Here is a 57,671-nt window from a genome sequence, read left to right as displayed (position 1 = left end):
GTTTTCTTGCGGTTCGTGATGTCGGAAATGAGAACCACGAGACCATCGACCTGGCCTGAACCGTTCAGCCTGGGATTGCAGTCCATCTGGCATTCGCGAAAAACGCCATCGGGGAAAAGCATTCCAAGTTCCAATGAGCATTTTCGGCCACTCAGCCCTTCCTTGAACAAGCCGCTGACAGCGTCTCTCTGCTTGCAAGCGAGTTTTTCACGCAGTCTTGTCCCAAGAAGTTCCTCACTCGTGCCATTGAACCATTTACATCCGGTTTTGTTGAGAAAGAGACACTTGCCCTCCAGGTCAACTTCCCCGACACATGCGGAAATGCTGTCCGCCATGAGATACAGGTTCTGATAGGCTTTTTCAGCGAGCGCCTTGGCTTCCTTGAGTTCCGTGATGTCGGCCCGAATGCCGGCAATTCCACCCGCGCGGGTCCGGGTCTCGGAAATGCGAAGCCAGCGACCGTCGTCCAGTTGCTGCTCGACGACGGACCCGTCGGCCTTCTGATGGCGTTGAAGCCGCTCTGCCAACCATATCTCTTCATCCTGTCCACCGGTGTCATACTGACCATTGCTCAGGCCGTAGCGCAAAATGTCCTGAAAACTGTTTCCGGGGAACATGGCGGGTGCCGAGGTGGCATAAATCTCGCGGTAGTTTTCATTGCAGATGACCAACCGGTCGTCCTGATCGTAGATCGCAAAGCCCTCGAGGATGGCGTCCAGCGCGTCTTCGAGGGTCATTGCGACGTCGCTCAGCCTGGACTCCATTTTCTTGCGTTCGCTGACATCGTGCGCAATGAAGAGAAGCCCGGACAATTGCCCGGTCGTATCGAACAATGGAGCGCTGACGACTTCCAGCTCCGTTCTGCTTCCATCGCCGAACACGGCTTCAATCAGACACTGTTTTCGATGACTCTCGTCGGACGGTCGTTGATAGAGTTCGGCCATGCGCTCGAATTGTGCGCTGTCGGCGAAAAAGCGCCTTGTCGTGCTGCCTACAATCTTTGATGCCTCGACGCGCAACAGACTTGCCATTGCCCTGTTTGCGAAGACGATGGTCCTTTCGGTGTTGGTGACCAGTACGCTTTGCTTCAGATCACCAAATGATCTTTCCAAATCGAGGCAAATACTCTCCACGAAATGTCTCCCTGCCAGCTCGCCGCCCGACCCAACCGCATAGTTAATGAAGACATGGAATGATTAAAAAACGGTCACGCAGGGTAAGATTGACAATGCGATAACAACGGAGAGCATTCTGGCTCACAGTTTCGAGTCAGGAGTTTCAGTATTTCCGGGCACAACTCCTAATTCATCAGGAAACTGTTTATCCGCTCAAGTGCCTTTTTGATGTTTTTTGTGGAATTCGCGTAAGAAAGGCGGATGTATCCTTCGCCCAGTATTCCGAAGTCGGGGCCGCCAATCGTTGCGACACCTGTTTCTTCCAGCAATGCCGAGGCAAGAGCCTTCGCCTGCCAGCCGGTGTCCTTGATATTGGGAAAGGCGTAAAAAGCACCCAGAGGCGTTCTGCAGCTAATTCCCGGGAGCGCATTCAGGCCCTCGACGATCGTTTTTCGGCGAGAATCGAATTCGCTTACCATATGCCCGACTTCCGTCTGAGGGCCGGTGAGCGCGGCCAGGCCCGCAAACTGCGCCGGGGCATTGACGCAGGACCATGCATTGACGGCAAGTTTTCGCGCCTTGTCGATCAGGCATTCGGGCCATAATGCGAACCCCATGCGCCAACCCGTCATCGCGTAGGTCTTCGACCACCCGTCAAGCAGGATCAATCGGTCCCTGAGTGATTCAAACTGCAGCAGCGAAACATGTTCCATGCCGTCATAGGTCATCTGGGAGTAGATCTCGTCGGACATGACAGCAACATCAGGATGGCTATCGAGGCCATGAACTAGCGCCTCTATCTCTGAACGCGGCGTGACGCCACCGGTGGGGTTCGCAGGAGAGTTCAGAATTAGAAGTCTGGTCTTGTCGTTGATAAGCGACAGAGTTTCTGAGGCCGAAAACGCGAAATCGTTTTCCTCCCGGATCGGAACGGGGACAGGCCTGGCGCCCGTGAATTCGATCATCGACCGGTAGATCGGGAAACCCGGATCCGGATACAGGATTTCAGTACCAGGCTCACCGAACATCAGGATTGCCATGAACATGGTAACCTTGCCGCCAGGCACGATCAGGACATTTCCGGGATCGGTCTCGACATCATGGCGTTTCAAAAGGTCGGCGGAAACGGCTTCCCGCAGTGGGGCTATGCCCGTCGCGGGGGTGTAGCCATGATGTCCGTCCCTGAGTGCCTTGACCGCGGCTTCGACAATATGATCCGGTGTCCTGAAGTCCGGCTGGCCAATGCCGAGATTGATGATGTCCCGTCCCTGTCCTGCAAGTTCGGTGGCACGAGCCAGCACGGCGAAGGCGTTTTCTTCACCGATCCGGTCGAATCCGCTGATCGTTTTCAACATCGGCTTTTCTCTCTTACTGAGTGATGAATTCGTTGCATCGTAGCGCCCGGATTCGTGAACTGGAAAGTCCGGTTGTCATTGCAGCGGTTCGCCGGTGTTCAAATTATTGAGCCTGTCGGCACAGGAAAATTTGCCGCCTCTCTCCCAAACGGTCGATGTTGTGCTTATATTCGCGGCCAAGCGGCCTGCTATCCGGCAGGCGATCAACCTATCAGCAAAGCCAGAAAGTTTCGCAATGTCTGCGACCCAAGACGCCCAGGCACAGATTCCAGTCACGGTCCTGACCGGATATCTCGGCGCGGGAAAAACCACGTTGCTCAACCGGATTCTTACCGAGAACCACGGGCAACGATATGCCGTTATCGTCAATGAATTCGGCGAAGTCGGTATCGACAACGACCTGCTCGTTGAATCCGATGAAGAAATCTTCGAGATGAACAACGGCTGCATCTGCTGCACGGTTCGTGGCGATCTTATCCGCACCGTGCAGAACCTGATGAAGCGGAAGAATGCCTTTGACGCCATCATTGTGGAAACGACCGGGGTTGCAGATCCGGCTCCGGTCGCCCAGACGTTCTTCATGGATGACGATGTACGCGCATCTGCGAGGCTCGATGCGGTGGTCGCAGTTGTCGATTCGCGGCACGTTCTTCAAAGGCTGGAAGACACGGAAGAAGCTGAAGACCAGGTGGCTTTTGCCGACGTGATCCTGATCAACAAGACCGATCTCGTCTCGCCGGAAGAGTTGTCCGAGGTAGAGGCGCGCATCCGGTCGATCAATCCCTATGCCGTCCTGCACCACAGCGAACGCTGCGGGATCGAGATTGCAAAGGTTCTCGATCGTGGAGCTTTCGACCTCGACCGGATCCTGTCGCTTGATCCGCACTTTCTGGAACACGGGCATCATGCGCATGAGTGCGCCCCGGACTGCGATCACGATCATGACCAGGATCATCATCATGATCACGGTCATCATCACCACGAGGAAAACCCGCATTCGGTCAAGAGCATTTCCCTGACTGCGGGCGATCTGAATCCCGAAATGTTCTTCCAGTGGATCAACCAGGTAACGCAGGTTCAAGGCCCCAATATCTTGCGCCTGAAGGGAATTCTCGCCTTCAAGGATGACCCGCAGCGCTACGTCATTCAGGGTGTTCACATGATCGTCGAGGGAGACCACCAGCGCGACTGGAAGGCCGAGGAGCCGAGACAGAGCCGCCTGGTGTTCATCGGCAGAGACTTGAACTGGGATGTTCTCAAGCAGAGCTTCCAGGCCTGCGCAGCGTAACAAGGACGATAGAGTGCCGACAGTTGCTCCCCTGGATGTAGACGGATTCGTCGTCCGTGCCGGATTTTTGAAGAGTAGCGCCTACTTTGCTTCCGGGGAGGGAGACATTCTGCTCTCGGGCAATGGCGAAACGAGGATAAGGGTGCACAAGTTGGGCCTCCTGGCTGCCGAACCGCTCGTGGACGGGTCCGGCCTGATCACGTCCGGTGACGACGGCTGTATTTACCGCTGCGCGGACGACGGTTCCAGTGAACTGGTGGCAGAACGCCCGCGCAAATGGATCGACCTGATTGCGGCCGGCCCTTCCGGAGCCGTTGCCTTTGCAAGTGGCCGGGTCGCGTGGGTGCACCTTGAAGATGGGCGTGAAAAGGAATTTCAGCACGATCGCGCTGTTGGAGGACTTGCTTTCGCGCCGAAAGGGACACGCCTTGCTGTCTCCCGCTACGACGGAGCATCGCTCTGGTGGGCCGGTACGGACGGGGCGCCTGTCGAGTTCACCTGGAAAGGTGCCCATCTCGGGATCAGTTTTTCGCCGGACGGCAAGTACCTCGTCACTGCCATGCAGGAAAACGCGCTCCATGGCTGGAGGCTTGCGGACCGGCAGGACATGCGCATGTCCGGATATCCTGCCAAGGTGAAGTCATTCAGCTGGTCCTTCAAAGGCCGCTATCTGGCGACATCAGGCGCGAACGCTGCGATTCTGTGGCCTTATCACGGGAAAACGGGTCCGATGGGCCAATCTCCGCTGCAACTCGGCACGCGCTCGGATGTGCTGGTTTCCTCCGTTGCGTGTCATCCGAAGGAAGATGTTGTTGCAGTCGGTTATCAGGACGGCACCATCTTGATGTGCCGTTTCGAGGACAACGCGGAAGTGCTGCTTCGCCGCCCCGGCAAAGGGCCTGTCTCGACCATGGATTGGGACAGGGAAGGTGTCAGGCTTGCCTTCGGAACCGAGGCCGGAGAAGCGGGTATCGTCAGTTTGCAGGACTGACGACAGGCGGGCAGGATCGGCTTGGAGGTGTCCATGGTCAGGATCATAGTGATGGTCTTCATGCTGGTGGGGGGAACGGCAACGTCTCAATTGCCGGAATTTTCCCAGCAGTACCGTCAGCGGCTTGGCGGTACGATCGACGCGCTTGAACAAATTCTTGCCGATTTCAGGCGTGATGCGGCGGCGTACGGCTTGTCCGTTCCCGAGGCAATAGCGCGGCAGAAAGCCTCCGACGACCCGTTCATCAGAGCCCGCGGTGACAGCATGCAAACCGCCGACGTGCGCCTTTCGCGTCTGAGGCAACAGCAGGAACGGCTGGAAACAGCGGGGCCGTTCGAGCGGCTTGTCGTTTTTGCGCAAGGCTTTGACCGCCAGCTTGCGCAAGCGACGGCAGAGGACTACGAACCCGCGGTTCCAGTCACTTTTGCGGGCCTTTTCAGTGCCGGTATCGGCGCCCTGGCCGGTTACCTAGTCGTGAGCTTTTTCATCGGGTTGATACGTCTCGGCCGACGCCGAAAACCGGCGCGCGGCTGAGTTTGTCAACCGCAGTGCTGTCGACGTTTTTCGAGCTCTTTGACCTATGGACTCCAAATCAGGTAATGAGGCCGTAGCCAGGGCCGGAGCGGGAAGGAAACCGGATGGACGCTATCACGCGAATGCGCTGTTTCATTCAGGTCGTCGATTCCAGCGGATTTTCCGCTGCGGCGCGTGAAATGGGCCGTTCGAAGGCGCTGGTTTCAAAATATGTCGGCGAGCTTGAGGACGAGCTCGGTGTGCGTTTGTTGAACCGTACCACCCGACAGGTCTCGCTGACGGAGGTTGGCGAGGCCTATTACAAGGAAGCAGCCGAGATCCTTCAGAGGATAGACGATCTGCAGGCTTCCGTTCAATCGTCTCACCAGGAAGTCCGGGGCCGTCTGCGGGTGTCGGCGCCGCGATCCATGGAGATGCTGGACCGGGCCATGATGGAATTCGTTGTCCGTTACCCCGAAATCTATCTCGATCTCAGGCTGGAAGACCGTTTTGTTGACCTGGTCGAAGAGGGTTTCGACATAGCAGTGCGTGTTACGCAGCTGGAAGATTCCAGCCTGATCGCGCGCAAGGTCGCTCCCATTCGCACCGTGGTTTGCGCAAGTCCCCAGGCGATCGAGAAGTACGGCACTCCGAATGTTCCGTCCGATCTGGCATCTCGTCCCTGCATTATCGACACCAACTACCGCTTCAAGCAGAATTGGGCTTTCGAGGTCGATGGGGAACGGCAATCGGTTGCGGTCAAGGGTCCCGTGGAAGTAAACAGCGGGTCAGCGGCGCGTGAAGCAGCTCTCTGTCACCTGGGCTTCCTGCGAGCACCGCTGTTTTTTATCTACGAAGACATCGAAAAAGGTGATCTGAAGATAATCCTTGAGTCCTACGAAGAACCTACGCCGGGCATCTATGCGGTTTATCCGCACCGTCGGCACCTGAGCGCAAAGGTTCGCGCATTCGTGGATTTCCTTGTCGAGTGGTCTTCCAAAAATCCCGGATGCTAGAATCCATCATTGAGGAGGGCGTTTGAGCGACCCAACTCAGCGACGTATTCTGCAAGTGAGTTCAAGGATTTGACTCGTGTTGCATACGACAGCACAATTCCTGTCTATTGCCAACGTGCTACTGTTCACATTGCTAGCCTTTGCCGCTTCGGGAAATGCTATCAAGTGTTCATGATAGTTTGTTTTTAAAATATAATGTATACGTGCAAGTGTGTGATGATGAACGACGCTCAAAAACAAATAGCTGCAGGATTGGAGCAGGTTTTCTGGAGCCGGGGTTTCGCTGATCCCAGCGTCCCGGATCTGCGCGCCGGCGTGGGCGTGAGCATGCGGACACTCTACCGCCACTTTCCCTCCCGTGAAGCCATGATCCTCGGTGCGCTCGAATACAGGCACCAGAGATACCTTAAATATGTTCGGGAAGGGGTGTCGGAGCCGGGACTTGAAGCCGCGGTACAATTGTTTGACAAGCTGGGTGGCTGGATGCGTGTGACCCAGGGAAAAGAATGCTTCTTCCGGCAGGCTCTAGCGGCGAACCCCGACAGTACCGACATAAAGGACACGGTCAACCGTCACAAAGGCGAGCTTCTGGAATTCATGGGCATCCTGAGTGGCCATGACCAATTTGCGTCAACTCTTTACCTGCTCCATGAAGGGGTCACGGCCTGTTACGCGGAGATGGGTGAAAAAGCGGTTGAAGACGCCAAGCGGCAAGCGCGCCTGATGTTCAGGGAAGCGTCCGAAAAGCAGTTTTCCTGAAGTATCATGGCGTCCAGTCCGATCCACCGACCTGAACGGTGTGTGGTGACGGTTGCAATCCGTGGTGCCGGCGAATACCTGACCTGTTTCTCGTTGTTGACACTGCGGATTTGACACTGCGGTGTTGTCGGCCTTTTGGCCTTCAGGCTCGGTGAACGACTGAAACGGACCCTGATCCGCGGACAGGCATCAGGTAACTTCATCAAGGCCGTGCCTTGAACACCGTCAATATGTGCCGATCCGCCAACTGCAAAAATTTCGGTTGAAGTTTGCAAGATGGATGTTCGACCGATGTGCCAGCCTTTTTTGATGACCGAAGCCTCTTGCAAGGCTGTGTCGTGGGTTTCTGCTATTCGGCCCATCCCCGCGCCCTTTCAAGATCGCAAAGAGCCTCGGCCCTTGAAATTTGAAGCGTCACGTGACACATTTAAGGCGACATGTGACGAAAGGACTGCTTTCATGACGGCGATAACCGAGACACTGGAGCCGTTCGTCCTTGCCGGTACAGCCGCGCAGGAGAACGAAGCCATCCGGGCATACCGTTTGTTGGGTGGCCGCAAAATCATGAAGCGGACCGTCCGCGATTCTCTTGATGCCCATGATGTGATCGTCAAGGGCATACCTGCGAAATCTCTGCTCTACCTCGTGGAGGGCGTTCGTGTGCTGTCGACAGGTGACGTGCTCAACAAGGCAATCGGCATCAGTATCCGAACGCTGCAGCGCCGGAAGACCGATGCGCGGCAGAAGGTTTTGTCGACCGAGCAGAGCAGCCGGGCCTGGCGTTTTGCCGAGATCATCGGTCAGGCGACTGACATCATGGGAAGCCAGGAGGCGGCCGAAGCCTGGATCCTGGAGCCCGCAATCGGGCTCAACAACAGAAAACCGATTGATCTTCTTGCGTCGGCCGCAGGCGCCGAGGCTGTCGAAAACTACCTGACGCGCCTGGAGTTCGGGGTTTATACGTGACGCCACTTCCTGCGCCTCTGGAATCGGGGGAACTTCGATTCTGGAGGCTCGATCAACAACGGCATTCGGGAAACTGGAATACCGGTGAGGGCTCCTATCGTGTTGGTGGCCGCTGGAACTCCAGGGGAATCCGGGCGGTCTACACCTCGGTGGATCCTTCGACCGCGATCATGGAGGTTGCGGTCCACAAGGGGTTCAAGGCACTTGATACTGCGCCTCATGTTCTGACGTCGGGGCGCGTGCCCGACCTGACCACCGTGCATGTGGTTTATCCGGAAGATGTTCCCAATCCCAATTGGCTGGTACCGGGAAACCATGGTCCGGGCCAGAAAGCCTATGGTGACCAGCTCTTGAGGGATCATTTGTTTTCGCTGGTTCCTTCAACGGTTTCACGGCACAGCTGGAACCTGATTTTCGACGCGGATCGTGTCGATGGCCACTACGATGATGTGCAACAGGAACGTTTCGCACTCGACCCGCGACTGCATTCATGAACGTGCGGTCGACGGCACGAAAGCGCCACCCCGTTCTCTGCCGTTCGCTGCATGATCTATTGCCGTCAAGAATGAACTTGCCGACAGTTCGAATGGTCCCCGGCCAGCCAATGAAGGCTTCAAACGCCTGTTGAGGCCAGGTTTCCCACAATGGTCGAAGATGGCGGGAAACACCGTCTGATACCAAATTCAATTTGCGAGCCAGGCCCAGGCCAGCGCTGCCTTGTCAATTCCGACGCGGGTTCGCGCTTGCCAGTTTCTCTTCGGCTATCTTGTCGGCTATCTTTTCAGGGGTTGTCTCTTCCCTTTTGGCGCGCTCGAATATGAGGGCCAGTGTTTCGCCAATAGCCCGGGTCTTTTCGCGAACGTGTTCATCGTTTCCGCCGGGTTCGGCCAGCGCGATCGATATGACGCCACCGGCATTGATCGCATAGTCCGGGGCATAGAGAATACCGCGTTCTTTCAAGGCGTTGCCGTCTGCCGGCGTCTGCAGCTGGTTGTTGGCGGCTCCTGCGACGATCCGTGCCTGGATCTGCGGGATCGTGCGAGCATTCAGTCCCGCGCCCAGGGCGCATGGAACAAAAATATCTGCAGCTGCCCGATGAGCTTCGGACGGATCCACCGCGTTTGCGCCGAATTCTTCGACTGCCCTGGCAACGGCTGGTGCATGAATGTCCGACACAATCAGTTTGGCGCCGGCTGCGTGCAGCTGGCGTGCGACATCATAACCGACATGGCCCAGACCCTGAACGGAAACCGTTTTGCCGTCGAGATCCCTGTTGCCGAAAACATGATGCGCCGAGGCCTTGATCCCTTCGAAAACGCCCAGTGCCGTGTAAGGCGACGGGTCGCCGAGGCCGGTAGCGCTGGTTCCGCGTACGTGGTCGGTATGCAGCGCGACTGCTTCCATGTCTTCCGGTGAAACGCCGACATCTTCAGCGGTGATATAGGTGCCGGAAAGGCGCTCGACGTGGCGGCCGAAGGCTTCCATCATTTCAGCCGACTTTTCCTTGCGCGGGCACGCCATGATGACAGCCTTGCCGCCGCCGAGGTCGAGCCCGGCCAATGCATTCTTGTAGGTCATGCCGCGGGACAGACGCAGTGCGTCGGTGAGGGCATCGGCCGGATTTTCATAAGGCCAGACCCGGCACCCGCCAAGCGCGGGTCCCAATGTCGTGTCATGAACGGCGATTATCGCGCTCAGCCCGCTGTCCTTGTCCTTCGCAAATACAATGTTCTCGTGGTCACCCATCTCCGGGTGGTCGAAAACGGCGCTGTGGTGAACAGAAGTGTGCAAGGCGTTCATATCTGGCTCTGTCAGGTTATGGTTGTTATAAATAATTTAGTTGCTATTGGAGGAATAATGTCTCTTTTCTCCCTCAATTTGCTGTCAAATGAGAATGTATGTTCCAAGATGTCGAGCATTCTGTTTAAAACATCCCGATGCTGTTTTGCGTCGCGATACAACATCCAGCCATCATGCTGCCGTCTTCTCTGGTCAGAGAAGGCGCACCGTGCCATGTAAATTTATTACATCCGTTGAAGCAGGTGATTCCGGTGCATAGTTATCCCACCTCCATGCAAGAGGCTGTTTTTCCGGTTTTTAGCCGTCTCGTGGCCGCACTGGTGATGTTGTTGCTGGCCGTCGGTTCTGTGCTGGCGCATCCGCATGTCTTTGTTGAAGCGCGGTCAAAGCTGATGTTCGATGATCAGGGGCAGGCCGTCGCAATAAAGCATGTCTTCCGCTTTGACGATGCCTTCACTGCTTTTGCGATCCAGGGATTCGATACAAATCAGGATGGCGTCTACTCGCGGGAAGAACTTGCCGAGCTTGCCAAGGTCAATATCGAGAGCATGGCCGATTTCGGTTTTTTCACCTTTGGTGACAACACGCGCGTAGAGCTCGATTTCTCCGAACCCAACGACTACTGGCTTGAAGTGGCAAGGATCCCGATCGAAGACTATTGGGTGATGAAGCCCGAGGATTTCAAGGCAATCCAGGAAGACGTCGATCAGAATGGCGGGACTGCGCTTGAAGAGGTCGATCTGCTGGAACTGCACTTCGTATTGCCGCTCAAGGAAGCCACCGACGCTGCGGCTCCCATCACGATCGATGTTTATGATCCCACCTATTACGTCGACTTCAGATTTGGCCAGGAAGCCGACGCGGTCGGCACGATCAATGCCCCGGGCACCTGTCAGGTCACACGCAAGGAACCTCCACCGCTCGACGATGCGACGGCATATGCCCTTTCACAAATCGGAGCGGATCAAAGGGACCTGCCGCCCGAGTTACAGTCTGCCGCGGCATCACAGGTCAACCAGATGATCATCAACTGCGCGAATGCAGGCGCCGTTCCTGTCGTATCCGGAAACTCCGGGATCTCCGAGGGAACGAACGAAGCCGCCGGTGCGGTGGCAACTGCGGAACAAGGTTCAACTTCAGGATCCGAACTCTCCACTCCGAATGCGACCCGCGCGGCGGATGTTGTGAGTTCGACGCAGGTTGCCGTCATAGACGGCACGGAAACTCCGGCAATAGAGACCGGAATACTCGACCAGGTGTTCGGCACGATCGCGGTCAAGCAGAAAGAATTCTACCAGAAGCTGGTGGCCAGCTTGAGGGCCTTTCGCAGCAACCCCAATGCCGGTTGGCTGTTGATCGGGCTGTCGTTTGCCTATGGCGTATTCCATGCCGCGGGGCCCGGGCACGGGAAGGCGATCATCACGTCTTATGTCGTTGCCAACAACGAGACCCTGAAAAAGGGAATAATATTGTCCTTTGCGTCAGCTTTCGCACAAGCTGTCACGGCGATTGTTCTGGTTGGCGGGTTGGCCGTCGTCTTCAATCTCACCAGCATCGCGATCCAGGATACGGCTCGGTGGTTCGAAATCGGATCCTACGTGCTGATCTCAGCGCTGGGGGGCTGGTTGCTCTGGCAAAAGGCCGTCCGGCCGTTGCTCGTGGGTGCCGCGGACCGACTTGCCGGTAATCGCCTGGCGTTGGCCGGGGCAGAGGCACAAGGCCATTCGCACGATCATGACCACCATCACCACGGCCATCACCATCATGATCATCATCATGAATTCGGCGCGGATGGTGTTTGCTCGACATGCGGTCACGCACATGCGCCGACACCGGACATGATCCAGGGTGACATCACGCTGGCCCGCGCAGCATCGATCATTCTCGCGGTGGGATTGCGACCGTGCACGGGCGCGCTGGTGGTTCTCGTTTTCGCACTGTCTCAGGGCATGATTGCGGCAGGGATTGCTTCCACGCTGGCAATGGCCGTCGGAACCGGGATTACCGTTTCGCTGCTTGCCGGACTGGCCGTTGGTGCGAAAGACCTGGCGGTCAGGCTGTTCGGCGAAGGCAGTCCGATGTCGATCCGGATCCACCGGACGATCGAAATCCTGGGTGCAGCCATCGTCTTTCTGCTTGGTATTACCCTTTTGATCGCGACGCTGGGCTGGGGCTAGGACCAAACAGAAACTGCGAGCTGTCCCGGACTTGCTCCGGGACCCGCCAGTTGTTGACCTGAGGTCCCGGCCGAGGGCCGGGGCGTCCAAACAAACAGATTAATGACCGAGGCGCTTTTGCCGGTAGGCACGCACCGCGTTGCCGAAAGCTGCGAAAAGTTTTTTCGATGGGCCATCGGTCATGACCCAGTATTCGGGATGCCACTGGGTCGCCAGCACGTAGCCCGGGCTGTCCTGAACCGACATTGCCTCGACGGTGCCGTCTGCCGCCTGGGCTTCGATGATCAAACCGTTGCCGAGGTCTCCGACAGCCTGGCGGTGCAGGGAATTGACTTCAAAGGGTTCCGCACCGATGACCGCTTCCAGGCATCCGCCGGAGGCGACTTCCACCGGGTGTGCGATGCGGAACCGCTCGTCCTGCCTTTCTGAGGCCGGTGCCCGGTGATCCTTGCGTCCGCTCAGGGTCTGGATCTCGGTCAGGAGGGTGCCGCCAAGCGCCACATTGAGTTCCTGCATTCCGCGGCAAATGGCAAAGACGGGAACGCCGCGCTCGATCGCGCGTTTCAGAAGAGGCAAGGTCGTTGCGTCACGGTCTGGGTCGTAGGGCCCGTTTTCTTCGGTCGGCGCCTGGCCGTAGAGCTGGGGGTTCACATTCGACCGCGAACCGGTGGCCACCACACCGTCGACCTGATCGAGTGCCGCGTCGAGATCGAGTTCAGCCCCAAGAGCGGGCAGGATCATAGGTATGGCGTCCGAGCCTTTCAAAATGGCCTGCAGATAGGTGGAATTCACGGCGTGCCAGTTGAACCCGTCTATGGATTTTACGTCGGCAGTCACCAGCACGAGCGGCTTTGTCATTGTCGGTCCTGTTATCAGGGTGATGTTGTGATGCAGATGTAGCGGAAATCTGTCTAGTCCAGCAATCCCAGTTCCTGTGCAACCCTGTAGAGCTGTGCGGCATTCCTGCTGCCGACTTTTTCCCTCAGGTTGAGGCGATGGGATTCGACCGTTCGCACACTGATGCCGAGTGCCGCTGCAACTTCCTTGTTCGGCTGGCCCTTCGCGATGGCGGTCAGGACCTGGCGCTCCCGCTCGGTCAAGCCGTACGGGTCCTCGACCGGCGCAGATGCGCTTGCGCCGACCAGGGTTGGCCCGATGGCAGATGAGAAAAAATAACCGCCTGACGCAACACTGGTAATTGCGGTAATCATCTCCTGCGCCGAAATGTCCTTGAGGATGTAACCGCGGGCTCCGGCCTGGACGACGCCGCGGACATATTCCGGGTTGTCGTAGACCGACAGGATGAGCACGGCAACGTCGGGCTGGGTCTTGCGAATTTCCATGGCGGCTTCCAGACCATTCATGATGGGCATGGAAACGTCCATCAGAAGCACGTCCGGCTTGAGGTTGCGCGTCATCCGAACCGCCTCGCGCCCGTTGGTCGCCTCGCCGACCACCTCAAGTTCCGAAACTTTTTGCAGACGTGCCCTTATGCCGTCACGGACCAGTTCGTGGTCGTCCGCAAGCAGGACCCGGATGGGTCCTCGGGAGGTTTCAGAGTGTGGAGAAGTCATGGTCATACCGCTACGCCGCCTCCGCTGCTGCGTTGTCGAGCGGCATCTGGACCTTGATCCTTGTGCCGCCGGAAGACCGCCGGCTGAGGATAAGCTTGCCGCCGTAAGTCTCGATCCGCTCGCGCATGTTCCGGAAACCCAGTCCTCCTGCCTTGGGCAAGGGACGGGGCAGGCCAACGCCATTGTCCTCCACGCTCAGCGTGAGGCTCTGCATGCCGACTTTCAGATTGATATTGACCTTGTTTGCCTGGGAATGCCGGGCGACATTGGTCATGCATTCCTGCACCACCCGGTAAAGCGCCGTCTTGGCACCGTCGGACAGCCGGCTGTGACACTGCTCCGCATCCACATTCACCGTTATGCCGGACTGGCTCTGAATCTCCTTGCCCAGGCTGCCGAGCGCCGCGGCAAGCCCCATGTCATCCAGCACGCTGGGTCTCAGGTCCCTGGAGATCCTGCGCACTTCGGCAATGGTACCGTCCAGCGTCTTCAGGCATTTTGCAGCCTGGACCTGAAGATCGGGATCGCGTGTCGCCTCGCTGTGGATCATCTCGACACCGTAGCGAACAGAGACCAGAAGCTGCGAAATACTGTCGTGAAGCTCGGTGGAAACCCGTTTGCGCTCCTGTTCCTGGACCTGGAAAATCCGGTTGGTAAGTTCCTTCAGCTTGCTGTCGGCGAAGCGTTGTTCGGAAAAGCGCACACCGGCAATCAGGCCACCGGCAATAATGATGCCGACAAGCGTGATCAGGAAGGTCACGAGCAGGGTCTGCCGGATGCTGTGCGCAAAATCCGACCGGATCGCGGCAACCTCTCGCGCAATGTCGTCCGTGTAAAGCCCGGTGCCGAGCATCCAGTCCCACTTGTTCAACAGGATGGCGTAGCCCAGTTTTTCCTCAATGGATCCTGTCGAGGGTTTGTGCCAGACGTATTGATGAAAGCCACCGCCGGATTTCGCCGCGGCAATCAGGTTCCGGATCACGTAATCGCCGTTGTCGTCCTGAAGGTCCCACCAGTTGCCGCCGACCAGGTGAGGGAGCTTGGGATGCACGACGTTGGTGCCGTCGAGCGTATAGACGAAGAAATAGCCGTCATAGTCGAATGTCAGGTTCTCAAGTATTTCCCTGACTTCTTCCTGTGCCGCTTCGCGTCCACCGGGCTCTTCCGCGTAGATCTGCTCAATAGAAGTCAGTGCCAGACTGACATAGTTTCTGATTTCCTGCCGCTTGGCTGCAAGGATACGCTGCTCCACTGACTGTGTTTCGGCATTGATGAGCTTGCGGGACTGGTAATAGGTCGCCCCGCCTATCAGGAAGGACACAGCGACCAGAGGCAGGATGGTGATGAATAGCAATTTGGTTTTAAAGGTCACGAAAATTGCCCTCTTGACGTGCATGTGTCCGGAAGCCGACGAACTATTGCGGAAATCTCGGTAGTACTACTGAGAATATGCGCAGAACCACGAATAGCATTCCCGCCTTTCCGTCAACTAGACATACGGCGAGATCGGTGCAAGTGTGTATTCCGGTCCGATTATTGGTCCGATTGGGAGGAAACTAATGGATCGTCGTTCGTTTATCAAAAAGGCTGGTCTTGGTGCCGGCGGGATTGCAGCTGGCTCCGCACTTGCTGCACCGGCAATCGCACAGGGCACCAAGGACATGGTCATCGTGTCCACATGGCCGCGTGACTTCCCGGGTCTGGGTATTCCTGCACAGCGCCTTGCAGCCCGTATTGCCGAGCTGACAGAAGGCCGCATCAACGTTCAGTATTTTGCAGCCGGCGAGCGCGTTGGCGCATTCGACTCCTTCGACGAAGTCGCTTCCGGCAACGCACAGGCATACATTGCAGCCGACTACTACTGGAAAGGCAAGCACCCGGGTTGGGCCGCCTTTACCGCTGTTCCGTTCGGTCTGACCGTTACCGAAATGGACGCCTGGATCAAGTATGGCGGCGGCCAGGAACTCTGGGACGAGCTGGCAGGTGAATTCGGCCTGAAGAACATGGCCATGGGTAACACCGGCGTTCAGATGGGCGGCTGGTTCAACAAGGAAATCGAAACTGCCGACGACCTCAAGGGTCTGAAGATGCGTATTCCGGGTCAGGGCGGTGACGTCATGGCGAAACTCGGTGCGTCTCCGGTATCCCTGCCGGGCGGCCAGATCTATGAGAACCTTGTCTCCGGCGCTATCGACGCGACCGAGTGGGTCGGACCGTTCAACGACTACTTCATGAAGTTCTATGAAGCAGCCAAGTACTACTACTTCCCGGGTATGCATGAGCCGGGCGCAATGCTCGCGCTTGGCACCAACAAGACCTGGTGGGACAGCCTCGACAAGGTCGATCAGGCGATCATCACTGCGGCTTGTGCGGAAGAAAACGCCAACACAATGGCGGAAACAAACGCCAATAACGGTGTCTATCTCAACCGTCTGATCAACGAGCATGGTGTTGAGCTTCGTGAGTTCAACGACGAGATCTACGACGCCTTTGGTGAAGCGGCTGCAGAAGTTCTGGAAGAAGCGATGGATCATTCCCCGCTTGCCAAGAAGATCTTCGAAAGCTTCGTCAATGCTCGCCAGGAGATCGGCAGCTGGATGGCGATATCGGATGTCGCATATTCCAACAAGCGTAACCGCGTTCTGGGAATTCCTTCCTAAGCGGAGCTTGGTGACAAAGGGACGGGAGCAATCCTGTCCCTCTTTCATTTACAAGACTAAAAAGGCATAGCCACGATGACGGCCTTGGACACGGTTCAAGACGGCTCGCCTGCCATGAAACCCGGTGATACGATCAATCCCGACGGTGCCCGCATCTTCCGCCTCTTTGGCTGGATCATTCTGGCGGTCATGGCAGCGTTTCTGCTTAACAACTACCTGACATATTGGCAGAACCTGCCAGGTATCAATCCGATTTTCGGTGGGCCGGCAAACGGATCCCTTCCGATACTCTGGTCCTGGCTCCAGCTGGCGATTTACGCCGCTTTCGTGTTGTGGGCGATTGCCTATGTGATGCGAAATCAAAACACGCTGCGCCAAGACAGCGAGCGCATCAACAATCTGAATACCTTTCTCATTCGGGCAGCCTTCTTTTCGGTCCTGATCGTCGGCCTTGTGGACAGTGCAATCTCCTTCATGCGTATTGAGGAATTGCTGCCCAGCCTTGTCGGTCAGGAACTCGCAGACGATCTCGGCAGGTCCAGGTTCCGCGGCGCCTACGTGCACATGCCGCTGATCGGTCTTTCGGTGGTCCTTGCAGCAGTCACCCGGGGTGTGTTGGGCTTTCCATGGCTGGCCCTTCTTGTTGTCGTTGCCGAACTGCTGATTGTGATCGGGCGCTTCGTCTTTTCCTACGAACAGGCGTTCCTGGCCGACCTCGTGCGCTTCTGGTACGCGGCGCTGTTCCTGTTCGCCAGTGCCTACACGTTGCGCGAAGAAGGGCACGTGCGTGTCGATGTCTTCTACGCAGGCATGGCCACCAAAACGAAGGGTTACGTGAACGCGGTCGGTTCCGTGATCCTCGGCATGAGCCTTTGTGCCGTTATTCTGATTATCGGCATGGGGGGCAAGCAGAACATCATCAACAGCCCGATCCTGTCGTATGAAGTGACGCAGGCCGGTTTCGGCCTATACGTGAAATACCTCATGGCCGGTTTCCTGGGTGTGTTCGCGGTTACCATGATGATCCAGTTCGTGGCCTATTTCCTGGACGCGATTGCAGATATTCGCGGTGAACCCGGCGGCCGGGACCACGAAAACCATCCAGTCAATTAACGCCCGGCGAGATCTTCTGAAATGGAACTCTTTTTCCTTCTTCTACTTGTTCTCCTGATGGCGTTCGCGCTCGGGTCAGGATTTCCGGTCGCCTTTGCGCTGCCGGGGTCAGCTATCCTGACCATCGGCATCGCGGCCGGTTCAGGATATCTATTTTCCGGAGACATGGACGCTTTCTTTGCCCACGGTGGGCCGGGGCAATGGCTCAGCGCAGGCGTCACCAATTTCCGGGGAATTTACTGGGAGGCCGAACGCGACACGCTGATTGCCATTCCGCTGTTCGTCTTCATGGGGATCATGTTGCAGCGTTCCAAGATCGCTGAGGATCTCCTGGTCACGATGGCCAGACTGTTCGGTCCGGTACCAGGCGGTCTCGGCATTTCCGTGGTGTTCGTCGGAGCGCTGCTCGCCGCAACGACCGGTATTGTTGGCGCCACCGTCGTGGCGATGGGGCTCATCTCCCTGCCGGCCATGTTGCGCAACAATTATTCCGTTCCCCTGGCAACCGGAACCATCGCGGCATCGGGAACGCTGGGACAGATCATTCCGCCTTCCATCGTCCTCATCATTCTCGCCGACCAGCTGGCCAGTGCAGTTGATCAGGCTGGCTCACTTCGGACGACGCTCTACAAGGCCAGCACCGGCGAACTTTCCATGCCGTCGGACTTTTCCGTCGTGTCGACAAGTGCCGGCGAAATGTTTCTCGGTGCATTCCTTCCGGGTCTTGTCCTGGTCGGCCTCTACATGCTGTTCATTCTCGGCTTTGCGCTGATGAACCCGAAAGCCGCCCCAGCGGTGCATCAAGAGGGTACCTTTACCCGCAAGTTCGCGGTCAAGGTGGTCATCACCCTCGTCCCGCCGCTGGCGCTGATCTTCCTCGTCCTGGGGTCGATCATTGCCGGTATCGCGACGGTCAACCAGGCCGGTGCGATCGGGGCAGTTGGTGCCATGATCATGGCCGGTTACCGTCTGCGCGAAGGAGAACGCGGCGCCTATTCACCCGCGATCCTGTCGATCGTTGCTCTGCTCGGCCTCGCCATGGTCATCAGTTTCATCGGCGCGGTGAATATCAAGCTGATCGAAACAAGCCAGGATGTTCTGGGTCTTGTTCTTGCACTCATTGCGGTTTCTCTGCTTCTCATCGCGATTTTCTGGTCCGGCTGGCGGACGTTGAAGCTGGAAGACACCCTGCGTGGGGTGATGATCGAGACAGCCAAGACGACGTCGCTTGTTTTCATCATTCTTCTCGGCGCAGCAATGCTGACATCCGCGTTCCGCGCCTTCGGTGGCGAGGAATTGGTCAAGGACTTCCTGCAAGGTTTGCCGGGTGGCTTCTGGGCGCAGTTCCTGATCGTCATGCTGGTGATCTTCATCCTCGGCTTCTTTCTCGACTTCATCGAGATTGCCGTGGTCGTGGTACCGATCGTGGCGCCGATCCTGCTGTCCGACCCGTCCGCAAACGTGACTGCCGTCTGGCTCGGCGTAATGATCGGCCTCAACATACAGACGTCATTCCTGACGCCTCCATTCGGCTTTGCGTTGTTTTATCTTCGCGGTGTTGCGCCGGCGGTGGTCAAAACCATTGACATGTACAAGGGGGTTATTGCCTTCATCGCCCTGCAGTTGGTGGCGCTCGGCATCGTCGGTTTCTATCCGCAGCTGGTGAACTATCTGCCAAACCGGTCGACGCTTCTGTCCGAAACCGCGCCGCCACCGAAGAACCCGCGACTGCAATATTGCATGGAAACGCTCGTCTACGAAGACTTCCAGCAAAACGGCAGCAGCATTCTGGCAGCTATCGACAAGGCCGCAGGCATCGATATCAGCTATCTTCCCGAGGACCTGCAGGATGATCTTGCCGAAGGATTTGAAAAGGCACGCGAAGCGCTTCCGATGATGCAAGCGATCCGCGAGGCTGAAAATCAGGTCGCGGCAGCTGCAGGGGACTTCAAGCCGGTTCACGTGGACGTGCGTGCACTGGAACGGGATGCCCGCCGGATCGATCAGCGGATCGAGGAACTTCAGGTGATCGTGGACCGCTCCGGCGAGGGGGCCGTCTATACTGCGGAACAAGGCGCACGTGCGCAGGCCCGTATCGAAGGTCTGAAAGTGGAACACGATGCGATCCTGGCCAACATTCCCGAAAACTGGGATGAGGTCTACGGCACGTTCGCAAAGATACAGAAGACGGAAACCACTGCGCGCCAGACCTACCGAAGGACTACGGACCAGGCCTATGAACCGGTTCTAGAACTGAAGGCAATCCTGACTGATGCCCCGAAGGTTGCAGAATTCGGACCTCAACTTGAAGCGCTGAAAGAACAGGTTGCACAGCTCGAACCGGAAGCAGCCGTCGAGGCAATTGCCGCAATGCGGTCAACGGTCGGCGAAGCTGAAGGGACGAGCGATATCCGCAAGGGCCTGACGGAGGCACGGAAGATCATGCGCAGCCGTCAACCGAATGCGGAAGAAGCGATTGTCGAAATCGACAATTCGATCGCAGCGCTGCAGACCGATCTCGCCTGGCGCCAGAAGGCTGCGGATCAACTGCTGCCGGTTCTTGAAGAGTATGACGCTGCGATCGTCAACAATGTCGGTCTCCGTCAGCAAAGCAGGCTGCCGAACGACATGGCGCTCGACGTTGCTGCGTGCCTGTCCGATCACAGGGATATTTCGCTGAGCTTCTAAAGCGGAACAGATTGCCTAGACTGAAGGCGGGAGGAGTGATCCTCCCGCCTTTTTTGATTCCGGCATCCACTCGCAATACGCTGATCACTTGTGACTCATTCGACAAGCGGGTGAACTGACAGGGGGATGAAGATGAACCGGACCGGAAACTGTCTGTGCGGACAGGTAACGTTCACCGCCGAAGCATTGCCGCGCCTGCAGGCCTGCCATTGCTCGATGTGCCGGAAGTGGGTAGGCGGACCGTTCATGGCCGTGCCATGCACGAACGCCAAATTCGAGGGGCCGGTTCAGCGTTATGCATCATCGGAGGGATTTGAACGCGGGTTTTGCTCGGTCTGTGGCTCAAGTATCTTCTTTCACCCGATCGACAGCGACCTTCACGGCATTCCGATCGGTCTGTTTGACGACCCGTCGGGGTTGCCGTTCAAGGCCGAATTCTTCATCGACCAAAAACCCGATTGCTACGCGTTTGCAGATGAGACGAGGAAGATGACCGGTGAAGAGTTCGACAAGAAGTTCCGAAACGGTTGACTGGACCAACCGTTGAACAAGATCGGATGTGCGATCGTGCCAGCCTGTTCGGGTCCCAAGATCTGACGTTGTTCCGGATGATCAAGTCCGGGGCAAGTTCAGAAACTGGAAAGCGTACCGGGTCGAAGTCTCAACTCCATTTCACGTCGCAGGTCAGCATATAGCCTGACCCGTAGATCGTGCGGATATGGGCGGGCCCGTCCTTGCGGTTGAGCTTCTTGCGGATGCGCGAAATCCGGACGTCAATTGAGCGGTCCAGGCTTTCGTCGCGGCCACCGTGTTCCAGTAGATAATCCCGCGTCAGCACCCGCTTCGGAGCTCTGAGGAGTGCTTCAAGCAACGTCGCTTCACCCGTGGACAGAAAGGTCTCCTCCCCTTCTGGGGAGGCAAGACTGTGGGATGCAGGCCGGTAGATCCAACCTTCGAACCGGGCTGTTTCGATCATGTTCTGCGAGGGAACCTGATCTAGCGAACGGCGCAGGATCGAGCGTATCCGGGCAACAACTTCACGCGGATCGAAAGGTTTGACCACATAGTCATCCGCACCCAGCTCAAGCCCCATGACCCGGTCCGTTGAATGACCGCGTGCCGACAAAACGATGATCGGAACGGAGGACTTCCTGCGGATTTCATTGATCAGGGCCATGCCCTCCATGTCCGGAAGGCCGAGGTCGACGATGCATGCGTCGGGTGTTCGACTTCCAAGCGCGGCCAGCATGGAAGCCGCAGTCGAAAATACTTCGCCGGTCATGTCGAACTGCGACATGGCATCCTGCAACAACTGACCGATTTCAGGCTCGTCATCAACGATAAAGACGGTCAGTTTCGCTGGCTGTGCGGGGCGTGTCTGCAAGGCAATCCTCACGTGTCGTTCAAATGGCGCGGGAGAGAATTTTCTGGAGCGTGTCGGCCAGTTGATCATCTGCAAAGGGTTTCGCCAAGACCGGAAATTCACATTCCCGGTCCTGACCGGAGAGACCGGACCAGTCGGCATAGCCGGACATGAGTGCAATGCCGAGATCCTGCCGCTCCCGGCGGATTTCCCGTGCCAGGGCCAGTCCGTTTGTCTGGCCCGGCATGATGATGTCGCTGAGAACGCCCTTGAGCTCCGGCAATTCGAGCGCGAGACTTCTGGCGTCTTCTGCACTTTCGGCCCTCAGCACGGCATAACCAAGATTTTGCAGTTGGTCGGTCACGGCGTTGGCCACATCGGGATCGTCCTCGACAAGCAGCAAGAGTTCACCCTTGCCACGTTGCAGGTCGTTTTCGCCGGCTGTTACCGCTTCACGCGTCCGGGCCAGTGCGATCCGGTGGTATGGGAGGTAGAGCGTAAGGCAGGTTCCTATGCCCAACTTGCTGTCGACCGTAATGGCTCCTCCGGACTGATGAATGAATCCGTAGACCATGGACAGCCCGAGGCCGCTACCGGTGCCAAAGGTTTTTGTCGTGAAAAATGGTTCGAAGATCTTGAGCCGGGTTTCCTCATCCATGCCGGCACCGGTATCGGCAACGGTGATCTGTGCATACCGGCCAACAGGAACACCAAGGTCATCCGCTGTCCTTTTTTCCAGATTGATTTCGCTTAGGACAAATTTCAAGATCCCGCCCTCCGGCATGGCATCGCGCGCGTTGAAGGCGAGATTGATCAGGGCGGTTTCCATTTGTGTCGGGTCGATCCGCGCGCCGATGCTGCGGTCCGGCATCTCGGCCTCCAGAACAATGGCCGACGGCAGAGACCCTTCCAGGAGGCTGTGGGCATTGGATACAAGTTGCGCAAGCGGCACCGTTTGCGGGTCGATCGCCTTGCCGCGGCTGAAGGCCAGAAGACGCTGGATCAGGTCTGATCCGCGTTTTGTCGCCTCCAGCATCGGCGTCAGCTTTTTGTCCAGCTCCGCCTTGTCGAGCGGGGGTTCGAGCCGGCTGACACTCAGGAGATTACCCATCAGGATCGCCAGCAGATTGTTGAAATCGTGGGCAAGGCCGCCGGTCAGTTTGCCGACGGCGTCCATCCGTTGGGACTGTACCAGGGTCGCTTCGGCCTGCTTCTGGTCCGTTGCGTCCAGCGACAGAACAAATATGCCGAGCGTGCGGCCGTCGGCCGTCATGTCAGGGATCAGCGTGGAGCGCATGTAGGCTTTCGTTCCATCGGGTCGTTTGCGCTCGTATTCATAGCTGACAGCATTGCCCTTGAAGGCATGGTCGATATGCGGCTCCAGTTCGGCAAAGAGATCGGCGCCGACCACATCTGCTGCCGCCCGTCCGGCAATGGAGGCAACCGACTGACCGAACCAGTCGGCATAGCGCCTGTTGGCAAAGCGGAAAATCGGGCCGGGTGACACATAGGCAATCAGCGCTGGAATATTGTCGGTGACCAGGCGCAGCCAGTCTTCGGATTGCTGCAGGGCACGGGTACGTTCTTCCACCGTGCGCTCCAGCTTTTCCTGGCGGCGGCGCTCCTCGGTGACGTCGGAATAGATGGTGACAAATCCGCCTTGCGGAAGCGGTGTGCCTGACACGGCGATAATCTGGCCGTTGGGCCGGACCCGCTCGAAATAATGTGGTTCGAACAGTTTGGCGCGCTCGATCCGCCGGCCAATCTTGCCTTCAATGTCGCCGGGGCCGTATTCGCCACGTTCGGCGTTCACCCGTATGAAGGCTTCCAGATGGGAGCCGCGCCGGATGATTTCCGGCGGCATGTCGAGCATGTCCGACAGGCCCCGGTTCCACGCGACCAGCCTGAGGTCGCTGTCGAACACGGTAAAACCCTGATTGATATGGTCCAGCGCTGCCTGCATCAGATCAAGCTGCGCCTTCAATTGCCGTGACTCCTCCATGACCGCGAGATTAGATCAAAATGCGGGCAGACTGAACCGGTGATGCATAGTCCGAAGGGAGAAGGGGCATTGAACTCTGCAAAGGGGACCTACTGAGCCTGAAGCGGCTTTGCGCACTTAAGTCCGTCAAATTGCCGATGCGTCGCCAGATTTCAAAACCGGGTCGTTGTCGCAAGGCTTGCGAGCGACCCAGGTGCGGTTGGAAACGTTGGTCACACCAAATACCGTGTGCAACCGCAATGGAGACAGACCATTTTTCTGATCCTTGCTCCCGTGCCTTTGGTTTCCATCACGTCACGGTGGTTGTCTCTGATACTGGTTCACACGGCCAAACCGCATCAACCATTTTCGTCAAATGGACTGTTTGTCGTCCAGTTGAACGTACCGTCGTCCCGTTCCTTTACCGCCTGTTTCCAGCCAACTTCTTCAACTCGGGCCTTGAAGTTCAGACCTTCCGGCGAATGACGTGTGATGCCGTCGAAGACGGTCGCGAGGCGTTGTGTCTGGTTGATTTTCTCTTCCACGGCTGAATTTATCACCATCTTCTGCATGGCCAATTGATTGATCGGCACCGTTGCGACGCGTGCGGCCAACGCCTCGACCTGGTCGTCCAGTTGATCGTCGGGCACCGATTTCAGCACCAGTCCCATCTCCGCAGCCTCGACGCCTGTGATCCTGTCTCCGGTAAACATCATCCGCTTGGCCTTTTCCGGTCCCAGACGATGCACCCACATGGCGGTCGTGGGGCACCCCCAGACACGGGTCGGCATATAGCCGATCAGCGCGGTGTCTCCCATGATGGTGAGGTCCGCACAAAGCGCAATATCCGAGCCGCCCGCCACGGCAAAGCCATGCACTTTGCAGATTACGGGTTTCATCGCCCGGAAGAGCGACATGAAGCTTTGCGTGTTGGACCACATGAACTGGAAATCCTGCATCGGGTCCCAGGGCATGTTCTGCACCGCTTTGTTGGGGCCGTTGCCTTCTGCATAATGTGCCAGATCGTAGCCTGAGCAAAACGCCTTGCCCGCACCAGACAGAACCATCACGTGCACGCTCGGGTCTGAATCGGCCCGCGCCACTGCAGCGGCCAACTCGCGTGGCAAGTCGTCGTCGATGGCATTCATGACCTCTGGCCGGTTCAGCGTGATCCGCCCGATGCGACCGTCTTTTTCGAATAGAACTTTGGCCAATTTCACCCCCAATCTCTTACGGCTTTCACCTCCAGGTATTCTTCCAACTCCGAGATGCCACCGTCGCAGCCATTGCCGGATTGTTTCAAGCCGCCGAAGAGTGATCCAGCTCCGCCGAACTTACCGTTCATTTCGGCCATTCCTTGACCAAAGTGCCGGGCAACCCTGCAAACGCGAGGCTTGTCGCTGATCTGAATGTAGTTTGCACGCTTAAATCCGGCCGCCCGCCTGATCCACCAGCAACAGGCGTCGTCTGTTTATGTGTTCCGCTCTTGACCGGTTTCTTGATCTGTTGCCTGAGAGCATAGCGTGACCAGCCACGGTTGCCGGGGCCTCATTCAATTTGAGGGCTTTTACGTTGTCAGAATGTCTTCCAACGGAAGCTGCGGATTTGGACGGGCCGGGAACCGAGCATCAAGAGATGCAAGCCGCCGTTCGCCCGGTGGTCCTTTACCGCCTTACGACCAGAACCAGTCCTCCTGCCACGATCAGCGCCGCGCCGGCGATTGTTGCCGGGCTCGGTAATTCGGCAAATGCGAGGTACCCGACGAGGGTGGTGCCGACGAGTTCGACATAGACAAGCGGGGCCAGTGTTGAAGCATCGGACCAGCGGAAGGCGAAGATAGTCAGCAGGTGGCAGAAGCTTGAAAAGAAGCCGAGTGCCAGGAAGAACAGAAGCGTGCCGGAGGTCGGCAAGGCAGCGGTGGCGACAGCCTGTGGACTGAGCAGCACCGTGCCGACAATGCATTGAAAGACGAGCGTCCGGACAGGGTCGCTGTGCTGTGACGCGCGGCGGGTGGCGATCAGGTAGAGCGCGAACAGGAACCCAGCGGCGAAAGCAAGCAGTATGCCGCGTTCCATGCCACCGGCCGGTTGCAGGATGATCAGCGCTCCGGCTATTCCAAGGGCGAGGCTTGCGGTCTTTCTGAGTGTCAGGCGTTCCCGGAAAAGGAGTACAGACAGGATAACGGCGATGATCGGTCCGACGAAATAAGCGCTAAGTGCCAGTGCCAGCGGGATTTCCGAAATGGCGAGGAAGTAGGACGTCATAGCGGCAACGAGAAATAGCGTGCGCATGAAATGCGCACCCAGGTGCTCGCGCGGGAACATGCGCCATCCGTAGAGCCAGATTGCCAGCGGCAAGACAAGACAGCTGGCAACGGCATAGCGCGCCCAGCTTATGAAAAACGGCGAATAGGTCTCACTCAGGTATTTGGCAGTGCCGTCCACCAGCGGAATAAGCAGCATGGCAAGCGCCATAAACGCAATGCCACGGTGATCCGGCAAAATCCGCGTGCCCACTTTGTTGCTCTGCATAGCTCCGGGTCCGGCCTCAGGCGGTTCCTCAAAAGCGGCAGTTAAATGAATTTTGGGGCCGGTTGCCAGCTGATGATCTGCATGGCGGGTATACGGATCGGTTCGTCCGTTCCGGCGGTGCGGCGCCGATGTCGGGTCATTCAATCTTTTCTGTATTGGCAAGAGTTCCGCTCAAGATCTGATACGGGCCGCCTGTTTTCCAACCGCAAAAAGGGGGTACTTGCCGCGATCCGGCTTGCATTTGTCAACGAAGACGAATTTCTGCAGCTTGTGATCCACGAATTCGCGCAGGCTCACGAGGCTGTCTCCATCGCGATCAAGAAAGGCAACCGTGTCCGGGAGGGTCAATTCTTGTTGAGGTAATCGTCCACAACAACATTGCAGTTCCAGCCAAGTGCGTTGCCCCAAAAGCCGATCTGACCCTGACAATAGTCCAGAATGAACTCCCTGCGGAACGTCTTGAAGAACCGGTCACCAAGGCCCCAGTAGAAGTCGAGTTCGTTGAATTCAACGTCCTTGATCGTGAAGTCACCGATCTTGAACTCTCCCTTGTCGCAAAAGGAGCCGGCCGCGATCTTCTGATCGAAGCGGCGCATGCATTCAGTTTGAAGGGACGGTGATTCCGCGCCAAGACAGGACTGGTAGTAGGCCTGGATATTGCGTCGGTGGCGCAAGCGGCACTCGGTGTAATCGTGTTCACGGTAATTGTAGATGCGCTTGTGCATGGACGCAAAGACGCTGTGCACGGAATGGCCCGATGACTTGGTCAGGAAATAGGTCGGGCAGAACCTGGACTCCTTCAAAAATCGCTCTCGGGCCTTTTCCGCCTTTCCGGGTTGTGCTTCCAGGTAGGGGCTGAAGCCGTCCAGGCTGACAAAGAGATTGAAATGCGGGTCGATCGCCTGTTTCCGGGCATCACTCGCATCGCGCGGAAACCTGACCTCGCACTTGGTCGTCTCAAGTATTTCCCTTGCCATCGCGTCGTGATGATTGTTCCAGTCCGTCAACGCAGTGTTGTAGACGGCATAGAAATCGTTGAAGGCGGAAACGCTGTCGTCGGCAATGTATTTGATGATCCGCTGGGTCTGGCGACGCCGCTCCCGCAGTCTTGTGTCATAGACGGCTCTAGCCGCGGCAAAAGCCTCGTCACCATCCTTGGGGCTGGAGATGAAGGCGGTATGTTGGGCGTTGTAGGTCTGAATGTTCTTCTTCACGATCAGGTCGCCGAAAACAGCACCGATCAGGATCGTAATCACCGATGTGATGATGAGGTTCTTGTATGGATTTCCGGTAGACGGCCTGGCAGCGCTGGTCCTGTTTTTCCTGCGCTTCGATCTGGAAATCCTGTTTCGAACAGTCCTTGTGCCTGCCATCCGGCACTCCCCCGCCATACACAAACTACGCAGGGGAATATACAACGCGGCCAAAACCTGAGGGCTAGCTACCAAAAATTGCAACCGGGTTGCAATTGTGAAGGACTGTCACTGCAGGCAGGAAATCAGGTACGCTCCACGACAGGAGATCGGCGATGCAGTATGACGTAAAAACACCGGACGAATATCTTCAGAAGATCGAAGACGATTGGCGGCGGACCAGTCTGTTGCAGCTTCGCGCGCTCATCCTCGCCGCTGCACCGGATGTCGTCGAAAGCATTCATTACAAGATGCTGGGATATGCACTCGACGGCGACTTTGTATTTCATCTCAACGCGCAGCGGAACTATGTGAGCCTTTATGCGGGCGATGCTGCCCGTATTGATCCGGAAGGTGCCCTTTTGAAAGGACTGAGCGTCGGCAAGGGGTGCGTGCGGTTTTCCAAATCGAAATCCGTGACGGACAGCCGGATCGTCGAATTCATCGAGCGCGCAGTCGTTCTGAAACGGCAGGGTATCGATTTCAGTTGCTGACAGGCTCGGTGATGGAAGCTCGCGGTTCTTGCGCGTCCTGTTCCCGCGCAGGCAACAAGGGACTTCCGTGCAGGGCGTATGCGTATCGTTTCCGGTCGCTGCCGAACGGTCCTGGATTTCTCTGCAGGTTATTGTTCTCATCGGCGAACTGAAAGTGCAACAGAACTCGCAGCCGGCGGATTGAAGGAGAGCAGGATGATCATCTGCATATTCGGCGTGACATACCGGGACGACATCGACTGGGATCTTCACAAGCGCATCAGCGACGACATGGCCCATGCGGTCGCCGCGATGCCCGGCTTCATTTCACTGAAATTCTACAAGGCAGACGATGGCGATCAGATCGGGATTGTCCGCTTCAGAACCCGGGAAGACCTCAAGAGCTGGCGCGATGACATTGCTCATCGCGGCGCCTGGGGGCATGCGCCTAAGCTTTATCATGAGTTCTGGGTCCAGAACTCGGAAACATTCGACGATTACGTCTGGATTGACGGGGTTCATCACGACAAGGACCAGAGCGATCGTTTCCAGATGACCAGGGATGAGGTTCTCGACGTCTTGTCGACCGACCGTTCCTGACGTTTTTTCTGACCTGCCAACACCGCGATTGCGTTGACGCTAAGAAGTGAACTTCAGTCACGCAGGTGTTTCAGGGCGTGGCTGGCTGCATTCCCGGAGCGGCAATTCGCCTGCAGGTTCTGCTCTCGCCAGTGGCATGTGATTTCAGGCAACCGTTTCGCCCTGGACCAATACTCCTGCGCCGGGCTTCGGTGTGACGTTCCGCGAGATTGAGACAGACGGGATTGTTCCGCGAAAAGAGGGCATTCAGTGCTTCCTGCCGCCGCAGCGCGGTCAGTTGTCGCCGTGGGATGGCCAGCGCAATGGTGTGTAATAGTAAATTGTTGACAATCTACAATAAGGGAGTTTTTATGAAGTGACATGAGCGCTTCAAACACTGCGCCGCTTGAAGAGAAGGGGAACCACGAGATGAAATTGAACCGTCGAACAGTTCTGACTCTGACGGGAGCCACGATGGCTTCTGCATTGATCGCAGGCGGAACGCCGGTCTTGGCCGCAGGATCTCTGGAAGAAATAAAGGAACGCGGGAAACTGCGTGTCGGCGTGACCCAGGCGCCGCCCTGGTACTCGAAAGATCCCTCAACGGGCGAATGGGCTTCCGGGGTCGGTGTATCCGCCGGCAAGGCCATGGCAGAGGCGCTCGGGGTCGAATTCGAACCTGTCGAAGTCACCTGGGGAACCGCGGTCGCGGCGCTGCAAAGCAACAAGATCGACGTCATGTTCGTACTGGACGCGACGGATGAACGGAAAAAGGCTGCCAGTTTCCCGGACTCGCCGCTGCTTTATTACTCTCTCGCCGTACTTGCGAAGGACGACGTGCCGGTGACTTCCTGGGAAGATCTCAACAAGGCCGATATCAAGATTGCCGTCCCCCAGGCGACCAGCATGGACAAGTTTCTGACCGAAAATGTCGGTGCTGCCGATATCCAGCGCTTCCCGGGCAACACGGAGGCGATTGCCGCTTTCCAGTCCGGACGGGTTGATGCGGTTTGCCTGTTTCATCCGCCCCTGATTGCGGCCCGCCAGAAACTGGGAAGGGGCAAGATCGTGGTTCCCTCACCTGTCAAATCAAATCCGACCAGCGCGGCCGTGCGCAAGGGCGATACCGAATTCGTTGAATTCGTCGACGCCCAGCTCGCGGACTACTACCAGTCTGGAAAAATCCAGACCTGGTACGAGGAATTCCTGACCGGTTTCGGTCTCGACCCCAAATCCGCGCCGCCGATTATCAAGGAACTTCTCTGAGGCTCTCGGATAGATCATGTACGAGTGGGATTTTTCACCGGTGCTGGCGGAAGGCGGCTTCTTGCTTGTCGGCTTCCGCAACACGCTTGTCCTGACCGCGACAGCGCTTTCCGGCGGACTGGTTGTCGGTCTTCTGCTGGCCTTTGCGAGATTGTCTCACAGAAGGTGGCTGAAAGTTCCTGCGGGAATTGTCATCGAGGTTTTCCGCACAACCCCGCCACTCGTGCAATTGTTCTGGTTCTATTTCGGTTTGCCGATCGTGCTTTCCATCGAAATGACGCCATTCCTTGCCGCATCACTGACTTTCATGATCCAGAGCGGAGCGTTCTTCGCTGAGATCTTCCGTGCAGGCATCGTTTCGATCGAACGGGGGCAATGGGAAGCCGCCAACGCAATCGGCATGACCTACAATCAGTGCATGCGCAGGGTGATCCTGCCTCAGGCCGTCAAGCGCATGTTTCCATCCATGATGGAGCGTTCCATCGAGCTGATGAAGACAACAACGCTGGTGGCGACGGTTTCCTATGCTGATCTGCTGTTTCAGGCCAACGAACTTGCCCAGAAGACTTTCCGGCCGCTGGAGGTCTTCACCGTTGTCGCGCTGATCTATTTCGTGTCGATCTCGTTCATCAGTTTCATTGCTTCCCGCATGGAGCGCCGCTTTGCCAAGAGCGGTGAGTTCACGCCATGAACTACATATGGAATTTCCAGGACGTATTCGACAACTGGTGGGCGCTTGCGATCGGTGCGGCCGGGACACTGCGATTGTTCGTTGTCTGCCTGGTGCTGGGCATGGGGCTTGGCCTGATCATCGCGCTGGGCAAGCGATCCAGGAACCGGCCGGTCCGCTGGCTGTCGACGGCGTTTGTGGAGTTCTTCAGAAACACGCCCGTACTCGTGCAAATCCTCTGGTTCTATTATGCCCTGCCGATCATCGCGCCGATCGAGATTGGTCCATTTCTGGCGGCCATCCTGGGTATCTCGTTGAACTCGGCCGCCTATTCGGCGGAGATCTATCGCGGTGGGATTCAATCCATCGAGCCCGGTCAGTGGGAAGCCGCGCGGGCGATCGGCATGAGCGGTCTTCAGACGTTGCGCCGTGTGATCCTGCCGCAGGCAATCAGGCGCATCATCCCGGCCCTGACGAACCGCGGGGTGGAAATCTTCAAGATGACCACACTGGCGTCGGTTGTCGCCTATGTGGAACTGCTGCAGCAAGGCAAGCTGATCGCCTCACTCAACTACAATCCGCTCGAGGTCTATACCGTCATCGCGGCGATCTTCCTCATTATCCTCTACCCGATCGTGCGCCTGACCTATGCGCTCGAGCGCCATCTTGCACGGAGTGACTGAACGTGAGCGCACCTGTTCTCAGATTGTCCGGTTTTGGCAAACAATTCGGGTCGTTGCGCGTGTTCTCCGACGTCGATCTCGATGTCATGCCAGGGGACCGAATTGCCATTCTGGGTGCTTCGGGGTCCGGCAAGAGCACGTTGCTTCGCTGCATCAACGTTCTTGAAACACCGAGCGAGGGGCGCCTTGAGCTGGACGGCGAACTCGTGGGTCAGCCATCGCGTGCAGGAGACATGCGTTTTTCGGAACGTGAATTATGTGCCCTCCGGCAACGCGTGGGCATGGTGTTTCAGCAGTTCAACCTTTTTCCGCACATGACCGTGGCCGGAAATGTTGCCGAGGGCCTGAAAACCGTTCGCAGCGTCAAATCCCAAAAAGCGCTTGAGCGGGCCGTCGCAGAATTGCAGCGTGTGGGCCTCGCCGACAAGGCCGACACATATCCGTCCCGTCTATCCGGAGGGCAGAAGCAGCGTGTCGCCATTGCGCGCGCACTGGCCATGGATCCCGAAATTCTGCTGTTTGACGAACCGACCTCCGCACTCGACCCGGCGCTGGTCGGCGAAGTTCTCGGGGTTATCGAACAGCTGGCAAACGAGGGCCGCACAATGCTCCTCGTCACCCACGAAATCGGCTTTGCCTATCATTTCGCAACGCGGATCCTCTATCTGGCCGAAGGCGGGATCTACGAGAGCGGGACACCTGATGAAGTCCTGAAAAATCCGAAACGCCCCCTGACCCAGCAGTTTCTTGCAGAGCATCGGCGTTTTCAGTTCTAGAGCCCTTTTTGGAGACAAATAATCGATGAACAACTCTGCAAGCGCTCAAAGCTATTTGGCAGATCCGCGGAATGAAAATGTTCTGGTCTATGTCGACGACCGGCTTGTGCCCCGTCGCGAGGCCGTTGTTTCCGTTTTCGACAGTGGTTTTGTTCTGGGAGACGGGGTCTGGGAAGGGCTACGTGTCATTGACGGGCGTATCCTTCAATTGGACGCTCATCTGAACCGAATGTTCGAAGGCGCGAATTCGATTGCACTCGACATCGGCCGCAGCCGCGACGACCTCAAAGCCGCCATTCGTCAAACGCTGGATGCCAATGGCATGAAAGACGGCGTCCATATCCGGCTGATGGTCTCGCGCGGGCTGAAAAGTACGCCCAACCAGGACCCCCGGTTCGTTATTGGCAAGGCTACCGTCGTGATCGTTGCCGAATACAAGGCCCCCCGGCCCGAGACCAAATCGAAGGGGCTCGCCCTGTTTACGTCGACATTCAGAACAAGCGGTCCGGATGTGTTTGACCTGCGTTTGAATTCGCACAGCCGATTGAACCTCATTCAGGCTCTCATCCAGGCGATCAACGCCGGCGCGGATGAAGCGCTGATGCTTGATCCGAGAGGGTTCGTCGCCAGTTGCAATTCAACGAATTTTTTCATTGTCCGGGGCCGTGAACTCTGGACGTCGACCGGGTCCTTTTCCTTCAAGGGATTGACGCAAAAGGCGGTGATCGATAGTTGGCGAAGTGTCGGCAATATCGTTGAGGAAAAAGACTTTACGTTGGCAGAAGCCTATTCGGCCGATGAAGCATTCATTACCGGGACGCTCGGCGGATTGACCCCTGTTGTTCGCATCGATGGCCGCCTCATCGGAGGCGGAGCACCGGGACCGGTCACCGCCGAAGCCGAAAAAGCGTACAAGGAATGGGTCTTGCGGTAGAACTGGCAAGAAGCGTCTTCCGGCAAGAATGCGTGATCATAACGAACAAGTGCACACGACCATGAACGAACCGCAACTGATGTCGCAAAACCGGGTCAAACCCATCAAGCGTGAAACTTTCAGCAACCAGATTGCCGCCAATCTGCGTCGCGCGATCATCAGTGGCGAGATCGAATCGGGAAGTCAGATAACCGAGTCGGATCTGGCAGCACGGTTCGGCGTGAGCAGGGGCCCCTTGCGGGAAGCCATGGGACAGATCGCGGCCGAAGGCCTGATCGAAACCATACCTTACACGGGAACCCGCGTCCTCAAACTCTCGCCAGAGGATGTCCGGGAGATCTATTCACTGAGGACGTCGCTCGAAACGCTGGCGTTCCGTGAAGTCTGGGAGCGCCGGGACGAAGCGTTTGTCCGCGAACTCGAAATCCGGCACAAGGCGCTGCTTGAAACACTTGCGCTTGACGATCACGTGGCGTCGAGCGAGGCGGAAGTCCGTTTTCATTCTCTTGTCTATGAAACATGCGGTCACAAGCTTCTGCTGGAAAGCTGGCGCCGCATAGCGGGCCGGATGCAGCTTTATCTGGCTGAACACCAGCGGGCACATGGCCGAAAGGCTCCGATCGAAGATGCCCATGAACGGTATCTTCAGCTTGCCGTTGGAAACAGTCTCGCGCTCATGCTGGAAGAAATCGATGCCCATATGCAACGCGGGTTCAGGCAGATGGAACAATATCTGAGCTTTGCAGACTGACACCGCATCAATGTGCCGTAGCGCGTCGGTGGCGCGACTCGTTCAAAATCGTATTTTCTTCCGACCTGTCATGTCTTTGCAGCCGACAAATCGCGCAAATCCGGTGCGATTTTGAAGAATGGATCGCGAATTCGGTTTGTAATCGGATAGACTGCGGGGAATGAAGCAGTCGGAAATCAAAAAAACCAATCCCACGGTTCAGGACGTCGCGCGCGCTGCCAATGTTTCAACGGCAACTGTCAGCCGGGCCCTGTCCGCGCCGGATCGGGTGTCGGCCAAGACCCGCGACAAGGTGGCGAAGGCAGTTGAAGAGACCGGATACGTACTCAATCACGCGGCGCGAAATCTACGCCGTCGCGATACGGGGACCATCGTCGCGCTCGTCCCGGATATCGGGAATTCTCATTTTTCGAACATCCTGCAGGGCATCGAAACCGTCTGCGCCGACAGGAACCTGAAGGTTTTGATCGCAGATACACGAAAACCTTCCATGTCGCGTCAGCGGATCAATGACTATTTCAGCAAGAACAATTGTGACGGGATCGTCATTCTCGATGGTCATTTCTCGATTTCGGAAATCCGTGCGACCAACCCGAAATTGCCACCGATCGTGACTTGCGGTGAATGGAGTGACGATCCGGCGGTGCCGATCGCCGTTGTCGACAATCTTCTCGGAGCTGATCTGGCAGTCTCACATCTGCTCGAACTCGGTCACCGGGATATCGGACATGTCACCGGATTGCTGACACACAAACCGGGGAGAGACAGGGTCGAGGGCTTCAAGGCAACCTTGAAAAGGGCTGACCTCGATCCCGAGAAAGCCTGGATTTTCGAAGGCGACTACACCCTGGAGTCGGGCGAAACGGCTGCTTCGACGTGGCTCAATCTGCCCGAGCGACCAACCGCGGTCTTCTGCGCTGCCGACCGGACCGCCTTCGGTTTCATTTCCGCCTTGAACGAGGTCGGTGTGCGTGTGCCTCACGACGTGTCGGTGGTCGGATTCGACGACATCGATATTGCCGGCCACTTCGTGCCGCCCCTGACGACCGTACACCAGCCGCGCCGGGCGATCGGCGAGCAAGCTGCACAATTGCTGCTCAATGTAATGGAGGGCGGAAATCCGGAGGAGGGCAACGTGAAGCTCCAACCCTGGCTTGTGGTCCGTAAGAGCACGGCGCACCGTGGCGGTTCGCAGCAAGATTGACAGGGTTATGCTCGCCGGCTGTGGTGAAAATTCCTAGTATCCCGTCACGTCTTCCGGCTGGAAGCCTTTGGCGGCCGAGGGTCTTCTGCCGAGAATATTTTTCAGGATATTGTTCATGGTTGCCCGGTCATTGTCGAAGCCGCCATGGGTTTTGCTGTCCGTTATGGCGTCGGCCCGACCCGCATAATGGAGAGTGTGATCGGGCTTCAGCACAAGGTCGTTCGCGAACACTTCCATGCCGAGAAGGGGCGCTTTCTTTTTGTCCTCGAATGCGTTGGAGACAAAATAGAGCAGCGACTTCCGGTAAGGGCCGACGGAATCGTCCCGTTCGCGCTGATCGATCAGGTTGTATTGCCACAGCTTCGACAATCCGGCGGCCGCGTTTTTGTCCCCGATCCTGTCGGTGTAATGGGTCATGAAGAAATCATTGGTGCAGGCCGGGGCCATGAGGGAACAGGATTGCACCGGGACAGCAAGCGGATTCGCGGCATTGAGCTTGCCCAGCAGATGGCCCAGCAGAATGCTGCCCGCGCTGTGACCGATCAGGTGTACCTTGAGCGGGTTGCTGCGCTGCGCGTTGCCTTTGAGCAGTATCTTGAGCGCTTTGGTGCCGCCGCTGCTGCTCCCTGCAAAACACTTTTCCGCATCCCGCTTCATGTCGCGCCATACGGCCCGCCCCGGACCGCGAGCGGTGAATTCCAGCATGCGGTCAAAGAAATCGGAAACACTCCCGACACGCGCTTCGGCCTTGGCGTTGGAAGAAAAGATGATGTCAGTCAGGGTTTCAAAGAACCCGGTCTCCCACATGAAGTGAATCGGGTAAATCCCGTTCCGCTTGAAAACTTCCTTCATCTTGCGAACGCGATTTGCAGATGCATTCTGGTCATTGAGTCCTCCATGGGCATAAAAAACCAGATGCTTGTAGTCGCGCTTTGCAGTCGCCGTCTCGTCTGCGAGAAAATCCGCCGTTTCCTTTAACGTTGCCTCCGGAGTTGGGTATTTCCCGCGCTCCACAAGCCGGCCGTCATCCAGATGAACGATGTGGCCGACAATTTCCTCGAAACGCGGAGCTCGCGTTTTCGGACTGTCGAACAGGCTGCGACTGCTCCTGTCAGGTTCCCCGACCGTAAGATCGAACGACTCCGGGGTCGGCACTGCAAGCCTCAACACCCAGGCATCCATGACGTTCGCCGCCCAATCCTCGTAGCGCCATCTGGCGATTCCCGGTCGGCCATCGAAACCGCCCCAGGTTTCGCCCCAGGAGTTCTGGATGAGGAAGCCCCTGTCGTCATAGCCGACGATGACGAAGGCATGGCCTCCCTCGGTCAGGTTGGACGGTGCAATGTCACCATTCCGAGGATTTTGCCAACCGCGATGGACCATCGCAGATACATAGATGACACCGGTTTCGTTGAGCGCGGCGTGATAGTCGATAATCTGCGGGCGCAGACGAAAATAGGCGCCGAGCCCGACCTTTCGGGCATCTACCGCCCGGTCCTTGGTCAGGTGCCAGTTTTTCTCGCCCACCCGATAGGGGGCCAGTTCTTCGCTGCAGACCCCGTTGTTGAAAAATCCCTTCAACGCGGCCCTTATGCTGGAGCCTTCATAATCCTCGCCGGGCCATTCGTCGTTAAGCTTTGCCATTTCGTAAAGCATGCGTGCACTTGCCGTGGGGGCTTCGTCCGGTTGGGACCGGCGTGCGTGACGTTGTCTGTTCAGCAGCGTAATGGCACTTGAAAGTGCAAATCCGGTGCACGCTCCCTCCATTCCCTGGTCGCGGATCGGACTGACGCCGGGATCGGGCGCGTCCATGGAAAGGTCGAGCGCCAGGAGTGCAGGCTCATACATGCGGTCGCGCAAATCGGTGATGTCCGCCGGAACGTTAAGCACATGGTCTCCAAGTCGTGGCGCAGCTTCCAGGGTGTTCGAAGCAGGCAGGTTCTGTTTTTGACTTGGTGATTTGGCTTTTTTGGACTTTTTCGGCTTTGCTGGACGTTTAGGCATGGCTTCCCCCCTGATTAGTACCTTTGTGCTAATCAATTAACCGGTTGCAATTGCATGTCTTGGCAGCTTTGCGAGTATACGCATGAAGCGATGCCGCCGCAATTACCTAAGGTAAGTTGCGATGTATGCTGGACTGCAAAGAGGCCCGGTCGCATTGCTGCCCACCCGTTGGGCGCAAGAGAAACGTCACGAATTTTTCAAAAAGATCAGCGGTCCGGGACAGGCTGCATCTCAGTGGGTGCGGTTTTGACGAAAATTTCGGCCCATTCCAGGATCGGTCGAGGAACACAATTCGTGAGACCCGCAATGCAACCCCATGTGCCTGCAGCTGGAAACAGGCTCACAGACCGGATCGGCATGTGCCTGTTCGCAGCTGCAGCGCAATTGAAACAATTCGAAACAGTTGGATCACATTGCTGCAAATCGGCCGGTCTAGCTTCCCTATCAAGGATGTGAGGCAAGATCCGTGATCGCCTTCGACGAATTACTTGTTGAAGGTTGCAGCGGCAGACTGTTTCATACCCTTTGAAAGAACGACCCCGAAACAGGGGCACCTTCCAGACCGGTGCGTTTTGCAAAAATACGCACCGGTTAAACAAAAGACGGAACATCTGACGGTTCGTGTAAGCGGGTACGGAAACGATGGTCCAAGGGGAAGAAACAGATAATGGTAGGGTCGGCCAGCGCTTCACCGCGCGGGGAGGACACTTTTCCGAAGATCCTGTTGCACAATGCAAAGGTTCTTGGAACCCGGACAGCGTTTCGGGAAAAGGACTTCGGGATCTGGCAAAGCTGGACCTGGTCCGAGGTGTGTGAAGAAATCCGCGCGTTTTCAATCGGACTGAAGTCACTCGGGATTGAGGCTGGTGACAAGGTTGCCATAGTCGGTGCGAACCGGCCGCGACTTTACTGGTCGATGGTCGCCGCTCAGGCGGTGGGGGCGGTTCCGGTGCCGGTCTATTCCGACTCGGTTGCCGAGGAAATGGCGTATGTCCTTGGTCATGCCGAAGTGAAATTCGCGGTCGTCGAGGATCAGGAACAGGTCGACAAGCTGCTGTCGATGTCCGAAGAGGTTCCGACACTCAAAGACGTCATTTACGACGAAATGCGCGGGTTGCGCGACTACGACCATACTCACCTGCACTCTTATGAATCCTTGCAGAACAAGGGTCGTGAACTGCAGGCGCAGAACAGTTCGCTGTCGAGGGAGTGGGAGGAAGGATTTGCCGGTGGCAAGGGCGACGATGTTGCCGTGATGCTTTATACCTCCGGAACGACCGGCCGTCCGAAGGGCGTCATGTTGTCGTTCGACAATCTGGCTGTTTCAGCACGCAATGCGAACGTGTTTGATCACCTTGACGAGACCGAGGAAGTGCTTGCCTACCTGCCGATGGCATGGATCGGTGACCATGTATTTTCGCTCGCCCAGGCCTTTACCGCAGGCTATTGCGTCAATTGTCCGGAAAGCATTGACACGATCGATGTTGACCGGCGTGAGATCGCGCCAACCTATTTCTTTGCGCCGCCAAGGGTCTTTGAAATGCTGCTGACGCACATCATGGTGCAAATGGAAGATGCAGGCAAAACCAAGCGCGCCATGTTCGACTACTTCATGAAAATCGCGCGCAAGGTGGGCGAAAAGATCCTGAACGGCGAGGACGTCGACGCAAAGGACCGTCTTCTCTACAGGCTTGGAGAGTTCCTGGTCTACGGTCCGCTCAAGAATCGCATGGGGCTGACGCGAATGAAAGTCGGCTATACGGCGGGAGAGGCGATCGGTCCGGAGATCTTCCGTTTTTATCGCTCGCTCGGCCTCAATCTGAAACAGCTTTACGGACAGACGGAAGCGAGCGTCTATATTACGCTTCAGCCTGACGGAGAGATCTTCGGCGATACGGTCGGAAAACCGGCGCCTGACGTCGAACTGAAAATCGCCGACAACGGCGAGGTCATGTACCGCTCGCCCGGTGTCTTTGTCGGCTATTTCAAGAATGACGAAGCCACCAAAGAGACCAAGACGGCCGATGGCTGGGTGCATACCGGAGATGCCGGCATCATCGCGGAAAACGGACACCTGAAGATCATTGACCGGGCCAAGGATGTCGGAAAACTCACCGACGGGGCGTTGTTCGCGCCGAAATATATCGAGAACAAGCTCAAGTTCTTCCCCAATATCAAGGAGGCGGTCGCCTTTGGTCACGAACGCGACGTGGTCGCGGTCTTTCTCAATATCGATCTGACTGCCGTCGGGTCCTGGGCGGAACGAAACAACGTCAACTACGCTTCCTATCAGGAACTGGCGGCTCATCCGGATGTCTATTCGATGGTTGAAAGCCATGTCGACCAGGTCAACCGCGATCTTTCCCGTGAGCCGATGATGGCTGGCGCCCAGATCAGAAGATTCCTGATCCTGCACAAGGAGCTGGATGCGGATGACGGCGAACTGACGCGGACCCAGAAGGTGCGCCGATCCTTCATCGCAGACCGTTATGCTCCCCTCATCGAAGCGCTTTATGACGGTTCCAAAACCAAGCACGTGCGCACGGAGGTGACATTCGAGGACGGCCGGAAGGGCGCCATCGAAGCGACGGTCGAAATCCGCGACATGGAGCCTCATGTTCCCGGCAAAGACTATCAGGAGGCCGCCGAATGAACGCCTTTGCCACAGACATGACAGCTGAACCGGATGGTGTCCCCGAAACGGCGCATAGCGAAGAGTTGCTGAGGGTCGACAATGTGTCGCTTTCCTTCGGCGGCGTGAAGGCGATCACAGACATTTCCTTCGATATCCTGAAGGGCGAGATCCGCGCGATCATCGGACCGAACGGTGCCGGCAAGACTTCGATGCTCAATGTCATCAACGGCTTCTATCATCCCCAGGAAGGCACGATCACCTGGCGGGGCAAGGAACGGCGGAAGATGAAGCCGTATGAGGCGGCAAGCCAGGGCATCGCGCGGACCTTCCAGAACGTTGCGCTCTTCAAGGGCATGACGACGCTCGACAACATCATGTCCGGGCGTTCGCTGAAGATGCACCGGAATTTCTTCTGGCAGGTCATCTGGCGTGGCCCTGCCGAGCGCGAGGAAATCGAGCATCGCAGGAAAGTCGAGGACATTATCGACTTCCTGGAGATCCAGGCGATCCGAAAGACGCCTGTCGGGCGTTTGCCCTACGGTTTGCAGAAGCGGGTGGAACTCGGCCGGGCTCTTGCCATGGAGCCGGATCTCCTGCTGCTTGATGAGCCGATGGCCGGAATGAACCTTGAAGAAAAAGAAGACATGAGCCGGTTCATCCTCGACGTGAACCAGGAATTCGGCACCACGATCGCGCTTATCGAGCATGACATGGGCGTGGTCATGGATCTGTCCGACCGGGTCGTCGTGCTCGACTACGGCAAGAAGATTGCGGACGGTCCGCCTGAGGAAGTTCAGGCGAACCAGAACGTGATCGACGCTTATCTCGGCGTCAGCCACTAGAAGGGAAAATCATGCTTTACGACATTTTCATCGATCCCTTCGTGCAGATGTACGAGATGCCGGACTTCTTCCTGCAAGTCCTGTGGGAAGGTTTCGTCGCCGGAATTCTCTACGCCCTGATCGCACTTGGTTTTGTGTTGATCTTCAAGGCTTCCGGCGTTTTCAACTTCGCACAGGGCATCATGGTGGTGTTTGCCGGTCTTACCCTGGTGGGTCTCAATGAAAACGGTGTACCGGCCTATCTGGCACTTGCGCTGACCATTGCCGCGATGGGGATACTTGCCTATGGCGTGGAACGGGTCGTCATGCGTCCGCTGGTCAACCAGCCCGACATCATCCTGCTGATGGCCACCATCGGACTGACCTATTTCCTGATCGGCTTCGGAGAATTCGTCTTCGGCGGCGAGCCGAAGCAGATGATCACCGAGGAACTCGGTTTGCCGACCGGCTCCACCGCGATTGAATTCGGGGAACGGGGGCTGGTCATCCTGCAGCATATCGACATCGCGGCAGCCGTTATCGCTGTTCTGATGGTTGCAGCGCTAGGTATCTTCTTCAACAAGACCCGAATCGGCCGGGCGCTCAGGGCGGTCGCGGACGATCACCAGGCGGCGCTTTCCGTGGGGATCTCACTCAATCAGATCTGGGCAATCGTCTGGTTCGCAGCCGGTCTCGTCGCATTGGCAACAGGCATCATGTGGGGCGCGCGCTCCGACGTGTCGTTTGCGCTGGAAATCGTCGCCTTCAAGGCATTGCCGGTGCTGATCCTGGGTGGCTTCACGTCCATCCCCGGCGCGATTGTCGGCGGTCTGATCATCGGTTTCGGCGAGAAGATCGGTGAACTCTACTGGGGCGGTCTCGTGGGCGGCGGCATCGAGTCCTGGCTCGCCTACATCATCGCGCTGATCTTCCTTCTGTTCCGGCCGCAAGGCCTCTTCGGCGAACGCATCATCGAGCGGGTTTAAGGTACAAGTTCATGTTTTATCGCGAAGCTGGCCAATTCAAGACGAGTTACAAGGCGGATCAGGCGCTCATGCCGATCCTGCAGGACAGGGTGGGTCTTCTGGTCATCCTGGCTGTCGCCTTTGTTGTCATTCCCGTCTTTGCCAACGACTTCTTCCTGACCTCCATCATGATCCCGTTCCTGGTGTTCTCCCTGGCGGCGATCGGCCTGAATGTCCTAACGGGTTTTTGCGGACAGCTTTCGCTCGGTACAGGGGCCTTCATGGGTGTGGGCGCCTATGCGGCCTACAAGCTGACCTCGATCTTCCCGGACGCCAATGTCATATTGATGGTTCTGCTTTCCGGTGTGTTTTCCGCCGCAATCGGTGCCGTGTTCGGTCTGCCGAGCCTGCGCATCAAGGGTCTGTATCTGGCCGTGACGACATTGGCCGCCCAGTTCTTCCTGGAGTGGTGTTTCATCCGCATTCCCTGGCTCTACAACTACAATGCCTCCGGCGCGATCGAGATCCCGCACCGGGAGGCCTTTGGCGTAGTCGTTTCCGGCGCGGAAGCAACGCCGATCGTGCGCTACTTCATCGTGCTCGGTATCACCGCGCTGATCGCCTATCTGATGGCCAACGTCCTGCGCGGCCGGATCGGGCGTTCCTGGATGATGATCCGCGACATGGACATTGCAGCTGAACTCATGGGCATCCGCCCGCTCCAGACCAAGCTGATGGCGTTTGCCGTGTCGTCCTATATCTGCGGCGTCGCCGGCGCGATGATGGTGTTCTTCTGGCTGAATGCCGCAGAACCCTCGTCCTATTCGATATCCCTGTCCTTCCAGATCCTGTTCATGGTGATCCTGGGGGGGCTGGGAAGCCTGAGCGGCGCGTTCATGGGTGCGGCCTTCATTTGGATCCTGCCGGTTTTCCTGAAATTCATTCCGGGCACCATTGGTATCAATGTGGCCGCCGAAACCGTTGAACACATCACGTTCATGATCGTCGGCGCCCTGATCATCTTTTTCCTGATCGTCGAACCGCACGGCTTTGCGCGGCTCTGGCAGATCGCGAAACAAAAGCTCAGGGTCTGGCCATTCCCCTATTAGGGTGGCCAGCCTTATCGCACGTCATCCGGACCCGGACCTGTCCGGGGAGGAATGGCGCAACTGGTCTGGCGGTACCGGATGGTCCGGGGCCGCATGGGAGGAGAAACATGAAAAGCATCAAGCAAATTGCGCTGGGAACCGCTGTTGCGCTTGGAGTCGGATTTTCCGGTCTCGCGACAACGGTTGCCCAGGCTGAAGACGCCAACTATGTGCCGCTGCTGACATACCGCACCGGTCCGTTCGCGGCTTCAGGCATCCATATCGCCAACGGCATGCATGACTACCTGAAAATGCTGAACGAGCGTGATGGCGGTATCGGCGGCGTGAAGCTGGAGCTCGAGGAATGCGAGACCGGTTACAATGCCCAGAAAGGCGTCGAGTGCTACGAGGCGACCAAAGGCAAGGGTGCTCTGGTCTATAACCCTTATTCCACAGGCATCACCCTGCAGCTGATCCCGAAGGCAGGTGTCGACAAGATCCCGGTTCTGTCCATGGGCTACGGCCTGTCGGCTGCTGCCGATGGGTCCGTCTTCCCCTGGGTGTTCAACGTGCCGGACACGTACTGGGACGGCGCGTCGGTCGTGATCAAGTATATCGGTGAACAGGAAGGCGGTCTTGATAACCTCAAGGGCAAGAAGATCGGTTACATCTTCCTGGATGCAGGTTATGGCCGCGAGCCGATCCCGCTGCTGGAACAGCTGGCTGAAAAATACGGCTTCGAGCTGCTGCAGTATCCGGTCGGTGTCAAGGAGATGCAGAACCAGTCCTCGCAATGGCTGAACGTACGCCGTGACCGTCCCGACTACATGGTCATGTGGGGCTGGGGTGCGATGAACCCGACTGCCATCAAGGAAGCCGTGAAGATCCGCTTCCCGATGGACAAGTTCATCGGTGTCTGGTGGTCAGCAGGTGATGACGACGCCGCTGCTGGCGGTGAAGGTGCCAAAGGCTACAAGGCCATGAACTTCTCCGGAGTCGGCAGTGACTTTCCGGCGCTTGACGACATCAAGAAACACGTTGTCGATGCCGGCCTGAGTTCAACTGACGCGAGTTCCATTGGTGGCACCCTCTACAACCGTGGTGTTCTGAACTCCGTCATCATCGCCGAAGGTATCCGTACTGCACAGGAATTGACCGGCAAGAAAGTCATCACCGGTGAAGACATGCGTATGGGCCTTGAAGCGCTCAACCTGGACGAGGCCCGCCTGAAGGAACTCGGTCTGGCAGGTTTTGCACACCCGATGAAGGTCACCTGTGAGGATCACGCTGGCAGCCACCCGGTCTTCATTCAGGAGTGGGACGGCAAGCAGTGGCGTCAGGCTTCCGGCTGGATCGAGCCGATGACCGATCTTGTACGTCCGCTTCTGGAAGCGGCTGCCGCCGAGTATGCGGAAAAGAATGCGCCGTGGCCGGCGCGCACGGAACCCTGCCCGAACTGATCAGGCAGATCGCTCCGCCGCGCACAATGCGCGGCGGAGTATCCCGGGAGAGAATGGAATGGCATTGCTGGATGTAGATCAGGCCGGTTCGGAAAACGCGGTGGAAGCTGCGGAAACGATACTTTCGGTCAACAATATCGAGGTCATTTACGACCATGTGATCCTGGTTCTCAAGGGTGTTTCCCTGACGGTTCCCAAGGGCGGGATCGTCGCACTGCTGGGAGCGAACGGCGCCGGCAAGACGACAACGCTGAAGGCAGTCTCTAACCTTCTGAGTGCCGAGCGTGGTGAGGTGACAAAGGGAACGATCCTGTTTGACGACGACGAAGTCCAGGCGCTCTCACCCAACGAACTGGTACGGCGCGGTTGCATTCAGGTGATGGAGGGCCGCCACTGTTTCGGCCACCTGTCCATCGAGGAGAACCTGTTGACCGGAGCCTATACCCGCAAGGACGGTCATGCGGCTGTGAAAGCCGATCTTGAGATGGTCTACAATTATTTCCCGCGCCTCAGGGAGCGGCGCCAGAGCCAGGCAGGTTACACGTCCGGCGGCGAACAGCAGATGTGCGCGATCGGACGCGCCCTGATGAGCCGACCAAAAATGATCCTGCTCGACGAGCCCAGCATGGGACTTGCGCCGCAATTGGTTGAGGAGATTTTCGAAATCGTCCGGCAGCTCAACGAGAAGGAAGGGGTTTCCTTCCTGCTGGCGGAACAAAACACCAATGTGGCGCTGAGATACGCCACCTATGGCTATATCCTGGAATCGGGACGCATCGTGCTCGACGGGGACGCGAAGGCGCTCCGTGAAAACGAGGATGTGAAGGAATTCTACCTGGGCGTCGGCGGCGAAGGCCGCCGTTCGTTCCGGAATGTCAAACATTACAAACGAAGGAAGCGCTGGCTAGCCTGACGGTTTTCTGACCCAGGGCGGAAATAGCGGAGACGACCATGAGCGACCAACAGTTTGATGCACGCGAGCGGCAGGATCCCGCTCAGCGTGAACAGGATCTCTTTGCCAGGTTGCCGGAACTTCTGGCACATGCGGCCGGAAATGCCGATGGCTGGGCAGAGCAGCTGCGAGGTTGCGATCTCTCCGGCACTCGCGACAGAAACGCGTTGTCGTGCCTGCCGGTATTGCGCAAATCCGACCTGATGGATCGGCAGAAGGCCAATCCTCCCTTTGGCGGTTATCTGGCCGGTGAACTTTCCGAAGCCGCGCGCGTTTTCATGTCCCCGGGTCCGATCTGGGAACCACAGGCGCCTGGCCTGGATGCCTGGAACGGGGCACGCAGTCTGTTTGCCGCGGGATTCCGCAAAGGGGACGTGGTCCTGAATGCCTTCTCCTACCACCTGACACCAGGCGGTTTCATTCTGGACCAGGGTGCGATTGCTCTGGGGTGCACTGTTTTTCCAGCAGGTGTCGGCAATACCGACACGCAGGTGGAAGCCCTGGAAGTCTTGAAGCCCGCCGGTTTTGTCGGGACACCCGACTACCTCAAAATCCTCCTTGACCGTGGCCGGGAACAAGGCCGGGATGTCTCCTCCATCAAAAAGGCTCTTGTTTCCGGCGGGGCGTTGTTTCCCTCGCTGCGGCAGGAATATGAAGACCAGGGGATTCAGGTCGGCCAGTGTTATGCGACGGCAGATCTTGGAGTGATCGCCTACGAAACCGAGGCTCGCGAGGGTATGGTCGTCAACGAAGACTACATCGTTGAAATCGTGCGTCCGGGTACCGGGGAACCGGTTGCAGACGGTGAGGTTGGCGAGCTGGTCGTTACCAACTTCAACAGGCTTTATCCGCTGATCCGGTTCGGAACAGGCGATTTGTCAAAAGTCATTCCGGGCCAGTCACCCTGCGGGCGGACCAACATGCGCCTCGCAGGCTGGATGGGACGGGCGGACCAGCGTACGAAGATCAAGGGAATGTTTGTCGACCCTGCCCAGATTGCCCAGATTGTCGCGGCGCATCCTGAAGTCAGCAAGGCGCGCCTGGCGGTCAGCCGTGCCGGTGAGGCGGATGCGATGGTGCTTTCCGTTGAAACGGAAGCGCATGGGGACGGGCTGACCGACAGGGTTGCCACAACGCTCAGGGATGTCACCCGGCTCAGCGGCGATGTTCAGATCGTGTCTCCCGGTGCCTTGCCTAATGACGGCAAGGTCATTGCCGATGAGAGAGAGTATGGTTGACCACGTTGAGGCGCCTTGGCTGAAACCAGATCGTGTTAACGGGTCCTGATTGCGCGAAAGCACCTCGTTTTTGAGCAACTCATCTTCGATGACTCTCCTGCCGGGGGCAGCGCAGAGACGGGTCCGAACCGCCTGTTCGTTTTGTCGATGACTTCGTGAGGAACTGCTGGTCCGGTTAGTCGCTCTTGAATCAAGGGGCTCAGGTCCCGCGGCGTTCGACCGTGATGGTGGTGCAAATCGGCGTCTGTCCGTTGGAACAACAACGGCTGTCGTGCATCTCCGGCTTTCTTTCCCGTCCGAGCGTGTCCGCCGGTGATCTGTCCTTTTCGCCAAGCGTATGAAAAATGCCGCATTGGCCTCGGCTTTGCCTTGGCCTATGTATGGCATCAGAGGACTAGCCGCTGAGGGACAATCCGCGCTTATGAACGTTCAACCGACCACTTCGCTTTCGGCCGAGAGGGCCGCTGAGTTCCGCAAACTGGATCTGCCTGAGAACCACCCGCCGGTGAAAAGCGGCAAGGTCGGTGTGCTCCTGGTCAATCTCGGGACCCCGGATGCAACGGATTACTGGCCGATGCGCCGTTACCTGCGTGAGTTTCTGTCCGACAAGCGTGTCATCGAATGGCCGAGGGCGATCTGGTATCCGATCCTTTACGGAATTGTCCTGATGACCCGTCCGGGTAAATCCGGCAAGGCTTATGACGAGATCTGGAACAACGAGAAGAACGAGTCCCCACTGCGTACCATCACGCGCAGTCAGTCCGACAAGCTGTCCGAGGTTCTCGGTGATGAAGGCGGCAGGCTCAAGATTGATTGGGCGATGCGCTACGGTCAGCCTTCGATCCCTGACAAGTTGAAGGCACTCAAGGAGGAAGGGTGCGACCGGATTCTTGTGTTTCCGCTCTATCCGCAATATTCGGCAACAACCACGGCAACCGTCAATGACGTCGTCTGCAGAACCCTGCTGGAGATGCGGTGGCAGCCGGCGATAAGGACCGTGCCGCCCTATCACGATGATCCGGTCTACGTGACCGCGCTGGCCGAATCCGTCAAACAGCACCTGGACACACTGGACTTCAAACCGGATGTGCTGCTGACGTCCTATCACGGTATTCCGCAATCCTACTTCAAGCGCGGCGACCCCTATCATTGTCATTGTATGAAAACGACGCGCCTGATGCGTGAGGTCCTCGGATGGGATGACCAGCAACTCCGCGTCACATTCCAGTCCCGTTTCGGACCGGAGGAGTGGCTGCAGCCCTATACAGACAAGACAGTCGAGCAATTGGCAAAGGATGGCGTCCAAAACGTCGCGGTGATGAATCCCGGTTTTGTTGCCGATTGTCTTGAGACTCTCGAGGAGATCGCGGGCGAGGTTGGTGAGATCTTCGAGGAAAACGGTGGGGGCAATTTCACCCATGTTCCGTGTCTGAACGACAGCGACCTGGGTATGAAGGTGATCGAACACGTTGTCCGCCGGGAATTGGGCGGCTGGCTCTGAGGGCCAGTTACCTTTGAATATTATCGCAATCAATCGGCCTGACGCTCATGTTTCATCTGAGCGTTTTGGCTGTTCATGATTACCTGATCAACATTGCGTGGAGTGCCGGTGGTCGCCGGAGCGACGGCTGTCGTCCTGTTCCCAGGTACATTCCGCCCTGGTGGTGACGAGGCCAATGGCACCAGTTCAGTCGCCGGGGAAATCTAGCTGATTGCCTCCGTGGCGCGTGGATCTCGCGCAATGGCGCTGGAACGACTCACTCAAACAGAGCATAGTGACCGCGAAATTCCAGATGTTTACGGGAGAAATTCATGCCGTTAGAAATTGATGGACCCAGCATTTTCCTGATCGGCCTATTGGTTCTGGTCATTCTGGTGTTTTTCGCCGGGGTCAAAACCGTACCCCAAGGCTACAACTATACCATCGAACGGTTCGGCAAGTACCGCAAGACGCTGTTACCGGGCCTGAATTTCATTATCCCGTTCATTGACAAGGTCGGCCACAAGCTGAACATGATGGAACAGGTTCTCGACGTTCCCTCGCAGGAAGTCATCACGCGGGACAATGCCACCGTGACGGCGGATGGCGTGACGTTCTATCAGGTGCTCGATGCGGCGCGGGCCGCGTATGAGGTGCTGGGACTTCAAAATGCGATCCTGAATTTGACGATGACCAATATCCGTTCGGTGATGGGATCCATGGATCTTGATTCCCTCCTGTCAAACCGTGACGAAATCAATGCAAAAATCCTGAGGGTTGTCGATGCTGCTGCCGAACCATGGGGCGTGAAAATCACGCGTATCGAGATTAAGGACATCAATCCGCCACGGGATCTGGTCGACGCCATGGCGCGCCAGATGAAGGCAGAGCGCGACAAACGGGCGTCCATTCTGGAAGCGGAAGGCAAGCGACAGTCTGAAATTCTGAAGGCGGAAGGTGAGAAGCAATCACTTATCCTGGAGGCAGAGGGGCGTCGCGAATCCGCTTTCCGGGATGCGGAAGCGCGCGAAAGGGAAGCTGAAGCGGAAGCGAAGGCTACCCAAATGGTCAGCGCGGCGATTGCCTCCGGTGATGTTCAGGCGATCAACTATTTCGTTGCGAACAAATATGTCGAAGCCTTCCAGGCGCTCGCGACGTCGAGAAACCAGAAGACACTGATCCTGCCCATGGAGGCGACCGCTCTTCTGGGATCCCTGAGTGGTATCGGTGAAATTGCCAAGGAGGCATTCGGCGACCATTCGAAGGAAAACCAGACATCGTCGCGCATCCCGAATACCGGTTCGTCTGAGGGAGGCAATCCGTGAGCCTGATTGAAAGCGCTGTTGATGCTCTCGGGCCCTGGAGCTGGTTTGTTCTCGGTCTGGTGCTTCTGGGGCTGGAAATAGCCGCTCCGGGGACCATTTTTCTGTGGTTCGGTCTGTCGGCACTTGTCGTCGGTGTCATTGCGCTGGTCTTTGACCCGAGCTGGCAAATCCTCGTCAGCATTTTCCTGGTTCTGTCGATTGTGAGCCTGCTGATAGGCAGGCGCATGATGATCAGGCTTGCCTCGGAAAAAGGGGACCCCGGACTAAACCAACGCGGCAGTCGTTATGTCGGGCGCGAATTCACGTTGGAAAAACCCTTGAGTGAGGGCGCAGGAAACCTGTCGATCGACGACACCATCTGGCGGATCACAGGGCCGGATCTTCCCGCGGGCACAAAGGTGCGTGTCGAATCCATCGACGGGGTCCGGCTGGTCGTTTCCCAGGTGGAGTAGGAGCCGTCCGGTCAAATTTGAAAAGTGTTCTGGCAAGAACAACTTTGCAAGGCCGGGATTGGTTTGCAGACATCCAGCGCGGCATGGTCTCGGGTCAGTTTGAGTGACCCTAGACGGTGTCAGAGCTTGTGGCCCGGCGGAACCGGCGGTTCCTCGGCCTTAAGCAGAATGCCGATGCGCCTGTTTGCGGCCAGATAGGGGTCGTTCGGAAAGAGCGGTTCGGTGTCTGCCTTGCCGATGACTGCGAAGAACTGGTCTTCCGGAACACCGTATTCCGCCAGGATCTGGCGGGCAATGTTTGCGCGCTCGCTCGAAAGGTCCCAACCGGTGTAACCGGGGTTTGACGTTTGCTGACCGGCGGTGGTGTGACCGGTGATCTCGACGCGATTTGGCATCTGCGCAAGCACGGGTGCCATTTTGGCGATCAGCCGGCGGGTGGTCTCATAAGGATATTTCGAACCTTCGCGGAACATGGACCGGCCATCCTGGTCGACCAGCATGATGTTCAGGCCGTCCTCGGTTTCTTCGAGAATGATGTTGCTGGAAATTTCTGTAATTTCAGGCATCTCCTGCCATGCCTGGCGCAGGGATGCTGCGGCCGTCGCGAATTGCCGGGGTTTTTCGATCTCTGCTTCCAGCGTATCGTGAGTATTCGCCTCCGGTCCCTGTTTGCGCCGTTTTTCATGGCGCTCCTGGGAGAAATCTGAATCGTTTTCCTGTTCGACCTGGCTGATGTCTTTCATGTAGTCGCGGATCGGGATGCCCTCGACTTCGATGATACCCGTGCGGCGGGAGGTTTCCTTGACACCGAAAGCCTCTCGCATGGACCCTGCCACGACCTGCAGCTTTTCCTTGTCCTGAATTGAAAACGAGATGATCAGAACGAAGAAACAGACGAGCAGTGACATCAGGTCGGCAAAGGTAACCAGCCAGTCGGGAGCGCCGCCGCCGCCTTGCTGTTTTTTCTTTGCCATCGGCTCTCGTCCGTTCGAATGCTTGTGTTACGCCGCTTCAGCCATATCTGCCCGGGCTTTTTCAGGCAGATAGGCGACCAGCATTTCCTTGATGAGCGCAGGGCTCTTGGATTCGCGAATCTGGCAGACACCGTCGATTATCAGCGTCTGGTTGACTTCATCGACGTCGAACTTGGCATCGAGCTTGTCCACCAGCGGCAGGCAGATGATGTTGGAAATGAGCGCGCCGTAGAGCGTTGTCAGGAGTGCGACCGCCATGGAAGGACCGATTGCGGCAGGGTCATCCATGTTCGCCAGCATCTGCACCAGACCGACAAGCGTTCCGATCATGCCGAATGCCGGCGCAGAGTCGCCGAGAGCCTTCATTACGCGCTTGCCTTCCGACAACCGCGACAACTGAAGATCACGCTCCCGTTCCATCGCTTCCTTGATGAACTCCAGTTCGTAGCCGTCAGCAATGTATTGAACGCCTTTGGCAAGAACCGGATCGGACACGTCCACGTTTTCCAGGCCGAGCGGACCGGACTTGCGAACGATCTCGCCAAGATTGGTGATCTCCGTGATCAGATCGCGAGGGCTGGGGCCTTTGCCGGAAAGGGCAACCTTGAACCCGGTTACGAAAGCGGCGGCGATGTTGGACAGCTGAAACCGGATCAGGGTTGCGGCAAGACCGCCACCGATCACGATCAACATCGAAGGAATGTCGACGAACTGTGTGAAGCTCCCGCCCAGAAAGATAGCGGTTATCACAATGCCAAACGCACCAACAATACCGATTAGGGTCGCCAGATCCATTCTGTTCACACACCAAGGTCTTTGGCATCAAGCCAGTGAAACGTGTGAGCAGTCTAAGGTCGGTATGGCTAATCAAATCCTAATGCAGGGCGACAAGGGACGTTGAAATTCAACTTTTTTTGGCTGTTGACGCAGTTTTGACAGGATGTCGGCGTGCCAGCCTGCGGATCAGGCGGCTCCGATGCGCAGCAGGTCATGCAGATGCACTATGCCGACCGGCCGTCCGTCTTCAATCACGAAGACCGACGTGATCGACAGGCTGTTCACCAATTCCAGAATGGATGCCGACAGCGTATCCGGCTGAACAGTCTTCGGCTCGCGTGTCATGATTTCGCCGGCGGTCTTTTCAAGGAGGTTTGCGGAGACGTGACGACGCAAGTCACCATCGGTAATGATGCCGATCAGCTGGTTCAGTTCGTCCGTTACGCCCAGGACACCGAACCCGCTGCGGGTCATCAGCACGATGCCTTCACTCATGGATGTTGAGGCGGACACGATCGGTATCCGTTCGCCGGAATGCATGATGTCGCGGGCGGTTTTCAGGCTTGCGCCAAGGCGGCCGCCGGGATGCAACACACGAAAATCCTGAGCCGTGAAACCCCGGCCTTCCAGAAGGGCGACGGCCAGCGCATCTCCGATTGCAAGCTGAATGAGCGCAGACGTCGTCGGCGCAAGCCCGTGCGGACAGGCCTCTGCCACACTCGGGAGTTTCAAAACGATGTCCGCAGCCCTGCCAAGCGAACTGTCGTCGCGCGACGTGATCGCAACCAGCGGGACCTTGAACCGACGTGTGTAAGTGACGATGCTGGCAAGTTCCTGGGTTTCGCCGGACCAGGACAAGGCGAGGACGACGTCATCTTCGGTGACCATTCCAAGGTCGCCGTGACTTGCTTCGCTTGCGTGGACGAAAAAGGATGGTGTGCCGGTCGACGCAAGGCTTGCGGCAATCTTTGTGCCGATGTGCCCACTCTTGCCGATCCCGGTTACGATCACCCGCCCCTTGCTCTTGCTAATGAGATCGAAGGTCCGTTTGAACGGAACTGCGAGACCGTTCTTCAGCGCCGCCCTGACCGCGCTCAAACCCGCAATTTCAGTTTCGAGAGTCCGTTCTGCTGAAACCAGGCTTTGAATCAGGCTATCTGCATCGACTTCGAAACAGGATTCGAGTGAGGAGTTTGCCATTGGCTCTTTCTTTTTGTCAGGGTCGCATAGGACTAGGACACTCGACTGCCGCGATCAAGAAGCCGTGAATGATTAAATGCATTAGATCGTGCGCTGCGTACCCCTGTCGTTTCGAAATGTGCCAAATCTATGGAAATTGACGATTTTTCAGCAACTGATACGGCATGGCCGCACGTGACTTGTGGAAGACTTGCATCGGCATCTGCAGAGGAATGACGCTGTAACCGAAAACTCTGGCCTGCAAGTGGTTGTTCCGAATGTGCCGGGGGGCGCGTTCCAACCTGTCAATTTGCAAAAAAGGAAACGAAGCGTTAACCAACATTCGTCAGTTTGAACCGGATCACGAATTCGACCGGTCCTGAATTTCAATGCGCCGCATCCTGCACCTGATTGTCTGTTTCGCCGCTCTTCATGCGGTGCCGTCGGTTGCGCAAACCGCGCTCTCCGGCCTTCGCGGGCCTGGTGATCCCATTGCTTCGGAAGGTGCAACGGACCAGGCAGCCGAGGGCGCGACGGTCAACCCGACACAATCGAATGTCTATGCGCTGAGGCGTACGCTCAACAGTGCGGAAGAAGAGACGGGCTCGAGCGGACTTGGTACGAACGGGCAGGTTCTTCCGGTTCGTCCGTTCTCCGACAGGCTCGCGGCGGTCGATCGGTCGGTTCCATTGGCTGACAGCCTGATCGACGACAGCGTGTTTGGCGGCGACACGACCTTCGACGCACCGGACGGAATTCGGCTTGGATCGTTTACCTTTACACCGCAAATCACATTCTCGACCGGTTGGACGGACAACACATCTCAATCCGCATCGGGAACCGCGGGCGGGCTTTACCGAATTTCGCCGGACCTTGGCCTGGTTTCAAACTGGTCGCGGCACCAGTTCGACGCGTCCTTGCGTGGCACCTATACGGGTTATCCGAAGAATTCGGACGACAACGATGGCAATGTCTCTGCTGCCGCCAATCTGCGTCTCGACATAAGTGATGCAACACGGGTGGATACGGGAGCGTCCTATACCTATTCGCGCGAAGAGGACGGAAGTGCTGAATCCACGTCTTCAGGAGCGGATCACGTCCAGACATTTTCCGCCGATTTAGGTGCAACGCGCGCCGTCGGCCTTGTTGCCGCGACAGGCTCTTTCGGTGTCAACCGGAGTGTCTACATGTCCGACGACGACATCGAAAGCGGGCGTGACAATACACTTTATTCGGCAACACTGAGACTGGATGCCGACACGGGAAGCGTTTTCACTCCGTTTGTTGAAGGCTCATTGCTGCTGCGGCGATATGATGAAAGCTGTAGTGACAGCCTGTGCGAGAAACGGGATGCCAACGGCTACCAGCTCCGAGGTGGGCTGGCCATCGCCTCCGGACCGAAACTGGCCGGCAATATCGGTGTCGGTTGGCGGATAGAGGATATAGAGGACGATCGGCTGGATGCCCTTTCAGGCTTTGTCGTTGACGGGTCGCTGGTCTGGTCACCTTCCCGGCTGACGACTGTCACGGCAGGTGTGGGCACGAGTTTCGAGGCAACGGATATTGACACTGCGAGCGGGTCGATCATTTATTCCGGGGACCTGAGGATTGCCCATGGCTTCTCCGACCGGCTGGTCGCGGAAACAGGTGTCGGGTACAGTTACAGGACGTATCAAGGGGTCTCGATCGAAGAAAACACACTGACCGGATTTGGGGGTCTGACCTATGCCTTGACCCAGAACGTGGCGCTGACGGCGGATTACACCCACCGGCGGTTCGACAGTTCGGAAGACGGCAGCGACTACACGGAAAATGCTATTGAGGCAGGTGTTCGTTTCCGGCATTAACGGTACAGTAACCAATAGAAGATCATTCATGGGGCGGGGCAGAAGCGAACACGGACATGGGCATAAGGAGGCCCTGATGCGGAGCTTTGTGCAACAGACTGCAAGCGTGACGGCTTTATTGCCTAAAAGGAAAACCATGAAATCGCGAATCAAGCGGTGGACCGGCAGACTGGTTCTGGCCTGCGGTCTGGCTTTAATCTTTTCACCCGCCCAGGCCGATCCGGGTTTCGACCGGTTTGTTCGTGACTTCTGGCCGAAAGCAAAAGCCGCCGGAATAACCTCCCAGACCTACAATTCCGTTTTTACGGGAATGGAGCCTGACGACGACACGCTGCGGCTGATGAGCAAACAGTCGGAATTTGTGAAGCCGATCTGGGAATACATGGACAGTGCCGTATCTGAAGACAGGGTCGAAAAGGGCCGGAAGCTGCTTCAGGAATATTCGACTGTCCTGCGGCAGATCGAGGCCCGCTATGGCGTCGACCGGGAAGCCGTTCTGGCTATCTGGGGAATGGAAACCAATTATGGCGGCTACATGGGCCGGCACAACGTTATCCAGGCGCTTGCAACGCTTGCCTACGCCGCGCCGCGCCGCAAGAAGTTCTGGAACAAGGAGCTGGTAACAGCACTTGGTATCGTGCAGGCGGGCCATGTCCGCTTTCAGGATATGGAAGGTTCCTGGGCTGGTGCGATGGGACATACCCAGTTCATGCCGTCCAGCTGGAAAGCATATGCTGCAGACTATAATGGCGACAGCCGCCGTGACATCTGGACATCAATCCCGGATGCGCTTGCCTCGACAGCCAACTACCTGAAGAAACACGGATGGCAGACCGGCAAGACCTGGGGCTATGAAGTCAAGCTTCCGGCAAGCTTCAATTACAACCTGGCTGACGGCGACAAGACGCTGACGCTCGGCGAGTGGTCGAAATACGGCATTCGCCGGTCAAACGGCAAAGGGTTTCCAAGGCCGGCTGACAAGGCAATCCTGGTATTGCCGGCCGGTGCAAGTGGGCCGGCGTTTTTGATGCTCAGAAACTTCTACGTGATCAAACGCTACAACAATGCCACCGCATATGCGCTCGCGGTCGGGCATTTGTCGGATCGCCTGATCGGTGGCGGGCCACTGGCCGGCGACTGGTCCAGGGACTATCTCCCGCTTAGCCGCTCCGAAAGAGTGGAATTGCAGAACTATCTGAACCGGCTCGGTTTTTCTGTAGGAGCGGCAGATGGAAGGATTGGTCCGGCAACCCGGCGCGGCATTCGGGCTTATCAGAGTTCACGTGGACTTGTTCCGGACGGTTATCCTTCCGTGGTTCTGCTGACACACCTGAAAAAAAGAGGCTGATGGCAGCACACGCACCACGGGGAGCCCCGCAATGTCTTCCCATTCATGGTGGTTGGTATAAGCTCTGCCTGAATTGAACTGAACAGGAGCTTGCGGTGACGGTCGCGGCTGGAACAGGAATACTGAAGGCAGCGGCAAGGCTGATGGTTCGGTGTGCCCTGATCATTTCCTTCTGCGCAGCCGCCGAGACATTTCCAAACGCAATGGCTCAGCAAGCGACCGACAAGGAAATAGTCGTTGCGCAAAGCGGTCTCCTGCGCGGCTTCAATCCGTTTTCACCGCTGCAAAAACTCTTTGGCAGCAAGGAAAGGCGTCGCGGTCAGCCGCCGCCCCAAACGCAACAAAAACGCCGTACGCCGTCGCGGGCTGCAGGTACCCCTCCGAAAATTGAGATCACGCCGAAGGACCCCAATGCGGGTGTGATCCTGGTTGTCGGGGACAGGATGGCCAGGGGTGTTGCGGACGGGTTGGAGTTCATGTTTGCCGACAAGCCGCAGATCCGCGTGGAAAAGGTTACGGAAGACAAGGCCGGGTTTGCAGGTGACACTCCGCCTGAATGGCCGACAAAAGTTCTCGCCAAGATCCGGGGTGCCGACGTGAAAGCGGTTGTTGTCATGATCGGACGCCAGGACCTGGGCAAGGCGTTTCCAGGCGATCCGCCGATCGAGTTCATGACGCAGGAATGGCTCGACACCTATCGCAAGACGGTCGAAGCGCTGGCACGTGTGGTGCGGCAGGAAAAGAAACCCATCGTCTGGGCAGGACTTCCGCCAACCAACACAGAAAGCGTCAATGCCGAATTCACGCAGCTGAATTCAATCTTCCAGTCAGCGTCCGAGGACAGGCGTGTCCGTTACGTCGATATCTGGGACATCTTTCTGGCCGAAGATGGCAGCTACTCGTCGTTTGGTCCTGACGTCGACGGCAAGAATACACGGCTGCGGACCGGAGACCGGATCGGATTTACCTGGCCCGGGTTCCAGAAGGTTGCCTTTTTCGTGGATCGAGAGCTCTTGCGGCTGCTAGGCGGTTATGGCGGACTTGCATTTGAAGGGGTCGAGGATGATCCCAACTTTATCGTCCTGACCGGACGGACGACCTCACCTGAAGCCTTGCTGCTGGGAGGGGAAGACGACGACGGGGAAAAAGACCGGAAAAGTACCGCCTATCGCTTCTTCGTAAAGGGAGACGCCCTGCCACCGATGCCCGGCCGCGTCGACGATCCGCGGATGGCCGTTGAGGGTACGTCTGTTCTGGACGGGGTAACGGCGAGCGGCTCCTGAGTTGTTCGGCACAGAAAAACCCCTGCGAACGTTGCATGTGCGCAGGGGTTCTGTTGCAGTGTGAATTCGATTATCGCGGCAGATCGGAAGATCCGGTGAGGAATTCGTCAACGGCCCGTGCCGCCTGACGGCCTTCGCGAATTGCCCAAACCACCAGTGACTGACCCTTGCGGACGTCACCCGCCGCGTAGACTTTTTTCATGGTGGTTTTGTAGTCCTCGGTGTTCGCCTTCACGTTCGTGCGGCCGTCCAGTTCAAGTTGGTCGCCAGCCTCCGCGATATAGGTGTCGAGCAGAGGTCCGGAAAATCCGATGGCGGCAAGGACGAGATCGGCGCGCAGGATGAATTCCGTTCCCTCGATCGGGCGGCGCTTTTCGTCGACGCGGGCGCATTTGACGCCCGTCACCACGCCGTCTTCTCCAACGAGCGCAAGCGTTGCTGCGGAAAATTCGCGTTCGGCGCCTTCCGCCTGCGAGGAAGACGTGCGGAACTTGGTCGGCCAATAGGGCCAGACGGTCATCTTGTCTTCCTTGAGCGGTGGAATCGGGCGTATATCGAGCTGAGTGACCGACAGTGCTCCCTGACGAAACGCGGTGCCGACGCAGTCGGACGCCGTGTCGCCGCCGCCAATAACCACGACGTGTTTGCCGCCGGCCCAGATCGGCAATTCATCTGTTTCCGGCTCACCGCCCAGGCGGCGGTTTTGCTGAACCAGGTATTTCATGGCCCAATGGCAACCTTCCAGCTCCATTCCCGTGACGCCGGGATCGCGCGGGCGCTCGGCGCCAGCGCACAGGATGACCGCATCGTGGCGTTCAGCCAGTTCTTCCAGAGCCGTATCGACGCCGACATTGACGCCGTAGTGGAAGGTGACGCCCTCGGCTTCCATCTGCTCGACACGGCGGTCGATATAGTGTTTTTCCATCTTGAAGTCAGGAATGCCGTAGCGCAGAAGGCCACCGGCCTTTGGCTCGCGCTCGTAGACATGGACCGTGTGTCCGGCACGCGCGAGTTGCTGGGCCGCTGCCATTCCGGCCGGGCCGGAGCCGATTATCGCGACCGCCTTGCCGGTTTTCCGGGCGGAGGGCTCCGGTACGATCCAGCCTTCTTCCCAGCCCTTGTCGGCCAGGGCCTGCTCAACGGTTTTGATGTTGACCGGTATGTCTTCCAGATTAAGCGTGCAGGCTTCTTCGCACGGTGCGGGA

General features: G+C 57.3%; 52 protein-coding genes (2 of these 52 cut by a window edge). 34 read left to right on the top strand and 18 right to left on the bottom strand.

Annotated features, from left to right (window positions below; all coding sequences use genetic code 11):
• Positions 1-1,133: the 5' portion of a diguanylate cyclase gene (locus LA5095_RS09210; protein ID WP_055114076.1), read on the bottom strand. 1,045 nt of this gene lie to the left of the window's left edge; 1,133 of the gene's 2,178 nt are visible here — the first part of the coding sequence; its start codon is at positions 1,131-1,133; the stop codon falls past the left edge of the window.
• A 167-nt stretch (positions 1,134-1,300) separates the two neighbouring features.
• Entirely contained in the window at positions 1,301-2,470 is a 1,170-nt protein-coding gene (locus LA5095_RS09205; protein WP_055114073.1) for a pyridoxal phosphate-dependent aminotransferase, read from the bottom strand.
• Positions 2,471-2,705: 235 nt separating this feature from the next.
• On the opposite strand from LA5095_RS09205, the gene LA5095_RS09200 reads away from it, so the two are divergent.
• The 7 genes from LA5095_RS09200 to LA5095_RS09170 all read left to right on the top strand — a co-directional run bounded on the left by LA5095_RS09200 (position 2,706) and on the right by LA5095_RS09170 (position 8,497).
• Positions 2,706-3,758 carry a CobW family GTP-binding protein gene (locus LA5095_RS09200; RefSeq protein WP_055114360.1) on the top strand — a complete coding sequence of 351 codons (1,053 nt, stop codon included), beginning with the start codon at positions 2,706-2,708 and terminating at the stop codon, positions 3,756-3,758.
• Positions 3,759-3,771: 13 nt separating this feature from the next.
• Positions 3,772-4,749, top strand: a complete 978-nt coding sequence (locus LA5095_RS09195) for a WD40 repeat domain-containing protein (protein ID WP_055114070.1) — start codon at positions 3,772-3,774, stop codon at positions 4,747-4,749.
• 33 nt (positions 4,750-4,782) lie between these two features.
• Positions 4,783-5,283 (top strand): DUF2937 family protein, encoded by a 501-nt coding sequence (locus tag LA5095_RS09190; protein WP_055114358.1) that lies wholly within the window; start codon positions 4,783-4,785, stop codon positions 5,281-5,283.
• Positions 5,284-5,387: 104 nt separating this feature from the next.
• Positions 5,388-6,278: a LysR family transcriptional regulator gene (locus LA5095_RS09185; RefSeq protein ID WP_055114068.1), complete on the top strand. Its 891-nt coding sequence runs from the start codon at positions 5,388-5,390 to the stop codon at positions 6,276-6,278.
• A 219-nt stretch (positions 6,279-6,497) separates the two neighbouring features.
• A complete protein-coding gene (locus LA5095_RS09180; RefSeq protein ID WP_055114355.1) occupies positions 6,498-7,037 on the top strand; it encodes a TetR/AcrR family transcriptional regulator in 540 nt (179 codons plus the stop codon).
• A gap of 459 nt (positions 7,038-7,496) precedes the next feature.
• Positions 7,497-8,003 (top strand): Xre family toxin-antitoxin system antitoxin, encoded by a 507-nt coding sequence (locus LA5095_RS09175; protein ID WP_055114353.1) that lies wholly within the window; start codon positions 7,497-7,499, stop codon positions 8,001-8,003.
• Positions 8,000-8,497 carry an RES family NAD+ phosphorylase gene (locus LA5095_RS09170; RefSeq protein ID WP_055114066.1) on the top strand — a complete coding sequence of 166 codons (498 nt, stop codon included), beginning with the start codon at positions 8,000-8,002 and terminating at the stop codon, positions 8,495-8,497. Before LA5095_RS09175 ends, LA5095_RS09170 begins: the two co-directional genes overlap by 4 nt.
• A 226-nt stretch (positions 8,498-8,723) precedes the next feature.
• On the opposite strand, the gene LA5095_RS09165 is transcribed toward LA5095_RS09170, so the two are convergent.
• Positions 8,724-9,803 carry a Glu/Leu/Phe/Val dehydrogenase dimerization domain-containing protein gene (locus tag LA5095_RS09165; RefSeq protein ID WP_055114064.1) on the bottom strand — a complete coding sequence of 360 codons (1,080 nt, stop codon included), beginning with the start codon at positions 9,801-9,803 and terminating at the stop codon, positions 8,724-8,726.
• Positions 9,804-10,126: 323 nt separating this feature from the next.
• On the opposite strand from LA5095_RS09165, the gene LA5095_RS09160 reads away from it, so the two are divergent.
• Positions 10,127-11,980 carry a HoxN/HupN/NixA family nickel/cobalt transporter gene (locus tag LA5095_RS09160; RefSeq protein ID WP_235808828.1) on the top strand — a complete coding sequence of 618 codons (1,854 nt, stop codon included), beginning with the start codon at positions 10,127-10,129 and terminating at the stop codon, positions 11,978-11,980.
• Positions 11,981-12,079: 99 nt separating this feature from the next.
• On the opposite strand, the gene LA5095_RS09155 is transcribed toward LA5095_RS09160, so the two are convergent.
• The 3 genes from LA5095_RS09155 to LA5095_RS09145 are packed head-to-tail and all read right to left on the bottom strand — an operon-like array spanning position 12,080 to position 14,926.
• The gene (locus LA5095_RS09155) at positions 12,080-12,838 is read right to left on the bottom strand and encodes a gamma-glutamyl-gamma-aminobutyrate hydrolase family protein (RefSeq protein ID WP_055114060.1); all 759 of its coding nucleotides are present in this window, start codon (positions 12,836-12,838) and stop codon (positions 12,080-12,082) included.
• A 53-nt stretch (positions 12,839-12,891) separates the two neighbouring features.
• On the bottom strand, positions 12,892-13,554 hold the full coding sequence (locus LA5095_RS09150; protein ID WP_186009622.1) for a response regulator: 663 nt from the start codon (positions 13,552-13,554) through the stop codon (positions 12,892-12,894).
• Between the two features lie 10 nt (positions 13,555-13,564).
• Positions 13,565-14,926 carry a cache domain-containing protein gene (locus LA5095_RS09145; RefSeq protein WP_055114352.1) on the bottom strand — a complete coding sequence of 454 codons (1,362 nt, stop codon included), beginning with the start codon at positions 14,924-14,926 and terminating at the stop codon, positions 13,565-13,567.
• Positions 14,927-15,113: 187 nt separating this feature from the next.
• Between LA5095_RS09145 and LA5095_RS09140 the strand changes: the two genes are divergently transcribed.
• From LA5095_RS09140 to LA5095_RS09125, 4 genes are all read left to right on the top strand, one after another.
• Positions 15,114-16,214, top strand: a complete 1,101-nt coding sequence (locus LA5095_RS09140) for a TRAP transporter substrate-binding protein (RefSeq protein ID WP_029066620.1) — start codon at positions 15,114-15,116, stop codon at positions 16,212-16,214.
• Positions 16,215-16,289: 75 nt separating this feature from the next.
• Complete coding sequence (locus tag LA5095_RS09135) at positions 16,290-17,327, top strand: TRAP transporter small permease subunit (protein WP_055114056.1); 1,038 nt, start codon at positions 16,290-16,292, stop codon at positions 17,325-17,327.
• Between the two features lie 21 nt (positions 17,328-17,348).
• A complete protein-coding gene (locus LA5095_RS09130; protein ID WP_055114053.1) occupies positions 17,349-20,015 on the top strand; it encodes a TRAP transporter large permease in 2,667 nt (888 codons plus the stop codon).
• Positions 20,016-20,147: 132 nt separating this feature from the next.
• Entirely contained in the window at positions 20,148-20,546 is a 399-nt protein-coding gene (locus LA5095_RS09125) for a GFA family protein (protein ID WP_199485825.1), read from the top strand.
• A gap of 130 nt (positions 20,547-20,676) precedes the next feature.
• Here LA5095_RS09125 and LA5095_RS09120 read toward each other — a convergent pair whose 3' ends face one another.
• The 7 genes from LA5095_RS09120 to LA5095_RS09095 all read right to left on the bottom strand — a co-directional run bounded on the left by LA5095_RS09120 (position 20,677) and on the right by LA5095_RS09095 (position 27,263).
• A complete protein-coding gene (locus LA5095_RS09120) occupies positions 20,677-21,399 on the bottom strand; it encodes a response regulator transcription factor (RefSeq protein WP_055114349.1) in 723 nt (240 codons plus the stop codon).
• Between the two features lie 19 nt (positions 21,400-21,418).
• On the bottom strand, positions 21,419-23,362 hold the full coding sequence (locus LA5095_RS09115) for a PAS-domain containing protein (protein WP_208992603.1): 1,944 nt from the start codon (positions 23,360-23,362) through the stop codon (positions 21,419-21,421).
• 356 nt (positions 23,363-23,718) lie between these two features.
• Positions 23,719-24,579, bottom strand: a complete 861-nt coding sequence (locus tag LA5095_RS09110; RefSeq protein WP_208992602.1) for a crotonase/enoyl-CoA hydratase family protein — start codon at positions 24,577-24,579, stop codon at positions 23,719-23,721.
• Entirely contained in the window at positions 24,576-24,764 is a 189-nt protein-coding gene (locus LA5095_RS33195) for an aldehyde dehydrogenase family protein (RefSeq protein ID WP_268873266.1), read from the bottom strand. The genes LA5095_RS09110 and LA5095_RS33195 overlap by 4 nt, the downstream gene beginning before the upstream one ends.
• Before the next feature lie 259 nt (positions 24,765-25,023).
• Positions 25,024-25,890, bottom strand: a complete 867-nt coding sequence (locus tag LA5095_RS09105) for a DMT family transporter (RefSeq protein WP_055114048.1) — start codon at positions 25,888-25,890, stop codon at positions 25,024-25,026.
• 171 nt (positions 25,891-26,061) lie between these two features.
• Entirely contained in the window at positions 26,062-26,187 is a 126-nt protein-coding gene (locus LA5095_RS33395) for a hypothetical protein (RefSeq protein WP_268873264.1), read from the bottom strand.
• 47 nt (positions 26,188-26,234) lie between these two features.
• Complete coding sequence (locus LA5095_RS09095) at positions 26,235-27,263, bottom strand: hypothetical protein (RefSeq protein ID WP_055114043.1); 1,029 nt, start codon at positions 27,261-27,263, stop codon at positions 26,235-26,237.
• Between the two features lie 155 nt (positions 27,264-27,418).
• On the opposite strand from LA5095_RS09095, the gene LA5095_RS09090 reads away from it, so the two are divergent.
• From LA5095_RS09090 to LA5095_RS09050, 9 genes are all read left to right on the top strand, one after another.
• On the top strand, positions 27,419-27,796 hold the full coding sequence (locus tag LA5095_RS09090; RefSeq protein ID WP_055114040.1) for an iron chaperone: 378 nt from the start codon (positions 27,419-27,421) through the stop codon (positions 27,794-27,796).
• A 195-nt stretch (positions 27,797-27,991) separates the two neighbouring features.
• Positions 27,992-28,375: an antibiotic biosynthesis monooxygenase family protein gene (locus tag LA5095_RS09085; RefSeq protein WP_144435910.1), complete on the top strand. Its 384-nt coding sequence runs from the start codon at positions 27,992-27,994 to the stop codon at positions 28,373-28,375.
• 453 nt (positions 28,376-28,828) lie between these two features.
• Entirely contained in the window at positions 28,829-29,620 is a 792-nt protein-coding gene (locus tag LA5095_RS09080; RefSeq protein ID WP_208992601.1) for a transporter substrate-binding domain-containing protein, read from the top strand.
• A 16-nt stretch (positions 29,621-29,636) separates the two neighbouring features.
• Positions 29,637-30,311 (top strand): amino acid ABC transporter permease, encoded by a 675-nt coding sequence (locus LA5095_RS09075; protein WP_055114036.1) that lies wholly within the window; start codon positions 29,637-29,639, stop codon positions 30,309-30,311.
• On the top strand, positions 30,308-30,973 hold the full coding sequence (locus LA5095_RS09070) for an amino acid ABC transporter permease (protein WP_055114034.1): 666 nt from the start codon (positions 30,308-30,310) through the stop codon (positions 30,971-30,973). Before LA5095_RS09075 ends, LA5095_RS09070 begins: the two co-directional genes overlap by 4 nt.
• A gap of 2 nt (positions 30,974-30,975) precedes the next feature.
• Complete coding sequence (locus LA5095_RS09065) at positions 30,976-31,749, top strand: amino acid ABC transporter ATP-binding protein (RefSeq protein WP_055114032.1); 774 nt, start codon at positions 30,976-30,978, stop codon at positions 31,747-31,749.
• Positions 31,750-31,774: 25 nt separating this feature from the next.
• Positions 31,775-32,683 carry an aminotransferase class IV gene (locus LA5095_RS09060; protein WP_055114030.1) on the top strand — a complete coding sequence of 303 codons (909 nt, stop codon included), beginning with the start codon at positions 31,775-31,777 and terminating at the stop codon, positions 32,681-32,683.
• 61 nt (positions 32,684-32,744) lie between these two features.
• Positions 32,745-33,434: a GntR family transcriptional regulator gene (locus tag LA5095_RS09055; RefSeq protein ID WP_029066664.1), complete on the top strand. Its 690-nt coding sequence runs from the start codon at positions 32,745-32,747 to the stop codon at positions 33,432-33,434.
• Between the two features lie 160 nt (positions 33,435-33,594).
• Positions 33,595-34,638, top strand: coding sequence for a LacI family DNA-binding transcriptional regulator (locus tag LA5095_RS09050; RefSeq protein ID WP_055114028.1), 1,044 nt, complete (start codon positions 33,595-33,597; stop codon positions 34,636-34,638).
• 33 nt (positions 34,639-34,671) lie between these two features.
• On the opposite strand, the gene LA5095_RS09045 is transcribed toward LA5095_RS09050, so the two are convergent.
• Positions 34,672-36,642: a C1 family peptidase gene (locus tag LA5095_RS09045; protein WP_055114026.1), complete on the bottom strand. Its 1,971-nt coding sequence runs from the start codon at positions 36,640-36,642 to the stop codon at positions 34,672-34,674.
• A gap of 667 nt (positions 36,643-37,309) precedes the next feature.
• On the opposite strand from LA5095_RS09045, the gene LA5095_RS09040 reads away from it, so the two are divergent.
• The 10 genes from LA5095_RS09040 (at position 37,310) to LA5095_RS08995 (ending at position 49,058) form a co-directional block, all read left to right on the top strand.
• Complete coding sequence (locus tag LA5095_RS09040; RefSeq protein WP_055114024.1) at positions 37,310-39,295, top strand: AMP-dependent synthetase/ligase; 1,986 nt, start codon at positions 37,310-37,312, stop codon at positions 39,293-39,295.
• 17 nt (positions 39,296-39,312) lie between these two features.
• Positions 39,313-40,119, top strand: a complete 807-nt coding sequence (locus LA5095_RS09035; protein WP_196901248.1) for an ABC transporter ATP-binding protein — start codon at positions 39,313-39,315, stop codon at positions 40,117-40,119.
• A gap of 11 nt (positions 40,120-40,130) precedes the next feature.
• Complete coding sequence (locus LA5095_RS09030) at positions 40,131-41,084, top strand: branched-chain amino acid ABC transporter permease (protein ID WP_055114020.1); 954 nt, start codon at positions 40,131-40,133, stop codon at positions 41,082-41,084.
• A gap of 11 nt (positions 41,085-41,095) precedes the next feature.
• Complete coding sequence (locus LA5095_RS09025; RefSeq protein ID WP_055114018.1) at positions 41,096-42,172, top strand: branched-chain amino acid ABC transporter permease; 1,077 nt, start codon at positions 41,096-41,098, stop codon at positions 42,170-42,172.
• A 107-nt stretch (positions 42,173-42,279) separates the two neighbouring features.
• Positions 42,280-43,611: an ABC transporter substrate-binding protein gene (locus LA5095_RS09020; RefSeq protein WP_055114016.1), complete on the top strand. Its 1,332-nt coding sequence runs from the start codon at positions 42,280-42,282 to the stop codon at positions 43,609-43,611.
• Between the two features lie 58 nt (positions 43,612-43,669).
• A complete protein-coding gene (locus LA5095_RS09015; protein WP_055114015.1) occupies positions 43,670-44,524 on the top strand; it encodes an ABC transporter ATP-binding protein in 855 nt (284 codons plus the stop codon).
• Positions 44,525-44,562: 38 nt separating this feature from the next.
• Positions 44,563-45,801 carry a phenylacetate--CoA ligase family protein gene (locus LA5095_RS09010; protein WP_055114013.1) on the top strand — a complete coding sequence of 413 codons (1,239 nt, stop codon included), beginning with the start codon at positions 44,563-44,565 and terminating at the stop codon, positions 45,799-45,801.
• A 421-nt stretch (positions 45,802-46,222) separates the two neighbouring features.
• Positions 46,223-47,302, top strand: coding sequence for a ferrochelatase (hemH, locus tag LA5095_RS09005; protein ID WP_055114344.1), 1,080 nt, complete (start codon positions 46,223-46,225; stop codon positions 47,300-47,302).
• A 323-nt stretch (positions 47,303-47,625) separates the two neighbouring features.
• Entirely contained in the window at positions 47,626-48,606 is a 981-nt protein-coding gene (locus LA5095_RS09000) for an SPFH domain-containing protein (RefSeq protein WP_208992630.1), read from the top strand.
• A complete protein-coding gene (locus tag LA5095_RS08995; protein ID WP_055114010.1) occupies positions 48,603-49,058 on the top strand; it encodes an NfeD family protein in 456 nt (151 codons plus the stop codon). Before LA5095_RS09000 ends, LA5095_RS08995 begins: the two co-directional genes overlap by 4 nt.
• A gap of 119 nt (positions 49,059-49,177) precedes the next feature.
• On the opposite strand, the gene LA5095_RS08990 is transcribed toward LA5095_RS08995, so the two are convergent.
• From LA5095_RS08990 to LA5095_RS08980, 3 genes are all read right to left on the bottom strand, one after another.
• Positions 49,178-50,032 (bottom strand): OmpA/MotB family protein, encoded by an 855-nt coding sequence (locus LA5095_RS08990; RefSeq protein ID WP_055114007.1) that lies wholly within the window; start codon positions 50,030-50,032, stop codon positions 49,178-49,180.
• A 27-nt stretch (positions 50,033-50,059) separates the two neighbouring features.
• Positions 50,060-50,827 carry a motility protein A gene (locus tag LA5095_RS08985; RefSeq protein WP_029066649.1) on the bottom strand — a complete coding sequence of 256 codons (768 nt, stop codon included), beginning with the start codon at positions 50,825-50,827 and terminating at the stop codon, positions 50,060-50,062.
• A 168-nt stretch (positions 50,828-50,995) separates the two neighbouring features.
• The gene (locus tag LA5095_RS08980) at positions 50,996-52,009 is read right to left on the bottom strand and encodes a KpsF/GutQ family sugar-phosphate isomerase (protein WP_055114005.1); all 1,014 of its coding nucleotides are present in this window, start codon (positions 52,007-52,009) and stop codon (positions 50,996-50,998) included.
• Positions 52,010-52,377: 368 nt separating this feature from the next.
• On the opposite strand from LA5095_RS08980, the gene LA5095_RS08970 reads away from it, so the two are divergent.
• The 3 genes from LA5095_RS08970 (at position 52,378) to LA5095_RS08960 (ending at position 56,466) form a co-directional block, all read left to right on the top strand.
• Positions 52,378-53,835 carry an outer membrane beta-barrel protein gene (locus LA5095_RS08970; RefSeq protein WP_055114001.1) on the top strand — a complete coding sequence of 486 codons (1,458 nt, stop codon included), beginning with the start codon at positions 52,378-52,380 and terminating at the stop codon, positions 53,833-53,835.
• Between the two features lie 136 nt (positions 53,836-53,971).
• The gene (locus LA5095_RS08965; RefSeq protein WP_055113999.1) at positions 53,972-55,183 is read left to right on the top strand and encodes a lytic murein transglycosylase; all 1,212 of its coding nucleotides are present in this window, start codon (positions 53,972-53,974) and stop codon (positions 55,181-55,183) included.
• A 95-nt stretch (positions 55,184-55,278) separates the two neighbouring features.
• Positions 55,279-56,466 carry an SGNH/GDSL hydrolase family protein gene (locus LA5095_RS08960; protein ID WP_208992600.1) on the top strand — a complete coding sequence of 396 codons (1,188 nt, stop codon included), beginning with the start codon at positions 55,279-55,281 and terminating at the stop codon, positions 56,464-56,466.
• Positions 56,467-56,536: 70 nt separating this feature from the next.
• Here the strand turns inward: LA5095_RS08960 and LA5095_RS08955 are convergent, their stop codons facing one another.
• On the bottom strand, positions 56,537-57,671 hold the 3' portion of the coding sequence (locus LA5095_RS08955) for a glutamate synthase subunit beta (RefSeq protein ID WP_055114340.1). 296 nt of this gene lie beyond the right edge of the window; the window shows 1,135 of its 1,431 coding nt (coding positions 297-1,431); the start codon falls outside the window, past its right edge — the gene reads right to left on this strand; its stop codon occupies positions 56,537-56,539.

The sequence above is a fragment of the Roseibium album genome (assembly GCF_001404515.1).
Lineage (GTDB): Bacteria > Pseudomonadota > Alphaproteobacteria > Rhizobiales > Stappiaceae > Roseibium > Roseibium album.
Note: the sequence above shows the minus strand (reverse complement) of the source record. Positions and strands in the feature narration are given on the sequence as shown.

Excerpts from the sequence above, each read along its gene's own strand:
- hemH (WP_055114344.1), top strand. The coding sequence starts at position 46,223 with ATGAACGTTCAACCGACCACTTCGCTTTCGGCCGAGAGGGCCGCTGAG.
- LA5095_RS09165 (WP_055114064.1), bottom strand. The coding sequence starts at position 9,803 with ATGAACGCCTTGCACACTTCTGTTCACCACAGCGCCGTTTTCGACCAC.
- LA5095_RS09155 (WP_055114060.1), bottom strand. The coding sequence starts at position 12,838 with ATGACAAAGCCGCTCGTGCTGGTGACTGCCGACGTAAAATCCATAGAC.
- LA5095_RS09125 (WP_199485825.1), top strand. The coding sequence starts at position 20,148 with ATGAACCGGACCGGAAACTGTCTGTGCGGACAGGTAACGTTCACCGCC.
- LA5095_RS09045 (WP_055114026.1), bottom strand. The coding sequence starts at position 36,642 with ATGCCTAAACGTCCAGCAAAGCCGAAAAAGTCCAAAAAAGCCAAATCA.
- LA5095_RS09130 (WP_055114053.1), top strand. The coding sequence starts at position 17,349 with ATGGAACTCTTTTTCCTTCTTCTACTTGTTCTCCTGATGGCGTTCGCG.
- LA5095_RS09160 (WP_235808828.1), top strand. The coding sequence starts at position 10,127 with ATGTTGTTGCTGGCCGTCGGTTCTGTGCTGGCGCATCCGCATGTCTTT.
- LA5095_RS09055 (WP_029066664.1), top strand. The coding sequence starts at position 32,745 with ATGAACGAACCGCAACTGATGTCGCAAAACCGGGTCAAACCCATCAAG.
- LA5095_RS09035 (WP_196901248.1), top strand. The coding sequence starts at position 39,313 with ATGACAGCTGAACCGGATGGTGTCCCCGAAACGGCGCATAGCGAAGAG.
- LA5095_RS09070 (WP_055114034.1), top strand. The coding sequence starts at position 30,308 with ATGAACTACATATGGAATTTCCAGGACGTATTCGACAACTGGTGGGCG.
- LA5095_RS09205 (WP_055114073.1), bottom strand. The coding sequence starts at position 2,470 with ATGTTGAAAACGATCAGCGGATTCGACCGGATCGGTGAAGAAAACGCC.
- LA5095_RS09080 (WP_208992601.1), top strand. The coding sequence starts at position 28,829 with ATGGCTTCTGCATTGATCGCAGGCGGAACGCCGGTCTTGGCCGCAGGA.
- LA5095_RS08990 (WP_055114007.1), bottom strand. The coding sequence starts at position 50,032 with ATGGCAAAGAAAAAACAGCAAGGCGGCGGCGGCGCTCCCGACTGGCTG.
- LA5095_RS09010 (WP_055114013.1), top strand. The coding sequence starts at position 44,563 with ATGAGCGACCAACAGTTTGATGCACGCGAGCGGCAGGATCCCGCTCAG.
- LA5095_RS09050 (WP_055114028.1), top strand. The coding sequence starts at position 33,595 with ATGAAGCAGTCGGAAATCAAAAAAACCAATCCCACGGTTCAGGACGTC.
- LA5095_RS08980 (WP_055114005.1), bottom strand. The coding sequence starts at position 52,009 with ATGGCAAACTCCTCACTCGAATCCTGTTTCGAAGTCGATGCAGATAGC.
- LA5095_RS08965 (WP_055113999.1), top strand. The coding sequence starts at position 53,972 with ATGAAATCGCGAATCAAGCGGTGGACCGGCAGACTGGTTCTGGCCTGC.
- LA5095_RS09200 (WP_055114360.1), top strand. The coding sequence starts at position 2,706 with ATGTCTGCGACCCAAGACGCCCAGGCACAGATTCCAGTCACGGTCCTG.
- LA5095_RS09140 (WP_029066620.1), top strand. The coding sequence starts at position 15,114 with ATGGATCGTCGTTCGTTTATCAAAAAGGCTGGTCTTGGTGCCGGCGGG.
- LA5095_RS09185 (WP_055114068.1), top strand. The coding sequence starts at position 5,388 with ATGGACGCTATCACGCGAATGCGCTGTTTCATTCAGGTCGTCGATTCC.
- LA5095_RS09020 (WP_055114016.1), top strand. The coding sequence starts at position 42,280 with ATGAAAAGCATCAAGCAAATTGCGCTGGGAACCGCTGTTGCGCTTGGA.
- LA5095_RS09030 (WP_055114020.1), top strand. The coding sequence starts at position 40,131 with ATGCTTTACGACATTTTCATCGATCCCTTCGTGCAGATGTACGAGATG.
- LA5095_RS09015 (WP_055114015.1), top strand. The coding sequence starts at position 43,670 with ATGGCATTGCTGGATGTAGATCAGGCCGGTTCGGAAAACGCGGTGGAA.
- LA5095_RS09060 (WP_055114030.1), top strand. The coding sequence starts at position 31,775 with ATGAACAACTCTGCAAGCGCTCAAAGCTATTTGGCAGATCCGCGGAAT.
- LA5095_RS09105 (WP_055114048.1), bottom strand. The coding sequence starts at position 25,890 with ATGCAGAGCAACAAAGTGGGCACGCGGATTTTGCCGGATCACCGTGGC.
- LA5095_RS09085 (WP_144435910.1), top strand. The coding sequence starts at position 27,992 with ATGATCATCTGCATATTCGGCGTGACATACCGGGACGACATCGACTGG.
- LA5095_RS09150 (WP_186009622.1), bottom strand. The coding sequence starts at position 13,554 with ATGACTTCTCCACACTCTGAAACCTCCCGAGGACCCATCCGGGTCCTG.
- LA5095_RS09095 (WP_055114043.1), bottom strand. The coding sequence starts at position 27,263 with ATGGCAGGCACAAGGACTGTTCGAAACAGGATTTCCAGATCGAAGCGC.
- LA5095_RS09135 (WP_055114056.1), top strand. The coding sequence starts at position 16,290 with ATGACGGCCTTGGACACGGTTCAAGACGGCTCGCCTGCCATGAAACCC.
- LA5095_RS09180 (WP_055114355.1), top strand. The coding sequence starts at position 6,498 with ATGAACGACGCTCAAAAACAAATAGCTGCAGGATTGGAGCAGGTTTTC.
- LA5095_RS09040 (WP_055114024.1), top strand. The coding sequence starts at position 37,310 with ATGGTAGGGTCGGCCAGCGCTTCACCGCGCGGGGAGGACACTTTTCCG.
- LA5095_RS08970 (WP_055114001.1), top strand. The coding sequence starts at position 52,378 with ATGCGCCGCATCCTGCACCTGATTGTCTGTTTCGCCGCTCTTCATGCG.
- LA5095_RS09175 (WP_055114353.1), top strand. The coding sequence starts at position 7,497 with ATGACGGCGATAACCGAGACACTGGAGCCGTTCGTCCTTGCCGGTACA.
- LA5095_RS08985 (WP_029066649.1), bottom strand. The coding sequence starts at position 50,827 with ATGGATCTGGCGACCCTAATCGGTATTGTTGGTGCGTTTGGCATTGTG.
- LA5095_RS09025 (WP_055114018.1), top strand. The coding sequence starts at position 41,096 with ATGTTTTATCGCGAAGCTGGCCAATTCAAGACGAGTTACAAGGCGGAT.
- LA5095_RS09190 (WP_055114358.1), top strand. The coding sequence starts at position 4,783 with ATGGTCAGGATCATAGTGATGGTCTTCATGCTGGTGGGGGGAACGGCA.
- LA5095_RS09090 (WP_055114040.1), top strand. The coding sequence starts at position 27,419 with ATGCAGTATGACGTAAAAACACCGGACGAATATCTTCAGAAGATCGAA.
- LA5095_RS09075 (WP_055114036.1), top strand. The coding sequence starts at position 29,637 with ATGTACGAGTGGGATTTTTCACCGGTGCTGGCGGAAGGCGGCTTCTTG.